Origin of the sequence: Kitasatospora cystarginea (assembly GCF_039533515.1) — a bacterium.
Taxonomy (GTDB): Bacteria; Actinomycetota; Actinomycetes; order Streptomycetales; family Streptomycetaceae; genus Kitasatospora; species Kitasatospora cystarginea.
Map to the genome: position 1 here is coordinate 1 of NZ_BAAATR010000019.1, position 56,299 is coordinate 56,299.

The 56,299-nt window shown below is 71.8% G+C and carries 48 protein-coding genes and 1 pseudogene (1 of these 49 cut by a window edge); 17 read left to right on the forward strand and 32 right to left on the reverse strand.

What is annotated here, in order from left to right; all coding sequences use genetic code 11:
* Positions 1-425: 425 nt before the first annotated feature.
* On the reverse strand, positions 426-1,430 hold the full coding sequence (locus ABD369_RS20905; protein ID WP_344637999.1) for a stage II sporulation protein M: 1,005 nt from the start codon (positions 1,428-1,430) through the stop codon (positions 426-428).
* A 331-nt stretch (positions 1,431-1,761) separates the two neighbouring features.
* Between ABD369_RS20905 and ABD369_RS20910 the strand changes: the two genes are divergently transcribed.
* Positions 1,762-2,715 carry an RDD family protein gene (locus ABD369_RS20910; RefSeq protein WP_344638000.1) on the forward strand — a complete coding sequence of 318 codons (954 nt, stop codon included), beginning with the start codon at positions 1,762-1,764 and terminating at the stop codon, positions 2,713-2,715.
* A gap of 45 nt (positions 2,716-2,760) precedes the next feature.
* Here ABD369_RS20910 and ABD369_RS20915 read toward each other — a convergent pair whose 3' ends face one another.
* From ABD369_RS20915 to ABD369_RS20945, 7 genes are all read right to left on the reverse strand, one after another.
* The gene (locus tag ABD369_RS20915) at positions 2,761-3,399 is read right to left on the reverse strand and encodes a hypothetical protein (protein WP_344638001.1); all 639 of its coding nucleotides are present in this window, start codon (positions 3,397-3,399) and stop codon (positions 2,761-2,763) included.
* Between the two features lie 96 nt (positions 3,400-3,495).
* Entirely contained in the window at positions 3,496-4,944 is a 1,449-nt protein-coding gene (gene ahcY / locus ABD369_RS20920) for an adenosylhomocysteinase (protein ID WP_344638002.1), read from the reverse strand.
* 258 nt (positions 4,945-5,202) lie between these two features.
* Complete coding sequence (locus ABD369_RS20925; protein ID WP_344638003.1) at positions 5,203-6,186, reverse strand: cation diffusion facilitator family transporter; 984 nt, start codon at positions 6,184-6,186, stop codon at positions 5,203-5,205.
* Between the two features lie 102 nt (positions 6,187-6,288).
* A complete protein-coding gene (locus ABD369_RS20930) occupies positions 6,289-7,509 on the reverse strand; it encodes an SIS domain-containing protein (RefSeq protein WP_344638004.1) in 1,221 nt (406 codons plus the stop codon).
* 90 nt (positions 7,510-7,599) lie between these two features.
* Positions 7,600-7,782, reverse strand: coding sequence for a Trm112 family protein (locus ABD369_RS20935; protein ID WP_344638005.1), 183 nt, complete (start codon positions 7,780-7,782; stop codon positions 7,600-7,602).
* Positions 7,783-7,900: 118 nt separating this feature from the next.
* The gene (locus tag ABD369_RS20940) at positions 7,901-9,286 is read right to left on the reverse strand and encodes a phosphomannomutase/phosphoglucomutase (RefSeq protein ID WP_344638006.1); all 1,386 of its coding nucleotides are present in this window, start codon (positions 9,284-9,286) and stop codon (positions 7,901-7,903) included.
* 100 nt (positions 9,287-9,386) lie between these two features.
* The gene (locus tag ABD369_RS20945) at positions 9,387-9,854 is read right to left on the reverse strand and encodes a DUF3499 domain-containing protein (RefSeq protein WP_344638007.1); all 468 of its coding nucleotides are present in this window, start codon (positions 9,852-9,854) and stop codon (positions 9,387-9,389) included.
* 145 nt (positions 9,855-9,999) lie between these two features.
* Here ABD369_RS20945 and ABD369_RS20950 point away from each other — a divergent pair, with 145 nt between their 5' ends.
* Positions 10,000-10,347, forward strand: coding sequence for a metallopeptidase family protein (locus tag ABD369_RS20950; protein ID WP_425557699.1), 348 nt, complete (start codon positions 10,000-10,002; stop codon positions 10,345-10,347).
* A 47-nt stretch (positions 10,348-10,394) separates the two neighbouring features.
* On the opposite strand, the gene ABD369_RS20955 is transcribed toward ABD369_RS20950, so the two are convergent.
* The 3 genes from ABD369_RS20955 to ABD369_RS20965 all read right to left on the reverse strand — a co-directional run bounded on the left by ABD369_RS20955 (position 10,395) and on the right by ABD369_RS20965 (position 16,574).
* Complete coding sequence (locus ABD369_RS20955) at positions 10,395-12,107, reverse strand: DUF5719 family protein (protein ID WP_344638009.1); 1,713 nt, start codon at positions 12,105-12,107, stop codon at positions 10,395-10,397.
* Between the two features lie 9 nt (positions 12,108-12,116).
* Positions 12,117-15,965, reverse strand: a complete 3,849-nt coding sequence (locus tag ABD369_RS20960) for a glycosyltransferase (protein WP_425557710.1) — start codon at positions 15,963-15,965, stop codon at positions 12,117-12,119.
* Positions 15,966-16,301: 336 nt separating this feature from the next.
* Positions 16,302-16,574: a WhiB family transcriptional regulator gene (locus ABD369_RS20965; protein WP_280696109.1), complete on the reverse strand. Its 273-nt coding sequence runs from the start codon at positions 16,572-16,574 to the stop codon at positions 16,302-16,304.
* A 681-nt stretch (positions 16,575-17,255) separates the two neighbouring features.
* Here ABD369_RS20965 and ABD369_RS20970 point away from each other — a divergent pair.
* The 3 genes from ABD369_RS20970 to ABD369_RS20980 all read left to right on the forward strand — a co-directional run bounded on the left by ABD369_RS20970 (position 17,256) and on the right by ABD369_RS20980 (position 20,275).
* Complete coding sequence (locus ABD369_RS20970; protein WP_344638011.1) at positions 17,256-17,888, forward strand: cysteine dioxygenase; 633 nt, start codon at positions 17,256-17,258, stop codon at positions 17,886-17,888.
* 108 nt (positions 17,889-17,996) lie between these two features.
* A complete protein-coding gene (cofD, locus tag ABD369_RS20975; protein ID WP_344638012.1) occupies positions 17,997-18,989 on the forward strand; it encodes a 2-phospho-L-lactate transferase in 993 nt (330 codons plus the stop codon).
* Positions 18,986-20,275, forward strand: coding sequence for a coenzyme F420-0:L-glutamate ligase (locus ABD369_RS20980; RefSeq protein WP_344638013.1), 1,290 nt, complete (start codon positions 18,986-18,988; stop codon positions 20,273-20,275). The genes cofD and ABD369_RS20980 overlap by 4 nt, the downstream gene beginning before the upstream one ends.
* Positions 20,276-20,307: 32 nt before the next feature.
* Here ABD369_RS20980 and ABD369_RS20985 read toward each other — a convergent pair whose 3' ends face one another.
* Complete coding sequence (locus tag ABD369_RS20985) at positions 20,308-21,216, reverse strand: DNA-3-methyladenine glycosylase family protein (RefSeq protein ID WP_344638014.1); 909 nt, start codon at positions 21,214-21,216, stop codon at positions 20,308-20,310.
* Positions 21,217-21,314: 98 nt separating this feature from the next.
* Complete coding sequence (locus ABD369_RS20990; RefSeq protein WP_344638015.1) at positions 21,315-22,484, reverse strand: peptidoglycan recognition protein family protein; 1,170 nt, start codon at positions 22,482-22,484, stop codon at positions 21,315-21,317.
* A gap of 102 nt (positions 22,485-22,586) precedes the next feature.
* On the opposite strand from ABD369_RS20990, the gene ABD369_RS20995 reads away from it, so the two are divergent.
* From ABD369_RS20995 to ABD369_RS21005, 3 genes are all read left to right on the forward strand, one after another.
* The gene (locus ABD369_RS20995; protein WP_344638016.1) at positions 22,587-23,378 is read left to right on the forward strand and encodes a TIGR03089 family protein; all 792 of its coding nucleotides are present in this window, start codon (positions 22,587-22,589) and stop codon (positions 23,376-23,378) included.
* 37 nt (positions 23,379-23,415) lie between these two features.
* The gene (locus tag ABD369_RS21000; RefSeq protein ID WP_344638017.1) at positions 23,416-24,855 is read left to right on the forward strand and encodes an LCP family protein; all 1,440 of its coding nucleotides are present in this window, start codon (positions 23,416-23,418) and stop codon (positions 24,853-24,855) included.
* A gap of 198 nt (positions 24,856-25,053) precedes the next feature.
* Entirely contained in the window at positions 25,054-26,706 is a 1,653-nt protein-coding gene (locus tag ABD369_RS21005) for an LCP family protein (protein WP_344638018.1), read from the forward strand.
* A 21-nt stretch (positions 26,707-26,727) separates the two neighbouring features.
* Here the strand turns inward: ABD369_RS21005 and ABD369_RS21010 are convergent, their stop codons facing one another.
* Positions 26,728-27,339, reverse strand: a complete 612-nt coding sequence (locus tag ABD369_RS21010; RefSeq protein WP_344638019.1) for an acyltransferase — start codon at positions 27,337-27,339, stop codon at positions 26,728-26,730.
* A gap of 132 nt (positions 27,340-27,471) precedes the next feature.
* A complete protein-coding gene (locus tag ABD369_RS21015) occupies positions 27,472-28,515 on the reverse strand; it encodes a glycosyltransferase family 2 protein (RefSeq protein WP_344638020.1) in 1,044 nt (347 codons plus the stop codon).
* Positions 28,516-28,690: 175 nt separating this feature from the next.
* On the opposite strand from ABD369_RS21015, the gene ABD369_RS21020 reads away from it, so the two are divergent.
* The gene (locus tag ABD369_RS21020) at positions 28,691-30,316 is read left to right on the forward strand and encodes an LCP family protein (RefSeq protein WP_344638021.1); all 1,626 of its coding nucleotides are present in this window, start codon (positions 28,691-28,693) and stop codon (positions 30,314-30,316) included.
* Between the two features lie 204 nt (positions 30,317-30,520).
* Here ABD369_RS21020 and ABD369_RS21025 read toward each other — a convergent pair whose 3' ends face one another.
* The 4 genes and pseudogenes from ABD369_RS21025 to ABD369_RS41195 all read right to left on the reverse strand — a co-directional run bounded on the left by ABD369_RS21025 (position 30,521) and on the right by ABD369_RS41195 (position 34,687).
* Positions 30,521-33,085, reverse strand: a complete 2,565-nt coding sequence (locus ABD369_RS21025; RefSeq protein WP_344638022.1) for an ABC transporter permease — start codon at positions 33,083-33,085, stop codon at positions 30,521-30,523.
* Positions 33,086-33,098: 13 nt separating this feature from the next.
* Complete coding sequence (locus ABD369_RS21030) at positions 33,099-33,887, reverse strand: ABC transporter ATP-binding protein (protein WP_344638023.1); 789 nt, start codon at positions 33,885-33,887, stop codon at positions 33,099-33,101.
* Positions 33,888-34,183: 296 nt separating this feature from the next.
* A pseudogene (locus ABD369_RS21035) lies at positions 34,184-34,522 on the reverse strand (NAD(P)H-dependent oxidoreductase); the annotation flags it as partial.
* Positions 34,523-34,600: 78 nt separating this feature from the next.
* On the reverse strand, positions 34,601-34,687 hold the full coding sequence (locus tag ABD369_RS41195) for a putative leader peptide (protein WP_425557711.1): 87 nt from the start codon (positions 34,685-34,687) through the stop codon (positions 34,601-34,603).
* 163 nt (positions 34,688-34,850) lie between these two features.
* Between ABD369_RS41195 and ABD369_RS21040 the strand changes: the two genes are divergently transcribed.
* Positions 34,851-36,182 (forward strand): LCP family protein, encoded by a 1,332-nt coding sequence (locus tag ABD369_RS21040; protein ID WP_344638024.1) that lies wholly within the window; start codon positions 34,851-34,853, stop codon positions 36,180-36,182.
* Between the two features lie 690 nt (positions 36,183-36,872).
* Positions 36,873-38,249 (forward strand): MFS transporter, encoded by a 1,377-nt coding sequence (locus ABD369_RS21045; RefSeq protein ID WP_344638025.1) that lies wholly within the window; start codon positions 36,873-36,875, stop codon positions 38,247-38,249.
* 487 nt (positions 38,250-38,736) lie between these two features.
* On the opposite strand, the gene ABD369_RS21050 is transcribed toward ABD369_RS21045, so the two are convergent.
* From ABD369_RS21050 to ABD369_RS21060, 3 genes are all read right to left on the reverse strand, one after another.
* Positions 38,737-38,964 (reverse strand): hypothetical protein, encoded by a 228-nt coding sequence (locus ABD369_RS21050; protein ID WP_344638026.1) that lies wholly within the window; start codon positions 38,962-38,964, stop codon positions 38,737-38,739.
* A 34-nt stretch (positions 38,965-38,998) separates the two neighbouring features.
* Positions 38,999-39,499: a glycine-rich domain-containing protein gene (locus ABD369_RS21055; protein ID WP_344638027.1), complete on the reverse strand. Its 501-nt coding sequence runs from the start codon at positions 39,497-39,499 to the stop codon at positions 38,999-39,001.
* A 699-nt stretch (positions 39,500-40,198) separates the two neighbouring features.
* Entirely contained in the window at positions 40,199-40,441 is a 243-nt protein-coding gene (locus ABD369_RS21060; RefSeq protein ID WP_344638028.1) for a hypothetical protein, read from the reverse strand.
* Between the two features lie 156 nt (positions 40,442-40,597).
* Here ABD369_RS21060 and ABD369_RS21065 point away from each other — a divergent pair, with 156 nt between their 5' ends.
* Complete coding sequence (locus ABD369_RS21065) at positions 40,598-41,353, forward strand: helix-turn-helix domain-containing protein (protein WP_344638029.1); 756 nt, start codon at positions 40,598-40,600, stop codon at positions 41,351-41,353.
* A gap of 207 nt (positions 41,354-41,560) precedes the next feature.
* Here ABD369_RS21065 and ABD369_RS21070 read toward each other — a convergent pair whose 3' ends face one another.
* Positions 41,561-42,904: a DUF3987 domain-containing protein gene (locus ABD369_RS21070; protein WP_344638030.1), complete on the reverse strand. Its 1,344-nt coding sequence runs from the start codon at positions 42,902-42,904 to the stop codon at positions 41,561-41,563.
* A gap of 126 nt (positions 42,905-43,030) precedes the next feature.
* Entirely contained in the window at positions 43,031-43,228 is a 198-nt protein-coding gene (locus ABD369_RS41200; RefSeq protein ID WP_425557701.1) for a hypothetical protein, read from the reverse strand.
* 133 nt (positions 43,229-43,361) lie between these two features.
* Between ABD369_RS41200 and ABD369_RS41205 the strand changes: the two genes are divergently transcribed.
* On the forward strand, positions 43,362-43,583 hold the full coding sequence (locus ABD369_RS41205) for a site-specific integrase (protein ID WP_425557702.1): 222 nt from the start codon (positions 43,362-43,364) through the stop codon (positions 43,581-43,583).
* A gap of 201 nt (positions 43,584-43,784) precedes the next feature.
* Here the strand turns inward: ABD369_RS41205 and ABD369_RS21080 are convergent, their stop codons facing one another.
* Both ABD369_RS21080 and ABD369_RS21085 read right to left on the reverse strand, forming a co-directional pair.
* Positions 43,785-44,948, reverse strand: coding sequence for an acyl-CoA dehydrogenase family protein (locus ABD369_RS21080; protein ID WP_344638031.1), 1,164 nt, complete (start codon positions 44,946-44,948; stop codon positions 43,785-43,787).
* 113 nt (positions 44,949-45,061) lie between these two features.
* On the reverse strand, positions 45,062-46,213 hold the full coding sequence (locus tag ABD369_RS21085; RefSeq protein WP_344638032.1) for an LCP family protein: 1,152 nt from the start codon (positions 46,211-46,213) through the stop codon (positions 45,062-45,064).
* 224 nt (positions 46,214-46,437) lie between these two features.
* On the opposite strand from ABD369_RS21085, the gene ABD369_RS21090 reads away from it, so the two are divergent.
* Together ABD369_RS21090 and ABD369_RS21095 are read left to right on the forward strand one after the other, a co-directional pair.
* The gene (locus ABD369_RS21090; RefSeq protein ID WP_344638033.1) at positions 46,438-47,781 is read left to right on the forward strand and encodes a UDP-glucose dehydrogenase family protein; all 1,344 of its coding nucleotides are present in this window, start codon (positions 46,438-46,440) and stop codon (positions 47,779-47,781) included.
* Positions 47,782-47,837: 56 nt separating this feature from the next.
* Entirely contained in the window at positions 47,838-48,245 is a 408-nt protein-coding gene (locus ABD369_RS21095; protein ID WP_344638126.1) for a CoA-binding protein, read from the forward strand.
* Between the two features lie 39 nt (positions 48,246-48,284).
* On the opposite strand, the gene ABD369_RS21100 is transcribed toward ABD369_RS21095, so the two are convergent.
* A complete protein-coding gene (locus ABD369_RS21100; RefSeq protein ID WP_344638034.1) occupies positions 48,285-49,106 on the reverse strand; it encodes a MerR family transcriptional regulator in 822 nt (273 codons plus the stop codon).
* Between the two features lie 78 nt (positions 49,107-49,184).
* Positions 49,185-50,375, reverse strand: coding sequence for a dipeptidase (locus ABD369_RS21105; RefSeq protein WP_344638035.1), 1,191 nt, complete (start codon positions 50,373-50,375; stop codon positions 49,185-49,187).
* Positions 50,376-50,674: 299 nt separating this feature from the next.
* Between ABD369_RS21105 and ABD369_RS21110 the strand changes: the two genes are divergently transcribed.
* Entirely contained in the window at positions 50,675-52,192 is a 1,518-nt protein-coding gene (locus tag ABD369_RS21110; RefSeq protein ID WP_344638036.1) for a gluzincin family metallopeptidase, read from the forward strand.
* 92 nt (positions 52,193-52,284) lie between these two features.
* Here the strand turns inward: ABD369_RS21110 and purE are convergent, their stop codons facing one another.
* Both purE and ABD369_RS21120 read right to left on the reverse strand, forming a co-directional pair.
* Positions 52,285-52,818, reverse strand: a complete 534-nt coding sequence (gene purE, locus ABD369_RS21115; RefSeq protein WP_344638037.1) for a 5-(carboxyamino)imidazole ribonucleotide mutase — start codon at positions 52,816-52,818, stop codon at positions 52,285-52,287.
* A complete protein-coding gene (locus ABD369_RS21120) occupies positions 52,815-53,954 on the reverse strand; it encodes a 5-(carboxyamino)imidazole ribonucleotide synthase (RefSeq protein ID WP_344638127.1) in 1,140 nt (379 codons plus the stop codon). The genes purE and ABD369_RS21120 overlap by 4 nt, the downstream gene beginning before the upstream one ends.
* Positions 53,955-54,205: 251 nt before the next feature.
* Here ABD369_RS21120 and ABD369_RS21125 point away from each other — a divergent pair, with 251 nt between their 5' ends.
* A complete protein-coding gene (locus ABD369_RS21125; protein WP_344638038.1) occupies positions 54,206-54,727 on the forward strand; it encodes a GtrA family protein in 522 nt (173 codons plus the stop codon).
* Between the two features lie 69 nt (positions 54,728-54,796).
* Here the strand turns inward: ABD369_RS21125 and ABD369_RS21130 are convergent, their stop codons facing one another.
* A complete protein-coding gene (locus ABD369_RS21130) occupies positions 54,797-56,038 on the reverse strand; it encodes an ATP-binding protein (protein ID WP_344638039.1) in 1,242 nt (413 codons plus the stop codon).
* An 87-nt stretch (positions 56,039-56,125) separates the two neighbouring features.
* Positions 56,126-56,299, reverse strand: the 3' end of a protein-coding gene (locus tag ABD369_RS21135; protein WP_344638040.1) for a response regulator transcription factor. 501 nt of this gene lie beyond the right edge of the window; the window shows 174 of its 675 coding nt (coding positions 502-675); its start codon lies off the right edge, out of view; its stop codon occupies positions 56,126-56,128.

Genomic DNA, 56,299 nt, shown 5'->3' on the forward strand with positions numbered 1-56,299 from the left:
CTGGCGTTGACTTTTGGCACGCTGTTGAGTTCTCAAGGAACGGACGCTTCCTTCGGACCGCCTTCCAGCGGGCCCTCCGGGCGCTTCGTTCTTTCGTGTTTCCAGTTTATCAGATGTTTTCCGCTCCGTTTACCGGAGTTTCGCTTCTCTGAATTCCCACTGGGGGGAGTTCCTTTGACTTCGCAGTGAAGCCTATCAAAAGCTTCGGACTGCTCAGTCTCGAGTGTTTTCGCCTGGCCGGGCACTCCGTACGTGGACGGTGCACTGCCTCGACTTGGCTGTGTCGTAGACACTAGCGCTTGAGACTCGTCTTGTCCAGCCCGTGTCTCAACCGTTCAAACCTACTAGCCCGTCAACACCACGTCAATGGCTTGCCGGGGTGATCATGAGACTACCAGGTCAGAGGGGTGACCGGCACATCGCGCTCAGGCGGCCACCGGGTGAAGGTCCGCCCGGTCCGCCTCCTCGACGTCGCCGAGCTCGCCGCGGACCGCGCTGCGCTTGCCCAGGACGAGCGCGTAGATCAGGAATAGCACCTCGGCCAGTACCCCGATGCCGATCCGGGCCCAGGTCGGCAGGCCGGACGGCGTGACGAAGGCTTCCAGGATGCCGCTGGTGAACAACACCGCCGCCAGGCCGAGGGCCATGCCGACGGTGGCACGGCCCTCTTCGGCGAGAGCGGTGGACCTGGGACGGGTACCGGGGTCGATCACGGTCCAGCCGAGGCGCATGCCCATTCCGGCCGCGATGAAGACGGCGGTCAGTTCGAGCAGGCCGTGCGGGAGCAGCAGGCCGAGGAAGAAGTCGAGCCGGCCGGCGGAGGCCATCAGTCCGAGGGCCACGCCGAGGTTGAGGACGTTCTGGAAGAGCACCCACAGCACGGGGATGCCCAGGACGACTCCGAACACCAGGCAGGTGGCGGCGATCCACGCGTTGTTGGTCCACACCTGCAGGGCGAACGAGCTGGCGGGGCGGTCGGAGTAGTAGGTCTCGTACTGGCCACCGGGCCTGGTCATGTCGTGGATCTGCTCGGGGGCGGCGAGACTGTCCCGGACCTCCGGGTGGGCGGCGATCCACCAGCCGATGAGGGCTGAGGCCAGCAGGGAGATCACTGCGATCGGGAGCCACCAGCGGCGTGACCGGTAGAGGGCAGCCGGGAAGCTCACGGCGAAGTAGCGGCCGGCGTCCCGCCAGGACGAGTACCGGCTGCCGGTCACCGCGTTGCGGCCCCGGGCGACCAAGGTGGTGAGCCGGCCCTCCAGGGTCGGGTCGGGTGCGGCGGCCTGAACCTGGGCGAGGTGGCTGGTGGCCCGCTGGTAGAGGGTGACGAGTTCGTCGGCCTCCTCACCGCTGAGTCTGCGCTGCTTGCTGAGGACCTCGAGACGGTGCCACTCCGCCTGGTGGGAAGCGACGAAGACGTCCAGGTCCATGCGGCTCACTCCGGGGCAGAGGCGGTGTCGGGAAACAGCGGGCGGCGGGAGACAGCGGGACGGGCGCGTGCCCGCCGGGGCCGGGCCCTGTCCGGCTTAGCTTGCCAGAGGGCGTACGCCCGTACGTATCGGATACCGGCCGGGTACGGGTCCGGTCTACCGGGGCGCAGCGGGTCACCGTATGTTTGCCGCTGGAGATCGCGGGGGCACCGGACGGCGGGGTGCGCGCGGTGTACGGGTACCCGGCGCTCGGGTGCCCGGTGCGCGGGGCACCCGGAGGTACCCGCGGGCCGGAGCGGGTAGGCGTCGAGGAAGAAACGGGCGGGGTGTAGTGAGCAACCTTGTGACGGGCGAGGCGGTCGTCCTCGGGCTGCGGGCGGCGAAGCTGCCGAGCCGGGCGCTGGCGATCGCGCTGGATCTGCTCGTGGAGGTGGTCGCGCTCGTCGTCGCCGTGATCGCGGTGGCCGCCCTGACGCCTGATCTCGACGTGGCGGCGGGGGCCGCGATCTCGCTCGGGTTGACGGTGTTCTTCCTGGTCGGGCTACCCGTCCTGGTCGAGACGCTGTCGCGCGGGCGGTCGCTGGGCAAGCTCGTCATGGGTCTTCGGGTGGTGCGCAGCGACGGGGGGCCGGTGCGGTTCCGGCACTCGCTGGTGCGCGGGCTGGTGGGGTTCGCCGAGATCGTGATCTTCACCGGTGTCCCGGCGGTGATCACCTCGCTCGTCGACTCCCAGGGCCGGCGGCTCGGCGACATCTTCTCGGGCAGCCTGGTGGTCCGCGAGCGGGTTCCCGGCGCGGGCCGGGGGCGCGGGATGCTGCCCGCGCTGCCGCCGGAGCTGATGCAATCGCTGGGTGGCGAGCTCGTCGCGCTGGACCTCTCGGCGGTGCCGGACGCGCTGTGGCTGGCCATCCGGCAGTACCTCGCACGGCTGGGCGAACTCGATCCTGCGGTGGCACTGGGCATGGCCCAGCGGCTGGCCGGGGACCTGGTCTCCTACACCGGGCACCCGGCGCCGTCCGGGGTTCACCCGGCGGGGTACCTGGGGGCTGTACTGACGGAGCGGCAGCGGCGCGAGTGGGCCCGGGTGACCGGCGCGTACGGGGCAGGCGCACCGCCGCAGGCGCCGTACCAGGCCCCGCGGCCGCCGGCCCAGCCGGAGTTCGCGCAGCCCGCCGGGCCCGTACAACCGCAGCAGGCCCCGCGGCCCGCGGCGCCCGAGCCCGCCCGGCCACCGCAGCAGTCCCAGCCCCCGCACTCGGCCGGCGGCTTCGCACCACCCTCCTGAGCGGGCTGCCTTCCCGAGTGGGGAGCCCGCCTCGGGCCGGACGGCTCAGCTCGAGTGGCCGGCGGCGGGCCAGGGGTTCGGCGGGGACTCCAGTTCCTCCAGCTCGATGCCGGCCGCCGAGAGCACCACGTCCCCGGCGAGGTGCACGATCTGCTGTTCGCCGGTCTCCAGGTCGGCGACCTGGTACTGCTCCACCTGCAGTGGCCCGCTGTCGGTCGGGTGGGTCTCGACGGACTCCAACAGCCAGCCCTGGTCCAGGGTGCGCGGGGCGAGCACGGGTTCGGTGAAGGCCACCAGCCGTACCCGCGCGCTCGCGCCCGGGTCGAGTCGGAGCAGCCGGGCCGTGGCGACCAGGAACGCCGGGGAGCTGCCGGTGAAGGCGTGCGCCCGGTCGTGGCCCTCCACCGCCTGCTCGCCCGCGGGGTCGGCGGCGTCCGCCCTCACCCAGGTGACGCCGTTCACCGCTCCCCCGCGCACCTGCCAGCCGCCGGCCCTCAGTTCGAGGCGGAGCGGACGGCTGCGGGAGTCCAGGGTGATGTCGGTGGTGCCGATGACCGCCCCGTCGGGGCCGTACGTCTTGGACACGTAGCGCCATCCGGCCGGGCCGGGGGCGCAGCTGAAGCGCTCCTCGCCCAGCAGGAGGTGGTCGTGTGTGTCGTGCAGCGAGTACCGGCCGTTGGGCATGGTCCGAAGCCTACGTCGGCGGGGCGCCGCTCCGGCAAGCGGTACGGCCGGTGCACCACGAGGGTGCACCGGCCGTACGGTCGGGATCGGGTCGGCTCAGTAGCGGTACTGCTCGGCCTTGTACGGGCCCTCGACCGCGACGCCGATGTAGTCGGCCTGCTCCTGGGTCAGCATGGTGAGCTTGACCCCCAGCGCGTCCAGGTGCAGCCGGGCGACCTTCTCGTCCAGGTGCTTGGGCAGCACGTACACGCCGATCGGGTACTGCGAGGTCTTGGTGAACAGCTCGATCTGCGCGATGGTCTGGTTCGCGAACGAGTTGGACATCACGAACGACGGGTGGCCGGTCGCGTTGCCCAGGTTCAGCAGGCGGCCCTCGGAGAGCACGATGATCGTCTTGCCGTCGGCCTTGCGCCACTCGTGGACCTGCGGCTTGACCTCGGTCTTCACCACACCCGGCAGCTTCGCCAGCCCGGCCATGTCGATCTCGTTGTCGAAGTGGCCGATGTTGCCGACGATGGCCTGGTGCTTCATCCGCTCCATGTGGGAGGCCAGGATGATGTCCTTGTTGCCGGTGGTGGTGATGAAGATGTCGGCGGTCTCGACCACCTCGTCCAGGGTGGTGACCTGGTAACCGTCCATCGCCGCCTGCAGCGCGCAGATCGGGTCGATCTCGGTGACGATGACGCGGGCGCCCTGGCCGCGCAGCGACTCCGCGCAGCCCTTGCCCACGTCGCCGTAGCCGCAGACGACCGCGACCTTGCCGCCGATCAGCACGTCGGTGGCCCGGTTGATGCCGTCGATCAGCGAGTGGCGGCAGCCGTACTTGTTGTCGAACTTCGACTTGGTGACCGAGTCGTTGACGTTGATCGCCGGGAACAGCAGCTTGCCGTCCCGGTGCATCTCGTACAGGCGGTGGACACCGGTGGTGGTCTCCTCGGTCACACCCTTGATCGTCGCGGCGATCTCGGTCCACTTGGACGGCGAGTCGGCCAGGGTGCGGTTCAGCAGCTCCAGGATGATCCGGAACTCGTCGTTGTCGGCGGTGGACGGGTCCGGAGCCTCGCCCGCCTTCTCGAACTCGACGCCCTTGTGGATCAGCAGGGTGGCGTCACCGCCGTCGTCCAGGATCATGTTCGGGGTCTGGCCGTCCGGCCAGGTCAGCGCCTGCTCAGTGCACCACCAGTACTCCTCCAGCGTCTCGCCCTTCCAGGCGAAGACCGGCACACCCTGCGGGTTCTCGGGGGTGCCCTCCGGGCCCACCGCGACGGCGGCGGCCGCGTGGTCCTGGGTGGAGAAGATGTTGCAGGAGCACCAGCGGACCTCGGCACCCAGCGCCGTCAGGGTCTCGATCAGCACCGCCGTCTGCACCGTCATGTGCAGCGAACCGGTGATCCGCGCGCCGGCCAGCGGCTGCGAGGCGGCGTACTCCTCGCGGATGGCCATCAGACCGGGCATCTCGTGCTCGGCCAGCTGGATCTCCTTGCGGCCGAACGGCGCCAGGGAGAGGTCGGCGACCTTGAAGTCACCGGTGATGTTCGACGACATGCGTCAGCTCCTCGCTGCGTGGGATTGCGCGTGGTCTGGTTTCGGGTGTGCTCGGCTGCAGAGTGCCCGACGGCTCGGCGCTCTGCTGCGGCACAATCCGTCGGAGGACCTCTCTCCCTCGACCGGTACGCACGGTACGACGACCGCGCCACCGAATCGACCGCCATCAGCAGCGACGTTTGGCTCTGGTGACGAATCTACACCGAGGGGCAGCGCGCACGGCCCGGTACGGCCGGTTTCGGCCGGTGGGCGCCCGGCTCACTCCTCGGGCCGGTGCTGCGGGCCCGGGCCACCGGGAGTGGCCTCCGGATCGGGGCCGGCCGCGGCCTTCTCGGCGCTGAAGACGTCCGGTTCCAGGTAGATCGCACGGGCGATCGGCACGGCCCGGCGGACCCTGGCCTCGGCGGCGTCGATGGCCTCGGCGACGCGGGCGGCGCTGTCCCCGGCGTTGACCCCGATCTTCGCGGCGACCAGCAGTTCCTCCGGCCCCAGGTGCAGGGTGCGCATGTGGATCACGCTGGTCACCGAGTCGTGGTCGACCAGTGCGTCGCGGATCCGCCCGACCACCGCGCTGTCGGCGGACTCGCCGATCAGCAGCGACTTGGTCTCCAGTGCCAGCACCGCGGCGATCCCCACCAGCAGCACACCGATGGCCAGGGTGCCGACGCCGTCCCAGATCCCGTTCCCGGTGAGGACGGTGAGGCCGACGCCGAACAGGGCGAGCACCAGGCCGACCAGCGCGCCGGTGTCCTCCAGCAGCACGACGGGCAGCTCGGGGGCCTTGGCCCGGCGGATGTACTCGGGCCAGCTCTGCGCCCCCTTGGCCGTGCCGGCCTCCCGGTAGGCGGTGCGGAAGGACCAGCCCTCCATCAGAATGGCGAACACCAGTACCCCGACGGCCCAGGGCCAGCTCTCCAGCTCGTGCGGCTCCCTGATCTTCCGGTAGCCCTCGTAGCAGGCGAACAGACCGCCGGCGCTGAACAGCACGATCGCGACCAGGAAGCCGTAGACGTACCGCTCGCGCCCGTAGCCGAAGGGGTGCTCCTGGTCCGCCGCCCGGGCAGCCCGTCTGCCGCCGACCAGCAGCAGTACCTGGTTGCCCGAGTCGGCCACCGAGTGGACGCCCTCGGCGAGCATGGACGAGGACCCGGTGAAGGCGAAGGCGGTGAACTTGCCCGCCGCGATCGCCAGGTTGGCGGACAGCGCCGCGACCAGTGCCTTGGTACCGCCTTCGGTGCTCATGCCCGGTTCCGGTCTCCCCACGGCCGGGCGTCCCGGCCCTCGCTCGGTCTGGTGAGCGCACACAGTATCCCGAAGCCCGTCAGGAACCGGCCGGAAAACGCCTCAGCCCGAGGTGGCCAGTCCCAGGTAGACGGCGGCGAAGTCGGTCAGCGCGACCAGCTCGGCCAGTGCCTGCAGCGGATCGGGGCGGTCGCTGGTGTACTCGGTGAGCCGCACCTCGTGCGCCTCGGCGAGCCGGTGCGCACGCTGCACGCTGTGCACGGCCGGCCGTGCCTCCTCGGCCCGCTCGCCGTTCTCCTCCGGGGTCCGGCGCAGCAGCAGCACCTGGAGTTGGAGCGGGTCGGGTTCCTCCACCCGGTCGCGGAAGAAGTCGTCCGGGTCGGCGGAGGCGGAGGCCAACTGGCCGACGAACATGCCCCGGTGGGCCGTGATCGCCCCGGGCAGCAGTCCGGTGAGCGCCGGCCGGCCGGCCCGTTCGGCCAGCATCGCGGCGAAGCGCTCGGCGACCGCGCCGGCCACCGGGCCCTCGGCCCAGACCAGCGGGACGGTGTCACTGAGCTGGGCGGCCAGCTCCTTGGCCGGGTTGAGGTAGAGGGCGGCGTCCGGGCGGCAGCGCACCGCGGTCTCGTCCAGCCGGTCGGCCGTGGCCTCCAGCGAACCGGGGGGCAGCTGGGTGACCCCGATCTTCTCGGTCAGGGCGAGCAGCGGCGCGAGCAGTGCCCAGAGCGCGCCCGGCTCCTCGGCGGGGAGGTCCGGCTCGTTCCCGCCCGGGCGCACCTCGTCCTGCGCCACCCCGATCAGGTTGAGCGGGACGTAGGGCAGCGGCAGGCCGCGCACCTGGAGGGCGGCCCCGGCCAGCGGGCTGCCCTCGGGGGCGATCACCACGATGGCGCAGCCGCGCGCGTACGCCTGCTCGGCGAGGCCGATCAGGCCCTGCTCGTTCCCCTGCGCGGAGGCCAGCACCACCAGGTCGAAGTGGCCCGTCCAGCCCGGCAGTTGCCAGACCAGGCCGGCGGTGAAGGCGGCGGGGCCGAACTCGCCGCGCTCGGCCGGCGCGGCGTCCGAGGGGGCCAGCGGGAGGATCTGGCAGCCGGTGACGGCCAGCGCGTCCAGTGCTCTGCCCGCCGCCAGGGCGCTGCCGTGGCCGGCCACCACGACGGTGCGCGGGCGGCCGTCCGGCCGCAAGCCGGTGAGACCGGCCGCGTCGGCCTGTCGCAGCGCGGTACGGACCCGAGCGCCGGCCTGGGCCAGAGCGAGGAGGGCGTGGTCGCGGTCGGCGCGCTGGAGGGCGGCCGGGTCGTCGAGCAGGCTGTCGTCGAACATGCGGCTGGCCTCCCAGTGGGCCTCAGGACCGGCCGGCAGTACGCGGCGCCGCGGACCCCGTCGCCGGTCGGTCGTGCATCGGACGGAGTGTCAGGAGGGGCGCCGGGCCTCGTCCACCAGCAGCACCGGGATGCCCTCGCGGACCGGGTAGACCAGACCGCAGGTCTCGCCGGTGCAGCGCAGCTCGTGCTCCTCGCCCTGGCCGGACTCGGTGAGCGCCGAGTGGCACTCGGGGCAGACCAGGATCTCCAGCAGGAAGGACGGCAGGCTCATGGGCGTTCGGCTCCTCGGGAAACTCGGTCGTGCGGGGGGCGGACGGCAGAGCGCCCCGGCCGGTAGCAACCCTACCGGCCGGGGCGCCCGCGGGGTCACAGCCCCGCTCGATCGGCTGTCAGCCGCGGACGACGGCGAGCACCGCGTCCCGGACCTCGGCCATCTTCGCCGGGTCCTTGGCCTCCACGTTGAGGCGCAGCAGCGGCTCGGTGTTGGACGGGCGGAGGTTGAACCACCAGTCGGCCCCGGCGACGGTCAGCCCGTCGAGCTCGTCCAGGGTGACGCCCTCCTGGTCCGCGTAGGCCGCCCGGACGGCCGCGGTCGCGGCGGCTTGGTCCTCGACGGTGGAGTTGATCTCGCCGGAGGCCGCGTACCGGTCGTACTCGGCGGTCAGCTCGGAGAGGGTGCCCGGCTGCCCGCCGAGGGCGGCCAGCACGTGCAGCGCGGCGAGCATGCCGGTGTCCGCCCGCCAGAAGTCGCGGAAGTAGTAATGCGCCGAGTGCTCACCGCCGAAGACCGCGTCGGTGGCCGCCATCTCCTGCTTGATGAAGGAGTGGCCGACCCGGGTGCGGACCGGCTCGGCGCCGAGCTCGCGGACCACCTCGGGCACGGTCCACGAGGTGATCAGGTTGTGGATGATCACCGGCTGCTGCTCGCCCGCCGCCCGGGCGCGGGCGATCTCGCGGGCGGCGACCAGCGCGGTGATCGCGGACGGGGAGACCGGCTCGCCACGCTCGTCGATCACGAAGCAGCGGTCGGCGTCGCCGTCGAAGGCCAGGCCCAGGTCGGCGCCGACCTCGACCACCTTGGCCTGCAGGTCGACCAGGTTCTTCGGGTCGAGCGGGTTGGCCTCGTGGTTGGGGAAGGTGCCGTCCAGCTCGAAGTAGAGCGGGACCAGGTCGAGCGGCAGCCCGTCGAACACGGTCGGCACGGTGTGTCCGCCCATGCCGTTGCCGGCGTCCACGACCACCTTGAGCGGCCGGATCCCGGCCAGGTCGACCAGCGACAGCAGGTGGTCGGCGTAGCCGCGCAGGGTGTCCCGGGTGGTCAGGGTGCCCTCGGCCGCCTCGGCCGGCGGGATCTCCACGGTGCCGTCGGCGGCGGTCCAGGACTCCACCAGCTCGCGGATCTCGGCCAGTCCGGTGTCCTGACCCACCGGGGCGGCACCCGCCCGGCACATCTTGATCCCGTTGTACTGGGCCGGGTTGTGCGAGGCCGTGAACATCGCGCCGGGCAGGTCCATCGCGCCGGACGCGTAGTACAGCTGGTCCGTCGAGCACAGGCCGATCTCGACCACGTCCGCCCCGTAGGAGGCCGCGCCCTCGGCGAAGGCCCGGGACAGCGCCGGCGAGGAGGGCCGCATGTCGTGGCCGACCACCACGGCCGAGGCGCCCGTCACCCGTACGAAGGCCGCGCCGAACGCGCGCGACAGCGACTCGTCCCACTGATCCGGCACCACACCCCGGACGTCGTACGCCTTCACCAACTGCGTCAGGTCACGCACAACCGCTCCACCAGAATGTCGGGGGTACTAGAACGTACCGCAGCGTACCGGGCCCAGATGGGGGCCAGGTGAACACGGCGGGGACTGGGGCTGGATCCCGTCAGTTGTCCGGGGAACGAAGCACCCTCAGGTGTCCGCGGCGGCCGACCTCGGTCGAGTCGGCCTCGGGGCCGCGGCCCTGCCGGGGGGTGCGCTCCTGCGGCCTGGCGGCCTCGCGGACGGCGTTGGCCAGCGCCTCCAGGTCGTCGCTGGTACGGCGCAGCGGCCCGGCGTCGGCGGCGAGGCGGACCACCTCCCAGCCGCGCGGGGCGGTGAGGCGCTCGGCGTGCTCGGCGCACAGGTCGTAGCAGTGCGGCTCGGCGTAGGTGGCGAGCGGGCCGAGGACGGCGGTGGAGTCCGCGTAGACGTACGTCAGCGTCGCGACGGCCGGTCGGCCGCACGCGGTCCGCGAACAACGACGTACAGAGCTCACGAGGGTGGACGGTACAGCACTCCCGACCGGGCCGCGAAGACCCTCCCCCTGCCGAGTCTCGTGTGTCGCCGACGCGAGCCTGCCGGTGTGGTCCATTTCCGGGCGTGAGAGGACTACGCTCGGTACTGATATGGACAGCTCCGCACCCCGTTCACCGGTAGAGCCGACCGGCCCGTCACGGCGCTCAGGGCACCGCGACCGGCACGGCCGTGGCCTGCGCGGGCCGCTGGCACCGCCTCAGGTGCCCATCTCGCTGACCCGATCCGAGCTGTTCGACGACTACGTGCGCGAGTCGGTGGAACGGCTGGAACGGCGCTGGCCGCAGCTGGTGGACGTGGAGTTCGCCGTCCAGGAGGTGCCGCTGCCCGAGCCGGGCGCACCGGAGCCGGACGGTGTGCCGCTCGGCCGGCTGATCCCGGCCAAGCAGGGGCGCAAGAGCCGGATCGTGGTGTACCGGCGGCCGGTGGAGATCCGGGCCAAGGGGCGGGACGAACGGGCGGCCCTGGTGCACGAGATCCTCATCGAGCAGGTCGCCGACCTGCTCGGGCTCTCCCCGGACGCCATCGACCCGCGCTACGACGAGGACTGAGCCCGAAAGGCCCTCCCGGGGTGGGGAGGGCCTTTCGGTGGAGCCGCTCAGGGGCGGTTGAGGACTCCCGGGTCCTGGGCCGCGTGCGGGACCTGGACGATGCTGTGGTCGTCGGTGAGCGACTGGACGGTGAACATCGGGACGTCCTTGGTGTTCACCGCGAGCATGCGGGCGGCCACCACCGGGCCTCCGGAGACGGTCTCCACGGTGAGGCCGAAGACGCCGTTCAGGCCACCGGGCTCGGGCGCCGGCAGGGAGACCGTCGCGCCGGCCGCGATCTGGACCTCCTTGCTCGCCGGGGTGCCCCCGCCGCTGCCCGCCGAGGCGGTCACCCGCACGGTGGCCGCGTCACCGGTCGAGGTGAGGTAGAGCGTGGACGCACCGGCCCGGTTGTCCGCGATGCTCGCCCGCTTGCCGACCGGGGCGCTGTTGGCGATCCAGGCGGCGTCGGACTTGCCGTTCTGGGTGCGGTCGATCCGCAGTCCGGCCACCACCGGCGTCGGGTGGGCGGGGTCGCTCGGGCTCAGCCGCAGTGCCCCGACCTCGTTCCGGGTGACGTTGCCCAGGTCGACGGCGGCGATCATGCCCGCCTTGACGTGGATGGTCTCGTGCCCGGCCGGCGTGAACCAGCCGTTCTTGCCGGAGACCTGGATCTTCAGGTCGGCGTCGTCCGCCCCGGGCGCGGCGACCACCAGCCGGGTCGAGGCGGCGTCGGCGGGCAGGCCGGGCAGCACCTGGGTGGGCGCGGGAGCGCCGGCCGTGGGTACGTAGTCGGCGCCCTTGCCCTCGTCGATGGCGTGCAGCGCGGCGCCCACCCGGCCGCTGCGGGCGACCACCTCGACCGCGAGGTCGGTCACCTGGTCCTTGACCAGCGAGGAGAGCCGCAGCGACTGGGTGCTGCCGGGGGCGACGGTGAGCCCGGTCGCGGCGTCCACGTCGATCTGGCCCTTGTCGCCGAAGAACTTGACGTCCACCACGGCGGGGGCGGTGTCGGCGTTGACCAGGTTGACGTAGTCGGTCCGGGAGCTCGCGGTGCTCGCACCGGCGAACCAGAAGTCGGTGCCCGACGGGCCGCAGCGCAGGCCGGAGAGGCCCGCCGTACGGGCGTCGGTGACAGTGGTGGTCTGGCTGACGGTGAAACCCGGTGCGTAGGCGCCGGTCGCCACGGCGGCGGTGCCGGGCGGGGTGTCCCCGGAGGCCGCGGCACCGGTCGCCGGGACACCCGCCTTGCTCAGCGAGAGCCGGGCCCCGCCGGGCGCGGCGGAGGCGGCGGAGGCGGCGGCAGCCGAGGAGGACGGGCTCGCCGAGGGGGAGCCGGACGGCGCGGCCGGGGCGGAGGCCGAGTCCGACGGCGCGCCGGACTGGCCGGCGACGTCGGTCAGCGTGGCGCTGCCACCGCTCGCCGCGGCGCCCGCCGGGGTGAACATGGTCAGATCGGTGTTGCCGGTGACGCCCTGGAGCGGGGCCGGGCAGACCACCGCGGTCCGCTCCACCTGCGCCGAGGTCGTGCGGCCGGCGTTCCCGAGGCTGCCCGGGGCGGCCGGCGAGCGCAGCTCGGCGATCCCGAACACCGCGGCGAGCACGGCGGCCGCCGCGAGCAGCGAGACGCCGGTGCGCGGGCCGCCGGCGGCGGACGGCCGGGGCCCGGCGGGCTTGGCCGCCACCGGCTCGGCAGCGTCCCCGAGGTCGTCGAAGGACTTGCCGCGCTTGTCGAAGGACGGCTTCTTCAGGCTGGGGGCCTTGAGGCTGGGCTTCTTCATGAGCTCGGGTCAGCTCCCCGTTCCGTTGTGGTGCGGGTGACCGCCGGTGCCGTAGGGGCTGTTGGGGTCGTAGTAGGTCTCGGCCTGCTGCTGCCCGGGCGCCCATGCCTGCTGCTGCGGCTCGGCCTCCGGGTAGCCCTGGTAGGGCTGCTCGTAGCCGTACTGGCCGCCGTACGGGTCCTGGTAGGGCTGTTGCCCGTACTGCGGCTGCGCGGCGGGCTGGTCGGGGTACGGCTGCCCGTACTGGGTGTCCGCCGGCTGGGCGTACTGGTCCCAGGGGTAGGGATCGGCCTGGCTGTACGGGTCGGCCTGCTGGTACTGGTCCTGGAACTGGTCCGGCTGGAACTGCTCCTGGGCGTACTGGTCCGGGTCGGCCAAGGCGGCGGGCGCCGGCTCGCCGGTCGGCTGGGCCGGAACGGCCGTGGTGTACACGCCCGCCTCCGGCTCCCCGCCCTCGCCCTCGCCGCGCTCGGCGAGGCGGCGGGCCCGGCGGCTGCCGGGGGCCGGGGGCGCCGCCTGCGCGGCGGCCAGCGCCTGGGCGGCGACCACCTCGTCGGGCAGGTCGTCGTCGTTGTGGTTGCGGCGGCCGGGCAGGGCCAGCACCAGGACGGTGACGCCGAGCAGCAGCTGAACGGCGATCCAGCCGCTGTGCATCGGGCTGCCGCCGCGGGTGACCTCCAGCCGGCCCCCGTTGGCGGGGAGCTGGAAGCCCTGGGCCCAGCCGTCCACGGTGACGCTCTTGAGCGCGGTGCCGTCGAGGGTGGCCTGCCAGTCGGGGTCGGCGTTCTCGGCGAGACGCAGCACCCGGCCGGCCGGGCCGGCCGGGATCGTGGTGGAGATGTCGTGCTCACCGGACGGGACGGAGACCGTCGCGCCCTTGGCGCTGGTGATGACCGCCCGGGTGGCCACCGCACCGCTGACCTGCCAAAGGGCGGTGCCGTTCTCCTCGCTGAGCTTGGTCAGGCCCGGGGTGGTGCCGAGGACGTCCCTGGCCTTGCCGGTCAGCGGGGCCTTGGTCTCGACGTACCCGATGCCGTACCCGGCCAGGGCCTTGGCCTGCTCGCCGCCGGAGCCCGCGAGCAGGCTGCCGACCAGCTTGGTCAGGCTGTCCTGCACGGCGTCGTCGCTGTTCACGGTGGACTCGACCTGGCCGAGGGTCAGCCCGGCGCCCCGGATCAGGTTGTAGCGGATGTCGGTGCCGTTCTGGTCGCCGTTCAGCAGCAGGGTGCGGGGGCGGTCGCTGGTGGCGGCCTCCTCCGCGACGAAGGCGGGGACCTGGGTGGCGTCGCCGCGACGCAGCGGCCAGTCGGCGCCGACCACGGTCCACCAGACGGCGGTGCCGAGCGGGGCGAGCGCGGCGGCGGCCAGCACCAGTGCGGCGACCGGCTGGCGCCAGCCGAAGGCGATGCCGGAGACGCGGGCGTTGGCACCGTCCGCGCCGATCGCGGCGGCGGCCAGCAGGGCGACGCCGGCGAGCAGGGTGGCCGGTCCGGCCCAGGCGGCGGTGGGGGCCCCGCCGGAGGCGGGGGTGACGGTGGTGCCGGCCACGACGACGGCGAACAACAGCCCGGCGGCGGCCGCGGCCCAGGCGGCGAGCACCGCGCGGCGCCGGTCGGCGCGCAGCAGGGCGGCCAGGGCGGCGAGCACGATACCGGCGGAGAGCCAGGCCGGCGGGACGCCGTTGCCGCCGGGGTTGACCATGATCAGCCCGAACGGAGTGGCGGCGTGCCCGCTGAAACCGGGCAGGCCGGCCTCCAGCAGCAGCCGGGAGGGGTGGCCGAGCACCTGGAGCGACCAGGGGGCGAGCACCAGGACGGGCACACCGAGGATCACCAGGACGCGCAGGCCGAGCAGCCGCAGCGCGGTGAGGCCGGAGCCGAAGGCGCCGCCGCGCACCACCGCGTACAGCAGCGCGGCGAGGCTCAGCGGCACCGCTATCGCCCAGATGAGCGGGACGAAGGCGGTGCCGATGGTGAGCATCAGCACGGTGGTCCAGGCGCTGCGCCAACCGGGGCGGCCGCCGCGCGCCGCAGTCTCGGCGCGGATGCCGAGCCCGGCGGTGACGGCGGCGGCGCGGGCGAGCGGCGGGAGCACCACGGCGAGGACGGCGGTGCCGATCCGGCCCTGGGCGAGCGCGCCGGTGGCGGCGGGCAGCAGCGCGTAGCTGGCGCTGGCCCAGGCGCGGACCAGCCTGGAGCCGATCAGCGGCCGGGAGACCAGGTAGGCGCTGACGGCGGCGAGCGGGACGGCGAGCACCACCAGCAGGGTGATCGCCAGGTTCGCGTGGTCGAACAGCAGCCAGGAGAGCACCGAGAGCACGGCCAGGTACGGCGGTGCGGTGGCGGTGGAGCCGGTCCCGATCGGGTGCCAGGAGTCGGCGTACATGTTCCACAGGCCCGAGGCGCCGTCGGCCACGGGCAGCAGGGCGCCGCCGAGCAGGCTGCCGCTGCCGAGCAGGGACCGGCAGGCGGTCAGGGAGAACACCAGCAGGGCGGTGAACAGCAGCGGCGCCGGACGCCGGGCCAGCTTCTTGAGCAGCGCGAACTGCTCGACCACCAGGTCGTCACTCTCGTCGTCGCCGGGCCCGGACTCGACCGAGCCGTGACGGCCCGCGCCGGCGCCGTCGGTGCTGCCGATGCCGAGCGAGCTGATGGCCTGTTCGACGGCGAGGCGGGCGGTGGCGCCGGGAGCCGGGAAGAGGCTGCGGTCGTCCAGGGCGTCGGCGCTCCTGGTCCGTTTGCGGCGCTTGCGGGCGACCATCACCCGGGGCAGCCGGACCAGTTCGTGGCCGAGGCCGGCGAGTTCGTCGAAGGCCTGACGCGGGTCCTTGCCGACCAGGTTGGCGAGCACCCGCAGCAGGGTGCCGATCACCAGCCGGAGCAGGACGTACGGCAGCAGCGCACCCTTGCAGTTGGCGAGCAGGGTGTAGATGGCGCCGGCCTTGTCGACCCGGTGCGGGTGGGCCGGTCCGCAGTCGATCGCGCGGCGCTCCCGGCTGGCCGCCTCGGCGTGCCGCAGCACCGCGTCGGGGGCGACGACCACCCGGTGCCCCGCGGCGTTGACCCGCCAGCAGAAGTCGGTGTCGTCACGCATCAGCGGCAGGGCCTTGTCGAAGCCGCCGAGCTCCTCGAAGACGTCCCGGCGCACCAGCATGCCCGCGGTGGAGACGGCGAGCACCGGGCGGACCTGGTCGTGCTGGCCCTGGTCCTGCTCACGGCGGTCCAGGCCGGTCCAGCGCCGCCCGGAGCGGGCGATCGAGACGCCGACCTCGAGCAGCTGCCTGCGGTCGTACCAGCTGCGCAGCTTGGGACCGACGACGCCGGCGCTGGGGGTGGCTTCGGCGACCTGGAGCAGCCGGCGCAGTGCGTCGGTCTCCGGTTCGCAGTCGTCGTGCAGCAGCCAGAGCCACTCGATCGGGCGGGTCTCCCGCGGACCGCCCCGGTCGAGGTCGTCCTGGTTGCCGAGCGGGTGGCCGAACTCGTCCCAGCCGCCGGTGACCGGGTCGTAGCCGGACGGGTCGAGGCTGTAGGACAGGTCCTCGGGGCGCAGCGGAGGGGCACTCGCCACCGCCTGGCCGACGGCCGTGCCGAAGCCGGCGCGGCGGCCGAGGATCAGCGGGCCGCCCGGCGGCAGCCAGTCACCGAGGGTGTCCTGGAGCAGCTGCGGCGAGGTGTCGGTCGAGCCGGTGTCGACGGCGAGGATGCGCTGCACCTGCCGGTCCTGGCCGAGCAGTCCCGCCATCGCCTGCGGGAGCCAGCGGGCTCCGTCGTGCGAGACGATCACGGCGGTGACCAGATGGCGCGGATACGCGGGCGGCCTGGCGGTGGAGAAGCCGCTCTGTTGGCTGTAGACGGTCATCGAGTGCGCGGGCCCCAAGTTCTCAGTGGACGCAGCCAGTGGACGCAGCCGGTGGACAGCGGACGGTGTGCGATGCCGTCCTGATGGGCCGTGGAGCACGGTCCTGGCGGCGGCGCGCGGCCCGGATGCGGGCATCCGGATGGCCCACCACACTAACGGCTCTCGATGGCGGAGTTGCCCCCGGAGTGGGTGGAGACGGTGGCCGGGGAATGCGAAAGCGCCCCACCGTCCGGGTGAGGCGCTGGCAGAGCTGCGGTGCGGACCCGGCCCGATGGGGCGGGTCGCCTGGTGGGGCCGCGGGTGTGACGGGCGGCCGGATTGCTTCGGTGGCTGCGGTCAGACCGCGCTCTTCTTCAGTCGACGGCGTTCGCGCTCGGAGAGTCCGCCCCAGATTCCAAAACGCTCGTCATTTGCGAGCGCGTATTCGAGGCATTCCGAACGAACTTCACAGGCAAGGCAGACCTTCTTCGCCTCGCGGGTGGAGCCGCCCTTCTCCGGAAAGAAGGATTCCGGATCGGTCTGGGCACACAACGCCCGCTCCTGCCAACCGAGTTCCTCTTCGTCCTCTTCGATACCCGCACCGATCAACAGCTCAAAGAGCTCGCTCATTTGGCGCGCCTCCTCTGCCCCTTTTGGCGTCCCCGTGGTGTTGCCGTTGCCTGGAGCGGCGGAACGACACGAGTGAAATTACATGTGCGTCACTCTGGCCCAGTCAAGCCGAGCTCTGGTATTGGGCCGAGGATTCACTCCCCGGAACCAAGGCGCTACGACAAGTGTACATATCCGGACATTCGGGACTTGTGGCATCAATCGCCGTCAATCGCCCGGAATCACCCATCCGCTGACTTGCAGTCAACACGGCGCACCATGAACCTGACCACCCCCCGAACGGGGGGACGCCGGGGAGTAGTCGCCCGGTTGCCAGATCATCCGGCTGCCTTCCCGGCGATCTACGCATTGAAACCTAGAGGGTGATTTATCACTCCTTCCGGTGATTCATAGCGGATCTGTCCGATATGCCGGACGGCTCGGGTTGACACTGTCACCCCTCCTGCGGTGTCCTTGCACCTATGTCACAGTCCGCCACCCTCCGGAGCGCCCGCCGGGCACAGCTCCGCCGTGCCGCGGACTCGCTCTGTTGTCGCCTCTGTTCCTGCTGTATCTAGGCGCTCGCGTCCCACCGCGCGCCGCCCAGCAGAAGCATCGAGGCCGCCCGCGACGACAGTCCCCCTGCCCTCTCAGCGGATCCGGCTGATCCCCAGACCACGACCAGCCGCCCGAGGACTCCCCATGCGAATGCCGCGCATCCGCAAGCGCAACCGCGACCGCAGCAAGACCGCCCGCCGCCACGCCCTCACCATCGCCCCGCCGCGCCGCCCGGACACCGCGCACCGGGCCGTAGCCGGCTGGGCGGACGGCCTGAGCGACGTCTCCATCGCCGGCGACCCGCTCGCCTTCCCCCACCTCGCCCGCACCGACCTGCCCCGGCACCCCACCACCGTGGCCGGGTACGCGCAGCTCGTCCGCGAGATCGCCGCCGACCGGGACCGCTGGGCGCCACTGGTCCGGTACGACGCGCTCACCCGCTGGTACGCCCGACTGGAGACCGGGCCCGGGTACGAGGTCTGGCTGCTCAGCTGGCTGCCGGGCCAGGGCAGCGGCTTCCACGACCACGGCCGGTCCTCCGGTGTGATGGCGGTCGTCGAGGGCGAGCTGGTCGAGCGCTCGCTGACGCACGCGGGCGAGGGGGCGCGCGCCCTCCGCCCCGGCGGGCAGCGCGTCTTCTCCTCCGGCTACCTGCACGAGGTCGTCAACGCCTCGCTCGAACCGGCCGTCAGCATCCACCTCTACTCGCCCGGCCTGGTCGAGATGAACCGGTACGAGGACTCCCCCGCCGTGGAGAAGCAGCCCGAGTCCCGCTGACCCGCGGCCGGAACGCCACGCCCCGGGAGCCGCGGCCCGGGGAACCGCGGCCCGGGGAACCGCGCGCGGAATGCGGTGGTGCGTCAGGGCGCCTGGCAGGATGAGTCCATGCGCATCGTGGCACTGGCAGGCGGGATCGGCGGGGCGCGCTTTCTGCGCGGGCTGAAGGCGGCCGTCGCCCCCGGGGACGAGATCACCGTCATCGGCAACACCGGCGACGACATCCACCTCTACGGTCTGAAGGTCTGCCCCGACCTCGACACCGTGATGTACACCCTCGGCGGTGGCATCCACGAGGAACAGGGGTGGGGCCGGGCCGATGAGACCTGGTCGATCAAGGCGGAGATGAAGGAGTACGGCATCGGGCCTGAGTGGTTCGGCCTCGGCGACCGGGACTTCGCGACCCACCTGGTGCGCAGTCAGATGCTCACCGCCGACTACTCCCTGAGCCAGGTCACCGAGGCGCTGTGCGTGCGCTGGAAGCCGGGCGTCCGGCTGCTGCCGATGAGCGACGACCGGGTCGAGACCCATGTGAAGATCACCGACGAGGCCGGCACCCGAGCGGTCCACTTCCAGGAGTACTGGGTCAAGCTGCACGCCGCCCTGGACGCCGAGGCGATCATCCCGGTCGGTGCCGACACCGCCAAGCCCGCCCCCGGGGTGCTGGACGCGATCGCCTCGGCGGACGTGATCCTCTTCCCGCCGTCCAACCCGGTGGTCAGCATCGGCACCATCCTGGCCGTCCCCGGTATCCGGGAGGCCGTCGCCGCGGCGGACGCACCCGTCATCGGCCTCTCCCCGATCATCGGCGGCGCGCCGGTGCGCGGGATGGCCGACAAGGTGCTGGCGGCCGTCGGCGTGGAGACCACGGCTGCGGCGGTGGCCCGCCACTACGGCAGGAAGGGCGCCCCGGGCGATGGCGGGCGAGGGGTGGGCCTGCTCGACGGGTGGCTGGTGGACACCGCCGACGCGGACGCGGTCGCGGACGTGGAGGCGGACGGGATCACCTGCCGGGCGATCCCGCTGCTGATGACCGACGTCGAGGCGACGGCCGCGATGGCCCGCGCCGCCCTGGAGCTGGCCGAGCAGGTGCGCCGGTGATCCGGCTGCTGCCCGTCACCGGTCTGCCCGAGATCGGACCCGGTTCCGATCTGGCCGAGCTGATCGCCAAGGCCGGCGAGTTCGAGGACGGCGACATCCTGGTGGTCACCTCCAAGGTGGTCAGCAAGGCCGAGGACCGGATCCTGCACGCCGCCGACCGGGAGGCGGCGATCGACGCCGAGACCGTCCGGGTGGTCGCCCGGCGCGGTCCGGTCCGGATCGTGGAGAACCGCAACGGCCTGGTGATGGCCGCCGCCGGGGTGGACGCCTCCAACACCGCGCCCGGCACCGTGCTGCTGCTGCCCGAGGACCCGGACGCCTCGGCCCGTCGGCTGCGCGCCGGGCTCCAGCGGCTGACCGGCCGCAAGCTCGCCGTGCTGATCACCGACACCTTCGGCCGCCCCTGGCGCAACGGGCTCACCGATGTCGCCATCGGAGCCGCCGGGCTGCCCGTCCTGGAGGACCACCGGGGCCGCACCGACAGCCACGGCAACGAGCTGGCGATGACGGTCGTCGCGACCGCCGACGAACTCGCCGCCGCCGCCGACCTGGTGAAGGGCAAGGCCACCGGCACCCCGGTGGCGGTCATCCGGGGCCTCGGCCACCTGGTCACCACCGAGGACGGCGACGGCACCCGGCCGCTGATCCGGTCGGCCGCCGACGACATGTTCCGGCTCGGCACCTCCGAGGCCGTCCGGGAGGCCGTGACGCTGCGCCGGACCATCCGCTCGTTCACCCCCGAACCGGTCGATCCGGGAGCCGTACGCCGCGCGGTGGCCGCCGCAGTCACGGCGCCCGCGCCGCACCACACCACGCCCTGGCGCTTCGTCCTGCTGGAGACGCCCGAGGCGCGGACCCGGTTGCTGGACGCCATGCTCGCCGCCTGGCGGCGCGACCTGCGCGAGCTCGACGGCTGGGACGAGGAGCGGATCGCCCGCCGCACCGCACGGGGCGACGTGCTGCGCGACGCGCCGTACCTGGTGGTGCCCTGCCTGGTGATGGACGGCTCGCACGCCTACCCGGACGAGCGCAGGTCCGCCGCCGAACGGGAGATGTTCACCGTCGCGGTCGGGGCCGCCGTGCAGAACCTGCTGGTCACCCTGGCCGGCGAGGGCTACGGCTCGGCCTGGGTCTCCTCCACCATGTTCTGCCGGGACACCGTCCGCACCGCCCTCGGCCTGCCCGGCGAGTGGGATCCGATGGGTGCCGTCGCGGTCGGCCGGCCCGCCCAGGCGCCCCGGCCCCGGCCGGCGCGCACGGCGGAGGCCTTCATCACCGTCCGCTGAGCGCCCGCCGCCGGGCGACCACCCGCGCGCGCTCAGCGGCGGCGGTGGTCGTTCGGGGCGAGGCGGGGGCCGTAGCGGGGAGCGTGCGGGCAGGTCAGGGCGATCAGGCGGCAGACGCGGTGGCGGTGGCCCGCGTAGGGGGCGAGCAGGTCGAGCATCTGCTCGTCGGTGCTGCGCGGCCGTCCCGCCAGCGCCCAGCCGACCAGGTTGGGGAGGTGGTAGTCGCCGACCGAGACCGCGTCGGGGTCGCCGTTGCTGCGCTGTAGGGTCTCCGCCGCCGTCCACAGGCCGATGCCGGGGACGGCGGTGAGCCGTGCCAGGGCGTCCGCATGGCCGAGGGCGGACGCCTCCTCCAGCCGGGGCGCCAGCCGCACCGCCCGCATGACGGTCGCCGAACGCTTGGGGTCCACCCCGGCCCGGTGCCACTCCCAGCTAGGGATCCGCGCCCACTCGCGGGCCGACGGCGCCACCCGCATGCCCTCGGCGGGCCCGGGCGCAGGCGTGCCGAAGTCACGCAGCAGCGTGCGCCAGGCCCGGTACGCCTCGTCGGTGGTGACCTTCTGCTCCAGGATCGCGGGCACCAGGGACTCCAGCACCAGACCGGTCCGCCCCAGCCGCACCCCGGCGTGGACGCGCTGCGCCTCGCGCAGCGGTCCCTGGGGCAGCACCAGCCCGGAGGGGTCGTCCTCGGCGCCGAGCAGGGCGGGCACCCGGTCGAGCAGCCAGTCGGCGCCCGGCCCCCAGGCCTTCGCCGCCACCTCGCCCGCGCGGGCCGTGAGGCGCAGGGTGCCGGGACCGTCGGGCGTACGGGAGGCCCGCCAGATCGAACCGTCGCCGCCGGTGCGGTACGCCGGATCGGCCGGGCCCCGGCGCAGCGGGATCAGGGTACGGGCCAGGTCGAGCGGGTAGCCGGGGCGCCAGTGCCGTTCCGTTCCCGGCATGCCCGCTCACCACCTCGTCTCGTCCCGGCCCCGGCGCACCGTCCGGGCACCCTGAACCATACGCTCGCGGCCGGGGAGGATTGACGGCTGCGGGCCGGTCACCTGCCCTGGAGGCGGGCGGCGGCGGACCGGATGTCGGGCAGGCGGGTGTAGAGCTCGTCGCCCGGGCAGTCGGTGACGAAGGCGTCGCGGTGGCCGGAGACGGTGTTGAAGCGGACGGTCCGGCCCTTGGGGTAGCGGCTGTTGTCGGAGGCGGAGACCAGGTTGGTGGTGCCCTGGGCGTCGACGCCGCTCAGGCCGAGCTTCCAGGCGGCGATCCTGGCGATGCCGTCCAGCTGCTCCTGCGGGACGGCATCGTCGTTGTACCTGCCGATCGCGGCGACCCCGGAGCTGTCCGAGTTGAAGCCGAGCGTGTGCGCGCCGAGGACCGGCCGGTCGACCCCGCCCGCGCGGCCCTCGTAGACGGTGCCGCACCTGTCGACCAGGAAGTTGTAGCCGATGTCGCGCCAACCGTTGGTCTTCACGTGGTACTGGTACATCGCCCGGATCAGCTTCGGCGAGTCCGCGCAGGTGTACTTGTTGGCGGTGTCGGTGTGGTGGACGAAGACCGCCCGGACGTTGCCCGTGTAGACGAAGCCTTCCTCGCGCAGCGACTCGTCCGCGCCCCAGCCGGCGCGGGTGACGATCCCGGGGCGGGGCGCCCCGTGGGCCTCCCGGTGGGCCCGGCCGGGCGGCAGGGCGGCCGGCGCGCCCACGGGGTCGGCTCCGGGGTCGACGAGCTCGACCCGCAGTCCGGCCGGCAGCGGGCCCGCAGCGGCGACGGCCCGGACTGCGATGCCGTCGCTGGCCCCGACCCAGAGCGGCGCGGTGGCACCCCGGCCGGAGCGCTCGTCGGGGTCGGGGCCGTCCTCGAACTCGGCGGTGAGCCGGTGCCAGTCGCTCCACCTACCGGTCTCCGTGCTCCGGCTGCGCACCTCGACGCTACCCGCAAGGGTGACCTTCGGGTCGTCCCAGCTGACGCCGACCAGAGCGAAGGAGCCGGTGGTGCGGTCCTGGATCTCGCGGATCTCGCCTGCTCCGGACGGGTGCACCGGCCGGGCTCCGCCTGCCGGCCCGCGCCGGAGCTCCGCCCCGGGCCCGGGCGGTACCAGTGGCAAGGTGGTGACGCTCCCCGGGCCCGGCCTGACCGCGACCGGGCCCGCGACGGCGTGCGGGGCGAACAGGGCGGCGGCGGTCGCACCGAGGGCAGCGAGCAGAGGAATACGCATAAAGGGGATATTGGGGGCAAATCACTTCTGCCGCCATGCCACCGGGCGAGCCGCAGCCTCCCTCCCGGAGGCTTCTCGGGAGGCCGTAGGCTGGGCGGCACCATGACTGCGCCTTTCGCTGCCGACGCCCGCACCCCCGCCGAGCTGCTGCACGCTTACCTGCGCGCGGGGGCCCCCGATGCGGATCCCTCCCGTCCCCTGGTCACCTTCTACGACGACGCCACCGGCGAGAGAGTCGAACTCTCCGCCAAGACCTTCGACAACTGGGTCGCCAAGACCGCCAACCTGCTCCAGGACGAACTCAACGCCCAGCCCGGCGACCGGGCCGCCCTGCTGCTGCCCGCGCACTGGCAGAGCGCCGTCTGGCTGCTGGCCTGCTGGTCGGTCGGCGTCACGGCGGTACCCGGCGGCGACCCGGCCACCGCCGACCTGGTCATCAGCGGTCCGGACGGCCTGGAGGCCGCCCAGACCTGCGAGGGCGAACGGGTCGCCCTCGCCCTGCGCCCGCTGGGCGGCCGCTTCCCTCAGCGCCCGGACGGTTTCCTCGACTACGCCGCCGAGGTGCCCGGCCAGGGCGACCGCTTCGCCCCGTACTCCCCCGTCGACCCGGAGAGCCCGGCGCTGGAGACCACCGTGGACGGACTACCGCTCAGGCTGACCGGCGAGCAGACCGTCCAGCTCGCCCGCGAGGGCGCGCTGCGGCTCGGCCTCGGCACCGGCAGTCGGGTACTCAGCACCCTCTCCTACCAGGACTGGGCCGGCCTGGAGGCCGGGCTGCTGGCTCCGCTGGCGGTCGGCGCCTCGGTGGTGCTCTGCCGCAACTCCGACGGTCTGACCGCCGAGCAGTGGGACAAGCGGATCGAATCCGAACGGGTGACTCTGCGACTGGGCTGACCCGGCCCGACCGACCTCGGGGGTAGGCATCCCCGACATGGCAGCGGATCACCCGGGGGACGACTCCGGCACGGACGACCCCGGCAAGCGCCCCCCGACCTCCGTAGGCGGGGGGCGCCGCCGATTTCTGCAGGTGCTGGCCGGTGCGCTGGCCCTTCTGCTGCTCGCCGCGGGCGCCCTGGCCTGGCTGGCCTACCGCAAGCTGGACGGGAACATCGGGACCGACGACGTCACCGGCCGGCGGCTGCGGAACGACGAACGCGACCGGCCCGACCGGGACGCCCGGGCCGGACAGGCCCTGAACATCCTGCTGATCGGAAGCGACTCCCGGAGCGGGGCCAACGCCGCGTACGGGTCCGACGGCACTCCGGGCTCGGACGGCGGGCAGCGCTCGGACACCACGATCCTGCTGCACCTCTCGGGCGACCGGCGGCACGCCACGGCGGTGAGCATCCCGCGCGACCTGATGGTGATCGTGCCACCCTGCCAGCTGCCGGGCGGCACCCGCTCGACCAGCCGGCTCATGCAGTTCAACTGGGCCTTCGAGCTGGGCGGACCGGCTTGCACCATCCGGGCCGTGGAGAAGTTCAGCGGGATCCGGATCGACCACCACCTGATCCTGGACTTCACCGGCTTCAAGAAGATGGTGGACGCGGTGGACGGCGTGGACGTCTGCGTCTCGAAGCCCATCCACGACCGCGACGCCAAGCTGGACCTGCCCGCCGGGCGGCAGACCCTGAACGGCGAACAGGCGTTGGGCTACGTCCGGGTCCGGGAGAGCCTGGGCAACGGCAGCGACACCGAGCGGATGGGGCGTCAGCAGCAGTTCCTGGCCTCGCTGGCACGCAAGGTGCAGTCCCAGGGAGTGCTGCTCAACCCGGCCCGGCTCTGGCCGCTGCTGGACGCCGCGACCTCCGCGATCACCGCGGACGCCGGGCTGAGCAAGCTGAGCTCGCTCTACGACCTGGCGGAGGAGCTGCGCAGCACTCCGCCGGAGAACCTCGCGCTGCTGACCACCCCGCGCCGTCCGTACCCCGGGAACGCGGACCGGGACCAGCTCGTCCAGCCGCAGGCCGACCAGCTGTTCTCGGCGCTGCGGACGGACCGGCTGGTGACGGTCAGCCCGTACGCGCCCGCGCCCACGGCCGCACCGACCGCGCACGGTGGCTCTCCGGCCGGCGGCGGGAACGGTGGCGCGAGCCCGTCCACCGGCCTCGGTGCGGGCCCCGGGCTCGGTCCCGGTTCGAGTTCCGGGCCGAACCCCGACGACCGGATGACCCCCGGCGCGAACCTCGTCACGGGCAGCGGCGACGGCTCGGACGCCCTCGCGAGTGCCAGCCCGACCGCGGGCAACTCGCTGTTCGCGCTTCCCGGTTCCTCCTCCGGTGCGCCGTCGGCCGCGGGCAGCGCCTCCCCCGGGACGGGTCCGACCTTGCAGGGCAACACCGCCGCGCTGGACCTGTGCAGCATGCACTGATGCCCCAGCAGGTTTCGTGGCTCCGGCCGGATCCGGCCGGAGGTGTGCGCCGAGTAACCGGTTGCCCTACCCAGCGTCAAGCTTGAATAAGAGTGAAGTTCTGATTATGTAACAAAATTCAGTCCAGCTCGTGATGTCAGGTAGGTTCCCGTGTGGCCGACGGGGGCCCGATTTTCACGAGAGGCGGCTGACCAGCCGATGACCAACGTCCAGCCGATGTCCGGCGAGCCTTCGGACGACTCCGGCATATCCGAGCTGGGCGGGGCCACCGCCCGACGGGGAACCAAGAGCGGCCGCAAGCGCGGGCGCCGCTGGATACGCATCACCGCGGCCACCCTCGGGCTGACCCTGGTGGCGGGCTGCGGTGCCGCGTATCTCTACTACCAGCACCTCAACGACAACATCCAGTCCGGCAGCAAGAACCTCAGCGACGCCAAGGGCGCCAAGACCGCGCCCAACGCCGCAGGCCAGACCCCGCTGAACATCCTGATGATAGGCACCGACAGCCGCGGCTCGGCCGCCGACGTCGCGCTCGGCGGTGCCGCCGACGACGCGGGACGCCCTGGCCTGGCGGACGTCCAGATGCTGCTGCACATCTCCGCCGACCGCACCAACGCCTCGATGATCAGCATCCCCCGCGACACCCTGGTGGACATCCCGACCTGCCACAGCGAGGACGGCAAGACCACCTACCCCGCCGCCAAGCACACGATGATCAACGAGGCACTGCCGCGCGGCGGCCCGGGCTGCGTGGTCGGCACCTGGATCAAGCTGACCGGCCTGGAGATCGACCACTACATGATGGTCGACTTCGCCGGAGTGGTGAACATGGCCGACGCAGTCGGCGGGGTCCCGGTCTGCGTCAACATGAACCTCTACGACCGCTACCAGCCGGGCATCGGCGGCACCGGCCTCAAGCTGCCCAAGGGCACCACGTACATCAAGGGCGAGCAGGCCCTCCAGTGGCTGCGGCTGCGCGACGCCTGGGGCGACGACATCGGCCGCACCAAGGCGCAGCACATGTACCTCAGCGCGCTGATGCGGCAGTTGAAGAAGAACGGCACGCTCGCCGACCCGGGCAGGCTGATGACGCTGGCCGAGGCCGCCACCAAGTCGATCCAGGTCGACAAGCCGATCGCCGACATCAAGAAGCTCTACGACCTGGGCAACGACATCAAGGCCGTGCCCGCCGAGCGGACCACCACCCTGACCGTGCCGGTGGACACCGCACCGACCGATCCGGACCGGCTGGTGCTCAACCCGGACACCGCTCAGATCTGGAAGATGCTGCTGGCCGACACGCCGATCGACGGCAAGTCGCTGAAGGCGGCCGAGGGTTCGTCGGGCGGTGCGTCCAGTGGCGCTTCGGCGGGTGCTTCCGCCAGCCCCTCGCCCAGCGGCACCACGGCCGCCGCTCCGGCCCGGGAGATCAGCAAGGGCGCGGTCCAGGTCACCGTCCAGAACGCCTCCGGCGCCACCGGACGGGCGTCCGAGGTCAAGAGCGCCCTGGTCGAGGCGGGCTTCAGCAAGGCCAGCACGACCGCCAACGGCGACGTGCAGGAGAGCACGGTGCTCACGTACGGCAGCGGCCAGAGCGCCCAGGCCCAGGCGATCGCCGCGGCGCTGGACCTGCCCAGCAGCGCGCTGCAGGAGTCCGGCAGCGGCAGGACGCTCAGCCTGGTGATCGGCTCCGACTGGACCAGCGGCAGCAGCTACCCGGCCTCGGCCGGCGGCTCCGGCGGCAAGAAGTCGGCGCCGACCAAGCTGCCCAAGTCGGTGGAGACCGTCACTGCGGACGACGAGAAGAGCTGCATGACCGTCAACCCGCAGGGCCACATCTACACCTACTGAGCGGGCCGCCGGACCGGGGCGCTACGGCGCCTCGGCCAGCACCCCGCCGGTCTCGACGTACTCCTCGCCGGTGCGCGGGCAGCGCCAGCGCCCGCCACCGGCATCGGTGAGCGGTTCGCCGGCGCGGCCGACCCACTTGATCCGACGCGCCGGGACGCCGGCCACCAGGGCGAAGTCCGGGACGTCCCGGTGCACCACGGCACCCGCGGCCACCAGCGCCCAACGGCCCACCGTGACCCCCGCGACCAGCACCGCCCGGCCGCCGACCGAGCAGCCCTGGCGGAGGGTCACCCCCTGGGCGTGCCACTCCTCGCCGCGCTTCAACTTGCCGTCCGGGTCGACCGATCGCGGGTACATGTCGTTGGTCAGCACCGCGGCGGGCCCGATGAAGACCCCGTCCTCGACCACGGCCGGCTCGTAGACCAGGGCGTGGTTCTGCAGCTTGACCCGGTCGCCGATCCGTACGCCGGGGCCGACGTAGGCACCGCGCCCGATGATGCAGTCGGCGCCGATCTCGGCTCCCTCGCGGACCTGTGCCAGATGCCACACCGTACTGCCGGGGCCGACCACGGCCCGCTCGTCCACATCGGCGCTGGGCTCGATGCGGGCTGATGGTCCATCGGTAATCGCCATGCCGCCGAACATAGCGGCCCGCGGCCGGGCGGCGAGGCGATACCGGGTACTTCGGGAAAGCGAAGGGGCGCGGGGCCCGGCCTTGTTCGGGCCGGGCCCCGCGCCCCTGAGAGCGTCCTCGGTGCGGACGGGCTACCTCGGGTCGGCGACGCTGGAGTTCATCGGAACCGGGCGCTTGCTGCCGATGACCCGGCGGGCCAGCGAACGCGGGGAGGTGAGGAAGCCGAAGCCCCAGCTCATGTGCATGGTGGCGAGTGCCACCGGCAGCTGGAGGCGGGCCCGGGCCGAGAGTCCGCGTCCCTCGACCACCGAGCCGCCGAGTATGCCGAGCAGGTAGCCACCGGGCAGGACCAGGAAGGCCGGGTGCACGGCGGCTCCCAGCACCGTGCCCGCGACCACGCCGAGCAGCGCGGCCGGCGGCGCCAGGTAGCGGAGGTTGACCGAGCCCTTGTGGTAACGGGTGACCACCCGGCGCCAACGGCCGTAGTCCTTGTACTGCTTGGCGAGCGCCTTCACGCTGGGCCGGGGGCGGTAGGTCACCCGCAGCTGCGGGGTGAACCAGATCAGCCCGCCGTCCTGGCGGATGCGGTAGTTGAGCTCCCAGTCCTGGGCGCGGATGAACTCCTCGTTGTAGCCGCCCTGCTTCTCCAGCACCTCGCGGCGGAAGACGCCGAGGTAGACGGTGTCGGCCGGGCCGGCCAGGCCGCCGGTGTGGAAGGCCGCGTTGCCGACCCCGATCTTGGAGGTCATGGCGGCGGCGACCGCGTTCTCCCACTCGGTCTCGCCCTCGGCGTGCATGATGCCGCCGACGTTGGCCGCCTCCATCTCGCCGAGCAGGCGGACGGCGGTGGCGATGTACCCCGGGGTGAGCAGGCCGTGGCCGTCCACGCGCACCACTATCGGGTGGCGGGAGCCGCGGATCGCCGCGTTCAGCCCGGCGGGGGTGCGGCCGGTGGGGTTGGGCACGGTACGGACCCGGGGGTCCTCGGCGACCAGTTCGGCGGCGATCTCGTCGGTACGGTCGGAGGACGGACCGAGCGCGATCACCACCTCCAGATCGCCGGCGTACTCCTGCTCCAGGATGTGCCGGACGGCGGTGCGCAGGTGACGTTCCTCATCGAGCACCGGCATGATCACGGAGACCGCCGGCAGCTCCTCAGCAGCCTTGGTGTTCATCGTGGCCAACCGTACCGGCGGCCGACCTGCGTTGTCAGGTTCGGGTTGGCCTCGGCGATCATCCTGGCGGGCCCGTCCTGGCCAATGCTGCCGGGAGGGAACGTTTCGGCGTTCGGTGCGGGTGTCCCGGCGAGCCACCGGCCGGGGGCTCGATGGCCCGCCTACCATCCGAGAGATGCCCTTCTCAGCCCCCCGACCTCGCGCTTCGTCCGGTGCGGCCGCCGACCGGTCCGGGGCCACCGCCTCGCCCGGGCCCGCCCGGCACCGGACCGGGCTCTGGCTGGCCGGCACGGTCGCACTGGCGGTACTGGCCGCCTCGGGCGCCGGCTGGGCGGTGCTCAACGGGGTCGGCCGCTCGATCGACCGGGTGGACGCCTTCGCCGGGGCCGACGACCGCCCCGAGGACGACGGGGGCACCACCATCCTGGTGGTCGGCACCGACGACCGGGACGGCATCCCGGAGGCCACCCTCAAGAACCTGCTGCACGCGGGCGGCGAAGGCTGCCACTGCACCGACGTCATGATGCTCGTCCAGCTCGCCAGGGACGGCGGCCGGGCCAGTGTGGTCAGCATCCCACGCGACTCCTACGTGACGATCCCGGCCCACCGGGACCCGGCGACCCGCCGGCAGGTGCCGGCCTCGATGGGCAAGATCAACGCGGCGTACGGAATGGGCGGCGCACCGCTCGCCGTCCGTACCGTGGAGCAGGCCACCGGTCTGCGGATCGACCACTACCTGCAGGCGAACTTCCTCGGCTTCGTGGCCACCGTGGACGCGCTGGGCGGGGTCGACGTGTGCACCGCGAAGCCGCTGAAGGACGAGTTCGCGGGCCTGGAGCTGCCGGCCGGGCGGACCAGGCTGGACGGTGCCGGCGCGCTCAGGTACGTCCGCGCCCGGCATGTGGACGGCAGCTCGGACCTCGGCCGGATGCACCGCCAACAGCGGCTGCTGGCCCAGCTGTTGAGGCGGGCCACGGACACCGGCACGCTGCTCAGCCCGGGCCGGCTCAGCCGGATGGTGGACATCCTGCTCAGCTCGGTGAAGGTCGACAAGGGGCTCTCCGCCGAGGAACTGCTGGCCCTGGCCACCCGGTTGAAGGACCTCTCGGCGGCCAACACGGACTTCGCGACCGTCCCGCTCGCCGTGGTGGACCACCAGGTCAGCGGCTGGGGTTCGACCGTCCTGTGGGACCAGCGGGCGGCCAAGGCGCTGTTCGACGCCGTACGGGAGGGGCGGCCGCTGACCGGGCACTCGGAGACCGCCGCGGGGCCCTCGCCCGCACCGCCGTCCTCGCCCGGTGCGGCCGCGTCCGCGTCCGTCCCCTCCGTCTCCGCCGTCCCCACCGCTTCCGCTTCCGCCTCCGCTGCTTCCGCCCCCGCCGCGCTGAGCGTGCCGCCGGGGCACATCCGGATCCAGGTGCTCAACGGTGCCGGGGTGCTCGGACTCGGGGCCCGGGTGGACGGGGATCTGCGCAAGCTCGGCTTCGCCACCACCGGGACGCCGGCCAACACCGAGGGGGGCGGCAGCGTGGCGAGGACGGTGGTCAAGTACGACCCGCGCTGGGACGAGTCGGTACGGACGGTCGCGGCCGCGCTGCCCACCGCACGGTTGGTACGGGTGCCGGGGCTGGGGGCGACGCTGCAGGTGATCGCGGGCAACGACTACCTGGGAGTCACCGCGCTGCCGAGTCCCACGGAGGTCACGACGCCGGAACCGTCGCCCTCCCCGGCCGCCTCGCACGCCGGCGGCCCCGTCCCGGAGGTCTCGGCGACCACGGGGAGCGAGATCGGCTGCCGGTGAGGCGCTCGGACGGGCCGTGGGCGAGGGCCGTATGAGCGTGGGCCGTGGCCGGGGAGCCGGGGCTGCGGGAGCTGGCCGTCGAGGTGCGCGGGTGGTCACTCGCACGGTCTTCGACCGAACGGCGGATGGCCGGGTGCACAGGCACCCGGCCATCCGCCGCCCCCGATCCGTCCGGCCCCGGCGGACCGGACGGTCGCCGTTCGGTCAGTCCGTGGCGATCGCCGCCAGGACGTTCATCCGTCCTGCCCGGAAGGCCGGGAGCAGGGCGGCCAGCAGGCCGATCACGGCCGAGGACAGCAGGACCTCGACGATCGTGCCGGTCGGGATCGCCAGCGTGCTCAGGCCCTTGCCGGAGAGCACCCGCTGGGCAGTGATGCCCCAGGCGAGGCCGAGACCGGTGCCGAGCACGGCGCCGAAGATCGCGATGACCACCGACTCCAGCCGGATCATCCGGCGCAGCTGACTCCGGGACAGGCCGATCGCCCGGAGCAGGCCGATCTCGCGGGTCCGCTCGACCACCGAGAGGGCGAGGGTGTTCACCACCCCGAGGACGGCCACCACGATGGCGAGGAAGAGCAGTCCGATGACCATGTAGAGCAAGGTGTTGACCTGGTCCTGGACGATCTTCTTGTAGCCGGCCTGGTCCTTGACCACCAGCTGCGGGTACGCCTTGAGCGAGTTCTGCAGCGAGTCGAGCACCTTGGCCTTGTCGGCGCCGGCCTCCGCCTTGCCGAACAGCGCGGCGTCCTGCGGGAGTTCGGCGGCCGGGACGACCTTGGCGACGCTGTCGATGCCGGTGAAGAGGTTGCCGTCGAAGAGCGAGTTGCCCTTGGCGGTGATCAGGCCGAGTTCGAGGCTCTGGGTGTGGCCGCGGCCGTAGTCGACGGTGATCCTGTCGCCGACCGAGAGGTGGTGCTTGGCGGCGAAGTCCTCGTCCACCGAGATGCCACCACCGGTGATCGCGGCGGACGAACCGGCCTTGACGGGGAGGCGGAAGTCGTTGACGAAGGTCGGTGAGACGGCCGACAGCTCCGTCTCGCTCTTGCTGCCGTCCGGCAGCGCGAGGGTGGCGGGGATCTCCTTCTGCTCGGTGAGGTGGTCGAGGCCCTTGACCGACTTGGCGGCGCTCAGCATGGCCGGGGTGAGCCCGGTGCGGCCGCCGTCCACGATGTAGTCGGCGCCGACGCTCCGGTCGATCTGCTCGTTGGTCGAGCTGACCATCGAGGTGGTGAAGACCGAGGCTCCGACGACCAGGGCCAGGCCGATCATCAGCGCCGCGCCGGTGGCCCCGGTACGGCGGGGGTTGCGTATCGCGTTCCGCTGGGCCAAGCGGCCGGCCGGGCCGAAGAGGGCGGGCAGGGCGGCACCGAGCACCCGGACCAGGCCGGCGGCGAGCAGCGGGCCGGTCACCACGAAGCCGATCAGTGTCAGCACCACCCCGAGGCCGAGGAGCGAGCCGCCGGTGGCGGCCTGGTGCGCCCGGGCCGCCGCGACCAGCAGCGCGGCGCCGCCGGCCGTCAGCACCAGGCCGATCGCGGCCCGGATCCGGTTGGCCTTGGCCTCGGTGGGAGTGCCGTGGTCGCGCAGCGCGGACATCGGGGAGATCCGCGCGGCCCGGCGGGCCGGTATGAAGGCCGCCAGGACGGTGATCAGGACGCCGACCGTGTAGGAGGCGACCGGGACGGAGGCGCCGATCTCCAGGCTGGCCGAGGTCAGGTTCATCCCGGCCGCGCCCATCAGCCGGATCAGCAGCATGGCCAGGCCGATACCGCCGAACAGGCCGAGGGTGGAGCCGAGCACCGCGAGGATCAGTGCCTCGATCAGCACCGAGGCGTTGACCTGGGTCCGGCTGCCGCCGATGGCACGCATCAGGCCGATCTCGCGGGTGCGCTGGGCGACCAGCATCGAGAAGGTGTTGATGATCAGGAAGCCGCCGACCAGCAGGGAGATCCCGGCGAAGCCGAGCATGGCGTACTTCATGAAACTCAGGAAGGAGCCGACGCCCTTGACGTTCTCGGCCTTCTGCTCGGCCGCGGTCTTCAGGTCGAAGCCGGCGCCGACGGCGGTGGCGGCCTCGGCCTTGAGCTGGTCGTTGCCGCGGCTGCCGTCGCCGAAGAGCTCGACCGAGGTGTAGGCGGTGGAGCCGAGCAGCAGTTTCTGCGCGGTCGGGGTGTCCAGGAAGGCGAGTGCCGCGCCCGGGTTGGTGGTCCTGAAGGTGGCGATGCCGGAGATCTTGAGGTCGTAGCTGCCGGACCCGGTGATCAGGCGGAGCGGGCTGCCGAGGCCCAGGCCGGCCTTCTTGGCGGTGTCCGCGTCCAGCAGGACCTGGTCCGGGCCCTGGGGAGCGTGGCCGGAGGTGACCTCCAGGGAGGGGCGCGGGGTCTCGATCCAGTTGCCGGTGAGGGTCGGGGCGCCGGTGGTGGGGCCGACCGTCTTGTTGCTGGCCGGGTCGACCAGGACGGCGTTCGACACGAAGACGTTGCCGAGGGCGGTCCTGACCCCGGGCAGCCCGGCGACCTTCCGCACCGTGTCGACCGGGACCGTCCTGGTCTTGCCGCCGACCTGCTGGTCGGCGCTCCGGTCGCTGTGCGGGCGGAGTGAGACGTCGGACGCGGTGGAGGCGAAGAGCTTGTCGAAGGTCGAGGTGGCGGTGTTGGAGAAGACCAGGGTGCCGGAGACGAAGGCGACCGAGAGCACCACGGCGATCAGGGAGAGCGCCATCCGCCCCTTGTGGGCGAGGAAGCTCCGCAGTGAGGTCTTGAGCAGCATCGGACCGGGCCCCTCAGCTGGTGCGCTTGGCGTCGAAGCGACGCATGCGGGCCAGGACGGACTCGGCGGTGGGGGCGTGCATCTCGTCGACGATCACGCCGTCGGCGAGGAAGAGCACCCGGTCCGCGTAGGAGGCGGCGACCGGGTCATGGGTGACCATGACGATGGTCTGGCCCAGCTCGTCCACCGAGCGGCGCAGGAAGGTCAGCACCTCGGCGCCGGAGCGGGAGTCGAGGTTTCCGGTCGGCTCGTCACCGAAGATGATCTCGGGACGGGCGGCCAGCGCCCTGGCCACCGCGACGCGCTGCTGCTGGCCGCCGGAGAGCTGGGCCGGACGGTGCTTCAGCCGTCCGGCCAGGCCGACGGTGTCGATCACCTGCTCAAGCCAGGCCTGGTCGGGTCTGCGGCCGGCGATGTCCATCGGAAGGGTGATGTTCTCCAGCGCGTTGAGCGTGGGGAGCAGGTTGAAGGCCTGGAAGATGAAGCCGATCTTGTCCCGGCGCAGCCGGGTGAGCTGCTTGTCCTTCAGACCGGTGATCTCGGTGTCGCCGACCCAGATCCGGCCGCAGGAGACGGTGTCCAGACCGGCCAGGCAGTGCATCAGGGTCGACTTGCCCGAACCGGACGGGCCCATGATGGCGGTGAACCGGCCGCGCTGGATGTCCACGTCCACCGAGTCGAGCGCCGTGACCCTGGTCTCCCCCGCGCCGTAGGCCTTGGTCAGCTGTCGTGCGGAGGCCGCCGGGGCGTTCTCGCCGCCGTGAAGCCGCGGGTCCTGCACGGCTGTCGCTGCCGTCGTCACTGGAGTCTCCCTAGATCTTTCGTCCGCCGGTAGACCCGAGCCTGACGCAGACCACCCGCCCGCCGACATGGTGCGGACTTCCGTCTTCGTCCTCGGGTTGGCCCCACCCTCCGAGGTGCAGCCAGCTTCACCGCTGACCGGTGGAGTGGGGGATGTCCACCACGTTAGGAGACCGCGGCGAGGGGATCGTCCTACGCCGGGAGGAAGCCGGATGACTCCCGGCGTACGGGACGCGGGGCCCTCCCCCTTAGGGGGACCTCGTCGTCCACCTCGGGGTCGCCCGGGCCCAGCCGAGCTCAACTCGCCAGTGCGGCACCGTGGTTCAGCACCTCGGGGATGCCGGTGTGCCGGGTCAGGGCGGCGGCGAAGGCGTCCACCACCGGGGTGAGCAGGACGTCCGTCTCGCGCTCGATCGCGGTGCCGCCGTCCTCCCGGACCGCGATGTGCCGGTCCAGCCGAACCAGCCCCGGGTGATGTGCTCGGCCCCCCATCGAGGCGAGCACCGGGCGCAGCGCGTAGTCCACGGCCAGCACGTGGGCCGTGGACCCGCCGGTGGCCAGCGGCAGCACGGTCTTGCCCGCCAGGGCGTACTGGGGCAGGACGTCCAGCAGGGTCTTCAGCAGCCCCGAGTACGCGGGAACGCGGGAGCGGCCGGGCACCCGTGGCTCCGGGTGCGGCCGCGACGGGCGCGAGGGTCTAACGGTGGCGAGCGGTCAGCCACGACACAGCGAACCGGACACCCTCAGCAGGTCGACGTGCCGCCGACGGGTGAGCCTCCAGCGCTGTTCCATGCCCGCCATGCGAACACGCGCCGTCAGAGCCGGTCAAGGTTGATCTCATCGGGTGAACACGCCGGTGACCATGCGGCGAAAGCATCCGACAACTGCATCAAATCTGCTACAAGCGGGCCGCGGGCCACCCCGGCGGCACTGGCGGCCACTGGTTTCGGGCATCCTTCACCCCATGAACACGTGGCAGGAAGACCGCCCGAGCGGCGGCGGCAGCTCGTACGGTCGGGGCGACGGCGCCGGATCCTACGGTCCGGGCGGCGGCGCGGCCGCCGAGCCGCCGCTGCCGCCATCGCTCAACCCGCGCGGACCGGGCGCGCAGCGCCGTCCGCAGGGCGGCTACGGCGCGCAGCCCGGGTATCCGCCACGGCCCGGCGCCGCGCCGCAGGGCATGGGCATCCCCGCGCAGCCGGCCCCGGGCGCCGTGCCGCCGGGGCCGGTACCCCCCGGTGCGGTACCGCCGGGTGCCGTCCCGCCGCCGGCGAGACCGGCGGCCGGGGGTACGGCGAACCCGCGCTGGCCGCGCCGCCGGAAGATCAAGGTGGCCGCGCTGGCGGTGGCCGGCGCGCTGCTGGTGACCGGTGTCGGCACCTACTTCTGGGCCGACGCCAAGCTCAACCACGAGAACACCCTGGCCTCGTACCCGGGCCGCCCGCCCGCCGGGAAGGGCACCAACTGGCTGATCGTCGGTTCCGACAGCCGCGACGGGCTCACCGACGCGCAGAAGGACGCGATGCACACCGGTACCGACACCGGCAAGCGCAGCGACTCGATGATGATCCTGCACATCGGGGACCACGGGAACACCCTGATGAGCGTTCCGCGCGACTCCTGGGTGCCGATCCCGCAGCACCTGAACACCAACGGGAACGGCAAGACCATCCCCGCCACCACCTCGAAGATCAACTCGGCCTTCAACAACGGTGGCGGCCCGCTGCTGGTGCAGACGATCGAGTCCAACACCGGCATCCACATCGACCACTACGCCGAGATCGGCTTCGCCGGCTTCGTCGGCATCGTGGACTCGGTCGGCGGTGTGAACATGTGCGTCGACAAGGACATCTCCGACCAGGACTCCGGCCTCAACCTCAAGGCCGGCTGCCACACCCTGAACGGCACCCAGTCGCTGGCCTTCGTCCGGCAGCGGCACCAGATGGCCGACCAGGACCTGGGCCGGATGCGCAACCAGCAGAAGTTCCTCTCCGCACTGGCCAAGCAGGCCGCTTCCCCGGCCACCCTGCTCAACCCGTTCACGTTCTACCCGCTGGTCAGCTCGGGCCTGGGCACCCTGATCGTGGACAACGACACCGGTCTGACCGACCTGGGCTCGTTCTTCCTGGCCATGAAGGGCATCTCGGGCGGCAGCGGCAAGACCGTCACCGTGCCGATCGGCAACCCCAACTTCCGCGCGCCGGACGGGGAGTCGGCGCTGAAGTGGGATCCGGTGAAGTCCAAGGAGGTCTTCGACGCCTTCAAGAACGACACCCCGGTCCCGGACGTGAAGTAGCAACTCGGGGGCGCGAAGCAGCGACTCCGGGCGTGAAGCAGCGCGAAGGGCCCCGCCGGTGACCGGCGGGGCCCTTCGACCTCCTTGCCGTTACGGCAGGTTGCGCACCACGATGCGCCGGAGTCAGCGCCCCCACAGAGCCACAGGGCTGAGGGCCGGGACACGGCTTCCCCTTCGGCGCCGGAGCCCGCTCCTTGCACCTGAAGCAGAATCCCCGGTCACTCTCGGGGTGTTCGCACAGCGGGCAGTCCACCGGGCTCCTGGACATCCCGTCCGGCGGGCACGGCAGCGGCTTGCCCGGCGGGCGCGGGGCAGCCCGCGGCGTGGCGCGGGTCACGTGCGCACGGCCTGCCCGACGTGGCCCGGGTCACGTGCGCGGGGCCGCCGACCCCGGCGGGTGAGAAGGGTCACCCCCGCCGGGCTGCCCGGACGGGCAGGGGCGGGCCGGCCCGGTATGACTGGGCAAACGCCGTGTCGACACGGTCCGAGGGCCCGTCCGCTTCGGGACCTTGGTCATGAATTCGGCTGACCTTTGGCCTCGTGGCGACCCGTCCGTACCCAGGCAACCGTGGACGGTCGCCCGGCGTGCCCGGGCGACGGCGCCGCCCGACCAGCGGTGCCGTGCCCTGTCGTCTACCCGGCGCACGACGTGCGAAGGCACCGCCGTACGCTCCGGAGGACCCGAATCACATGTCCAAGACCATCGACAACGCCCCGTATACCGCCTTCCACCGCAGGTTGGCCCTCGCCTGTTCCGGCGGGCCGCTGCTCGACGGCTACATCCTGAGCATCGTCGGCGTCGCCCTGACCGGGATGCGCCCCGACCTCGGCCTGTCAACCGCGGACGTCAGCCTGATCGGCGCCGCCGCACTGGTCGGAATGTTCGTCGGCGGCGCGCTCTTCGGCGTGCTGACCGACCGGATCGGGCGGGAGGTGATGTACACCGCCGACCTGCTCGTCATGGTGGTCTGCTCGGTGCTCTCCTTCTGGGTGGACGCGGTGTGGGCGATTGCCCTGCTGCGCTTCGTGCTGGGCATGGCCGTGGCCGCCGACTACCCCATCGCGACCTCCCTGCTCGCCGAGTGGCTGCCGGTGCGGCACCGCGGCCGGCTGCTCGGCCAGCAGATCGTCGCCTGGTACGCAGGCTCCGTCCTCGCCTACGTGACGGGCTACGCGTTCCTGCGGCTGGCCGGGCCCGGCAGCTGGCGGTGGATGCTGGCCAGTTCCGCGGTGCTCTGCCTCGTCTTCCTGGTGATCCGCCGCGGCTCGCCGGAGTCGCCGCGCTGGCTCGCCGCCCACGGGCGGGTCGGTGACGCCGTGCGCGTGGTCGAACAGCACCTCGGGGTCCGGGTGAACGGCCGGGAGCTGATGCCCGATCCCGCCGAGGCCGGCCGACCCGGCGGGCTGCGCCTGCTGATGACCCCGCCCTACCGACGCCGCACCCTCTTCTGCGGGCTGTTCTTCCTCTGCCAGGTCGGCCCGCTCTTCGCGATGCTCACCTTCGGGCCGCAGATCCTCTCCTCGTTCGGCATGCCCGGCGGCACGGTGGCGGAGACCCTCGGCACCGGGCTGATCAGCCTCGTCTTCCTGCTCGGCTGCTACCCGGCGCTGCGCCTGATCGACACCTGGGGCCGGCGCCCCGTGATCATCTGGTCGTTCGCCCTGATGACCGTCCCGCTCGCCCTGCTGGGGATCTGGCCCGCCGCTCCCGCCGCCGTCGCCCTCCTCGCCCTGTGCGCGTACGCCTTCCTGTGCGGCGGCCCGAACGTGCTCGACTGGACCTACCCCAACGAGCTCTTCCCCACCGAGATCCGGGCGACCGCCGTCGGCGTGGCCACCTCGGTCAGCCGGATCGGCGCGGCCGTCGGCACCTTCCTGCTGCCGCTCTCGCTGACCGGGCTCGGCACCGGCCCGACCATGCTCATCGCCGCCGGGACCACCGCCCTCGGCCTGCTGGTCTGTGTGCTGTGGGCCGAGGAGACCCGCGGCACCGCACTGGGCGCCTCGCCGGCCGTCACCGCGGGCCCGACCGCTGTGACGCAGCGCGTCCCGCAGCCGACGCGCTGACGCCCGGCGCGGACGACCCCGCCGAGAGGGTCGAGGTCGCCTGAGTGACGCCATGCGAACGGCCCCCGGCAGCATGCCGGGGGCCGTGCTGTTTGTGCAGGTCAGTGGCCGTTTTCAGACCGGTTCCAGCCCAGGATTTCCCCGGCATGACGCCCGGGAACGGCCCCGGAACGGGCCCGGGCGGACCGAACCCGAAGGCGGCCTCCACCGCCCCTCAGATGGCTTCTGACCCGTGAAGACCGCCTTACGGCAGGTTGCGCGCCATGACGATGCGCTGCACCTGGTTGGTGCCCTCGTAGATCTGGGTGCTCTACGACAAACAGGGCTCTGACCTGGGAAGATGCCCCCTCTGAAGGGGCGCCCCCAGGATTTCCCCATGATCATCTTCTCTGTCGATGTGAGGCCAAGCCTTCCCCCTGGCAACAGAGGCGCCCCGCCCATGCGCCACGGGGGACGACGCACGGACGGGGCGGTTTCGGGGCGTTGTTCAGCGGGGGATGGGGACGACGAATCCTCGCGCCGGACCGGTTTTACGGGACATACCCGCGACGATCGCCAGCACCTCGTCGGTGATGTCCCGCCGGGCGGCGGGGTCAGTGCTGTCGTACACCCGCCATTGCCCGCTCGGGTTGTCCAGGTCTTCGGGGGAGACGATTCCTCGGATGCCTAGGCGCCGGAGTGTGCTGGCTACCCGCTGGGCTTCGTCCTCGTCCATGTATCCCGCCCTTCCGTGTTCGGTGGGGCTCAGGCTAGCTGGCTTCGCCGCCCCCGCCCCCGCCGTTGCAGTGGGAGGCGCAGTTTCCGGGGTTGATGGGTCCGCATCCGCCGGGGACGGGGGTGTGGGAGCACTGGGCGGCCACGGCCACCAGGGCGCGGGTAGGGCCGGTCCACAATTCGCGGTCGGGGGTGTACCCGGCCTCTTCGATGAGGGCGGCGGTTCGGGCGAGCGCGTCGGAGTCGTGGCGCGCCGGGTCCGGGCGTTCGGGGTAGTGGTGGACGAACCCTCCAAGCTGGCTGCACAGTTCAGCGTACGGGCGGGTGTGGAGGATGAGCGCGTGCCACCCCTCGTCGACGACGTTGGACGGCGTGACGCGCACGGTGGGGAACGTGCTGGCGGTGACGACGAACTTCAACGCCTCGATCACGATGCGCTCGGCGATGTCGTCGGGCATGCCGGGGTTGTTGTCCGTCACCGTGGCGGTGACGCCCTCGAACGCTTCGGGGGTGAGTAGGGCGCGTACGTCGTGCATTCGTGCTCCCTAGTTCTGTTGGCTGGTCCCGCCAGCCCGTGTGGGACGGCGGATCTCGATGGTGGTGCTGACCCGTTCCGGTCGGACTTGCATGTCACGCAACGCACGCCCGGGGCCGGGGTTTTGTGCCCGGCCCAACTCAGCGAGCTGAGTGCCAAATTGGGCCGGGGTGCGCTCTATGGGGTGAGAACAGCGTCACTCCGGAGCACGGCCCGCCGTCGGGGGAACCGGCGGGAGCCTGTGGGGGTCACTCGGCCTGAGGATCGTCCTCACCTGTGCGCCAGCGGACCAACTTCGCGCGGGGTTGCTGGTTAGTGCTTCAGTTCCGTCGCAGAGCCAAGAGAACGACCGCCAGGAGCACGATCACGCCCGCGACGGACACCGCGTAGACCGATTGGCGACTGAAGGGCTCGCGGCCCCCTTGCTGGCGCTGGGCCTTCTCGCGGTACTCCTCTTGGCCGGTCTCGAATTTCAGTTTGGTTCCTCGACCGTTTCGGGTCTCACGGGCACGGCGTTCACCCCTCACCACCCCCACGGGGGTTCTCGCATTCGGGGGCGTGCCGCCCTCGCAGGACGCGCACGTCAGCCAGGGCCGACTCGTCCACGCCTTCCGGGTCGCTGTACGCCCGAACCGCCACGGCATCCAGCCACTGACACGTTGGACACTCCGGCCGGGTTTCCGTCGGTCTCTCGGGGGCCTCAGGCTGCGCCACGGCTACCCCTGGGGAAGGAGCGGCCCAGGATGGGAGCCAACGCACTGCCGTCGGCCTTGCCCTTGTCCGGACACTTCTCGCTGCCGCACTCGCAGAACGACCAATCTTTGGGCGTGCCGCGCTTAGTTAGCAGCCGAGCAGCCTCCACCGGGTCGTAGTCGTCCAGCGGGTTGCCGACTGGCACTCGCTTGCGGCGCTCCGCCTTGTACTCGTCGAACGTCTTGGCCACAGCCCGGTACCTCCCTGGTTCAGCCCTCGCTTCCGGACGACTCGATGGTGTCCTGGCCGGTCGGACCGCCGCGACGTCGACAGGGCGTCAGTTGGGGGTCCTGGCAAGGCGTCATTTAGGTGTCGTTTGGGCTCGCGCGGCTCTATGTTGGGTCGCATGACGACGCCTAACGAGACCCTTCGGGCCGTGCGGATCGGCCTGCGTCTCAGCCAAGATGAGTTCGCGAAGCGCCTGCGGGCGGCCGGGACCGAGCAGGGCGAGCCGAACGACGCCAGCAAGCGCCTTGTGCAACGCTGGGAGTCCGGAGAGGTGGGATTCCCTCGCCCGGTGTACGTTCGCGCTCTCGAAGCCGTCACGAAGCTCTCTGTTGACCGCCTCGGATTTACGTCACCACAGCTCCCCCGCCGGGTGAGCATGGACGCTACGGGAGGGCACGACATGACCAGCGATGAACCCGGCGTGCCGGTAGAGGTAGCACCGGCACCGACAGGTGAGGACTTCTCCGGGGTGTGGCTCAGCCGATACGAGTTCTACAGCAGCAGCAGGGAGAACACGTACACCGGCCTGCACCACGTCGTACTGTCTCACCGTGGAAACCGGATCACCGGCCAATCGCTCACCGGCGCCTCGTCCAACCCCGACTCTCCGCTGTCCTTCGATCTCACCGTTGATCGAAACATCGTCACTGGCTCCTGGGTGGAACAGACCGCGCAAGACGGCTACTACCAAGGGGCCCGATACCACGGAGCGATTCAGCTGCTGGTCGATCCCACGGGGCGTCGCATGGCGGGTAAGTGGGTTGGGTTCGGGAAAGAGTTCGACGTGAACACCGGGCCGTGGGAACTGCGGCTGTTGGACAAGTCCACTGCTGACGACGTGCTGAGCCGATACAGCGTGCCCCCTGAGGAGTGATCCGGCCACCCGGCCAGCAATGGGCCGGGCTCGCCGCGTCCGGCCTGCGCTGGCTCCGGTACCGCCTGGACTAGCCGCGTCCCGCAGGACGCGCCTTGTTAGCCTCAGGAAGAGGAGCGGGCATCATCATCTCAAACGATCATTGCCTAACCCGCCCCAACGGAGAAAGCCCCCGGCAGTAGCCGGGGGCTTTCTTTGATTCGTCGGTCAGAGCAGCGCGAGGAACGGGTTCCCAGTTGCGGCCGACTCGCGGCGGGGACGGGTGGGAGCGGGAACCAGGGGTGCCGGGGGAACGGGCTTGGCCGGGCGGTAGGTGTCCATGCGGACGACCGTGGCCGGAGTCTTCCGGGCAGGCTTGGGCTCAGGCCGGCCGCTGGGGGAAGCCTCGGTGTTCTCCGACTCGGTCAGGGTGTAGATGGTGGCGGGACGCCCAAGGCCGGAACGGTCGAGAGTGGCCTTCACCCCGGGCAGAGCCTTGACCTGATCCGCCGTCGCGCCCACGAATGGCAACAGCTCGGACGACCTGGCCTTTCCGCCCATCATGGCGATCCGGGCCTGGACCTTCTCCGCGAGACTGAGTGACTGGCGCTTACCGGACACCGCCCCCATTCGAGACGTGATGCTCTCCACGGTCTCCATGGCGTAGGTGACCAGCCGGGCCGCTGCTTCCAGATCCTCGCGGGTGATCTCGTGCCGCAGGTCGAACAGGGCGAACAGGGCCGCGATCCTACGTACTTGCTCGTTGCAGCGGGAGGCGAACGGCTTCAACTCGTCCGACTCGCGGGCCTTGATCAACAGGTCGTGCCGGAGGCTGTCGGCAACGTCGTAGGCGTCTTCCGAGAGGGTGACCGTTCCGGACCTCTGACCGTGACGCACGGCCCGGGCGAACGCCTCTCCGGCCTCGGAGATCAGGTACTCGGGCATCCGGTCACGCTCACTCAGCCACCGCACTTGAGTAACCGGAAGGATCAGCAGTCGGTTGTACGAGCCGCCATCACGCTCAGTAGCGGACATGCTGGCCCGGAACTCCTCCGGGGTGATGTGCCCCATGATCGACACTCGCGGGTCGTCCACCTGAACGGGTTCCTTGGCGCGAGACGTGGCAACCGTGGCACCGTCCCACAGATCCCGGAGCACCTGGGACAGGTTCGCCTGTCGCCTGCCCGCCCGCAGCACACGGGCGTACTCGGTGTCCACGATGAGCGCGTGCCCGTCGCGGTCGGCCACGGCCTGGATGAGCCCGGCCCCACCGGTCACACCGTTGATGACGTGACCGGCCATGAATGAACTGTTGGCGTCCTTCGCTACGTCGGACGCGAGTCCCCATGACTGCCCCTTGCCCTCTCCGGTACCACCACAGAGCAGGACGTGAAGCATGAGCGGCATGGAACCGGAGCCTCGCTGCACGCGGGTCTCAGGGAGCATGGCGGAGAACGCGCACAACAGGCCGCCCAGCAGCCCGACCGGGGACCATTCGACGTGGGGTTCCATGCCCGCTACGAGGGACCGGAGCCGGCCCGTGACCATGCTGCGGAAGTCGGGGGTGTCCATGCTGCCTGTCTCCTGAGGATGGCCCGTGAGGTCCTGGCGGTGCTCGACAAGGCTCCGCCCCGGTACCGGGCCCTGCTGTGGCTGATGGCCGGTTGCGGCCTCCGGATCGGCGAGGCCATGGCCGTCTCACGGGACCAGATCGACTTCAAGGCGGAGATGCTCCGGGTCGACTTCCAGATCGCCGAGGACGGCGAGACCGAGTCCGGCAAGAACAGCGCCATCCAGCGGCGGCACATCAAGGCGCGCGATGCCGAGGAACCCGGGCGGCTGGTCCCTCTGCCGCCGAACGTGGCCTTCGAGCTCCGGCGGCACATCAAGAACCACGGCATGTGGGGCCCTGAGCGGCTGCTGTTCCCGAACGTCTCCCGGACCGGATACCTGTACGCCTCGTACTTCTACCGGCAGATCTGGATGGCGGCTGCCCGCAGGCGGGGTGGAGTACTGCAAGCCCCATGCCATGCGGCACTACTACGGGTCGAGGCTGCTGTACGCCGGAGTCCCGGAGAACGATGTGGCGGACTGGATGGGCCACAGCAGCACAGATGTGCTGCGCGAGCACTACCACTACATCTTCGAGGGGGCCGAGCAGCGCGGGCGCGCGGCCATCGCGACGATGCTGACACCCGGCGCGGATGACCCCACCGGCGACTCCCCCACCGACAAGACCGAAGTCGCCTGACAGAAGCCCATGCGAACGGCCCCCGGCACGCTGCCGGGGGCCGTTCTGTTTGTGCAGGTCAGTAGCCGTTTTCAGCTCAGTGTCAGCCCAGGATTTCCCCAGCATGACGCCCAGGAACAGGCCGAAACGGGCCTGAGCGGACCGAAACCCAAAGGTGGCTCTCAGTACCCCTCAGATGGCCTATGACCTGCGAAAACCGCCTTACGGCAGGTTCCTCGCCATGACGATCCGCTGGACCTGGTTCGTTCCTTCATAAATCTGGGTGATCTTGGCGTCGCGCATCATCCGCTCGACCGGGTAGTCGCGGGTGTAGCCGTAGCCGCCGAGCAGCTGGACTGCGTCGGTGGTGATCTCCATGGCGACGTCCGAGGCGAAGCACTTGGCGGCGGCGCCGAAGAAGGTCAGGTCGGCGTCGAGCCGCTGGGACTTGGCGGCGGCGGCGTAGGTGAGCTGGCGGGCGGCCTCCAGCTTCATGGCCATGTCGGCCAGCATGAACTGGATGCCCTGGAACTCGGCGATGGCCTTGCCGAACTGCTTGCGCTCCTTGACGTAGCCCTTGGCGTAGTCGAGGGCGCCCTGGGCGATGCCGAGGGCCTGGGCCGCGATGGTGATGCGGGTGTGGTCCAGCGTCTTCATCGCGGTGGCGAAGCCGGTGCCCTCGGCGCCGATGATGCGGTCGGCGGGGATCCGGACGTTGTCCAGGTAGACCTCGCGGGTCGGCGAGCCCTTGATGCCGAGCTTCTTCTCCGGCGCGCCGAAGGAGACACCCTCGTCGCCCTTCTCGACCACGAAGGCGGAGATGCCCTTGGAGCGCTTCTCGGGGTCGGTCACCGCCATGACGGTGTAGAACTCGGAGACGCCCGCGTTGGTGATCCAGCGCTTCACGCCGTTGAGCACCCAGAAGTCGCCGTCGCGCTCGGCGCGGGTCTTCATGCCGGCGGCGTCCGAACCGGCGTCCGGCTCGGAGAGGCAGTAGGAGAACATGCCCTCGCCGCGGGCCAGGGCACCCAGGTACTTCTGCTTGAGCTCCTCGGAGCCGGAGAGCTGGACCGGCAGCGAGCCCAGCTTGTTGACGGCCGGGATCAGCGAGGAGGAGGCGCAGACCCGGGCGACCTCCTCGATCACCAGCACGGTCGCCAGCGCGTCCGCGCCCTCGCCGCCGTACTCCGCGGGAACGTGGACCGCGTGCAGGTCGTTGGCCTGCAGCGCGTCCAGCGCCTCCTGCGGGAAACGGCCCTGCTCGTCCACCTCGGCCGCGTACGGGGCGATCTTCGCCTCGGCGAGCGAACGCACCGCTTCGCGGAGCATCTCATGCTCGTCGCTGAGCCGGAAGAGATCGAAGTCCGCCCCAGAGTTGCCCGCCATCTGCCTCGCCCCTTGACCGTGTTAGTTACCGTTAAGTAGCAGTATTGATCCTAATTCTAGGTTCGCTCCGTGCCTACCCCGTACGTGACGTCCGCGACACCCCCCGAGCGAGGTCAGCGGACGCTGTCCCCCAGCACGTCACTGGTGGTGCGGTGCTCGGCCAGGTACTGCACCATCCGGTCGTTGCGCATGGCCTCCCAGAGCGGGGCCGCCGCGTTCCGGTCCAGCTTCACGGCGGCCTGGCCGTCGATGGTCTCGAAGCCGCCGAACGGCGCGTTCATGAAGGTCACGTCGCCCACCCGGAGGTTGCGCATGCTCCAGGCGAGGTCGTAGAGGTCGCTGTTGCTCAGCTTGTCGTCCACGCTGACCACGTCGCCGACCGACTTCAGCAGGCCGCCGAGCCTGGTCGGGCTGGAGAGCGTGCCCGAGCTGAGGGTCTGCTTCATCAGAGCGCGCAGGAAGTTCTGCTGGCGCTTGGTGCGGTCCAGGTCGCCGCCCGGCAGTCCGTGGCGCTCGCGGACGTACTGGAGGGCGGTGTCGCCGTCCATGTGCTGGGTGCCGGCGTCCCAGTGGCGGGCGCCGCCGACCGCCTCGATGGTCTTGGGGATGGTGATGTCCACCCCGCCGACCGCGTCGGTCAGCGAGCGGAAGCCGTCCCAGTCGATCACCGCCAGGTGGTCGATCCGGATCCCGGTGAGGTCCTGCACGGTCTGGATCATCAGCGCCGGGCCGCCCCAGGAGTAGGCGGCGTTGATCTTCGCCTGGCCATGGCCCGGGATGTCCACCCAGGTGTCCCGGGCGATCGAGACCACCGAGACGCTCCGCCGGTCAGCCGCTATGTGCATCAGCATCATGGTGTCGCTGCGGGCCGCGCCCACCTTCCAGGCCGGGCCCTCGGCCTCGGCGCCGGTGGTCGGCACGTCGGAGCGGGCGTCCAGGCCGACCAGCAGGAAGGTCATCCCACTGTTGGGGACGGGCTTCGGCTGTGCGGACTCCGGGACGGTCGGGAAGGCGTCCGGGATTCGCTGCACCGAGGACGCGTAGTGGTTCGCCGTCCAGTAGAGCGCGCCGACCCCGCCGCCGAGCACCACCAGCAGCGCCACCAACGCCCAGATGAGCACCCGCCGGGTACGGCGCCCGCGCCCACCGTCGGCCCTCCCGGGCTCCGGCCCGTCGGACTCCGCGGCCGGCCGCTCGTCGAACAGGCTGAGGTGGGCGGGCTGGTCCGCAGCCGGGTCGTGCCGCGCGTCGTCCTTCGAATCCATGCCGGGCATTCTGCCTCCAGTCAGATGAGTTCCCGTCATCGGAACGGCAGTTCCAGCGGTCCGCAACCGCCCGGGAACAACATCGTTACCGAGCGGCAGCCACCGCCCCCGACCGCCGGGCACGGACCGCCGCCGAGTCCCTCCGGCCGCCGGATACCATCAACCCCTGCGGCCGGACGCAGACCCGCACGGTTCCGGCACAACCGACCCAAAAGGGGAAGCACGTGACCCTCCGCATCACGGTGATCGGCACCGGCTACCTCGGCGCGACGCACGCCGCCTGCATGGCGGAGCTCGGCTTCGAGGTGCTCGGCCTGGACATCGACCCGGAGAAGGTCGCCGCCCTGTCCGCCGGCCAGGTGCCGATGTACGAACCGGGGCTCGGCGAGCTGCTGCTCAAGCATGTTGCGGGGCAGGCGGGTTCGACCGGCAGGCTGCGCTTCACCACCTCGCCCGAGGAGGTCGCCGACTTCGGTGACGTGCACTTCATCTGCGTCAACACCCCTCAGAAGAAGGGCGAGTTCGCGGCCGACATGTCCTATGTGGACGCCGCCGTAGACTCCATCGCGCCGCACCTGACCCGGCCCACCCTGGTGGTCGGAAAGTCCACCGTCCCGGTCGGCAGCGCCGCCCGGCTGGCCGACCGGCTGGCCGAACTCGCCCCGGCCGGAGCCGATGCCGAACTCGCCTGGAACCCCGAGTTCCTGCGCGAGGGCTACGCCGTCGGCGACACCCTGCACCCCAACCGGCTGGTGGCGGGCGTGCGCAGCGAGCGGGCCGAGCGGCTGCTGCGCGAGGTGTACGCGACGCCGATCGCCGAGGGCGTGCCGTTCGTGGTCACCGACTTCCCGACCGCCGAGCTGGTCAAGGTCGCCGCCAACTCCTTCCTGGCCACCAAGATCTCCTTCATCAACGCGATGGCCGAGGTCTGCGAGAGCGCGGGCGCGGACGTGGTCCAGCTCAGCCAGGCGCTCGCCTACGACGACCGGATCGGCGCCAAGTTCCTCGGTGCCGGGCTCGGCTTCGGCGGCGGCTGCCTGCCCAAGGACATCCGCGCCTTCATGGCCCGCGCCGGGGAGCTGGGCGCCGACCAGGCGCTGACCTTCCTGCGGGAGGTGGACTCGATCAACATGCGCCGCCGCTCCCGGATGGTCGAGCTGGCCCGCGAGCAGTGCGGCGGCGGGTTCCTCGGCCGCCGGGTCGCCGTCCTCGGCGCCGCCTTCAAGCCCAACTCCGACGACATCCGGGACTCCCCCGCGCTCAACGTGGCCGGCCAGATCCAGCTCCAGGGCGCCCAGGTCACCGTCTACGACCCCAAGGCCATGGACAACGCCCGGAAGATGTTCCCCGGCCTGTCCTACGCGGCCTCCGCACTGGAGGCCGTCGAGGGCGCGCACGTCGTGCTGCACCTCACCGAGTGGCAGGAGTTCCGCGAGCTGGACCCGGCAGGGGTGGGCGCCCTGGTCGCCGAACGGCGGCTGATCGACGGGCGGAACGTGCTGGACGCCGCGAAGTGGCGGGAGGCCGGGTGGACGTACCGGGCGATGGGGCGGCCGGGCGTCGAGTAGGAGACCGGGTGGACGGCGGCGGAATGCGTCGGGCCGTGCCGCCGTTGCTGCAGGGCATGACGTACGGAGACGAGGCGGTGGTCCGCCGGATCCTGCGGGAGGCCGGCGACACCTGGGCGGTGGTCGGGCTGTCCACCAACACCGCGCGGGCGGCCTACGGCGTGGCCCGGGTGCTGCAGAAGGCGGGCAAGCGGGTGGTGCCGGTGCACCCCGGGGCGGAGACGGTGCTCGGCGAGCAGGGCTACGCCTCGCTCGCCGAGGTCCCGTTCGGCATCGACGTGGTCGACGTGTTCGTGAACTCCGGCCTGGCCGGGGAGATCGCCGACCAGGCCGTCGCGGTGGGCGCCCGGGCCGTCTGGTTCCAGCTGGGCGTGGTCGACGAGGCGGCCTACGCGCGCACCACCTCAGCCGGGCTGGACATGGTGATGAACCGCTGCCCGGCGATCGAACTGCCGCTGCTGTAACGCCGGCTCGGGCGGTGCCGCCGGCGGCTCACGGCACCATCAGCCGGTCGGGAAGGCGATGTCGCAGACCGGGTCGGCCTCCTTGGCGCTGCCCCAGTCGGCGAAGTAGACCTCCCGGCCCGGCCCGGTGAGCGACACCTGTTCCCGCTCCGCCCAGGCGCAGATCGCGTCGTAGGCGGAGAGGATCTGCGGGTACTCGACCTGGGCCTTGGTGATCCGGGTGTAGACCTCGCGGTGGGCCGGTTCGATCCGGCCGGGCACGGTGAGGGCGCCCGTGTGGGAGGGATCGATCGGTACGCAGACCTCGACCGGACCGTCGTTGTCCTCGTTGACCTCGCCGTGGTACACCACGAACGGTGCCGCGACCACGCCGCCGTAGGCCTCGGCCGCCTCGGTCAGGCGGTCGGTGGCGGCCGGGATCCACTCCGGTAGGTCCTGGGGAGCGGCGTTGCGCCGCTCGGTGAGCACCAGCTGTTCGGGCACCTCGCGGTGCTGGATCTCGTACATGTCCAGAATCCCTTCGCGTCCTGAGAGTTGGATGCGGAGGTGCACGGCGAGCTCCCGTTGGGCCGCGAGGCGGCGCTCGATGCCGTCCCAGTAGCGTGCCACCAGCGCGGCCCGCTCCCGGCCGGGGACGGCCAGCAGCTCGGCGACCTGTGCCAGGGGCATGTCCAGGCCGCGCAGCAGCACGATCAGCCTGGCGTCCGCCAGCCGGCTCTCACGGTAGTAGCGGTAGCCGGTGACCGGGTCGACCCGGTCGGGCGGCAGCACGCCCTGGCGGTCGTACAGCCGCAGGGCCTTCTGGGACAGGCGGGCCCGGCGTGCGAACACGCCGATGCTCAGCAGTGCGTCTTCCTCCACGCCGGACACGCTCCCGTCTGTCCCAGGGGCAGGGTCAAGCCGCCGGGCGAGGGCCCGGTCCCCCGCCCGCCGTCCCGCTCAGCCGTCGAGCTGGGCGATCGTGGCGATCGACGGCCCCCGGGTGGCCTGGAGGGTGGAGGCGACCGACTCCGCGTCGCGCAGGACGCGGACGGCGTTGTGCCAGGTCAGCTTGGAGATGTCGACCTGGGACCAGCCGCGGTGCAGGAGTTCGGCGATCAGGTTGGGGTAGCCGGAGACGTCGTCCAGGCCGGCAGGGAGGAAGGCGGTGCCGTCGAAGTCTCCGCCGATGCCGATGTGGTCGATGCCCGCGACCTCCCGCATGTGGTCGAGGTGGTCGGCGACGGTGGCCGGGGTGGCGACGGGGCGCGGGCGGGTGGCCTCGTACGCGTGCTGGACCTCCATGGCGGCGGGCGTGGTCTCCAGCGGGTGGAAGCCGTGGGCGCGCATGTTCTCGTCGGCGGCCCGGGTCCACGCGATGGCTTCGGGCAGGATGAACTTCGGTACGAAGGTGGCCATCGCCACGCCGCCGTTGGCGGGCAGCTGGGCGAGCACGTCGTCCGGGATGTTGCGCGGGTGGTCGCAGACCGCGCGGGCGGAGGAGTGCGAGAAGATCACCGGCGCCTCGCTGACCCGCAGGGCGTCCCGCATGGTGTCCGCGGAGACGTGCGAGAGGTCGACCAGCATGCCGAGCCGGTTCATCTCCCGGACCACCTCCTCACCGAACGCGGTCAGCCCGCCGGCCGCCGGCTCGTCGGTGGCGGAGTCCGCCCAGGGCACGTTGTCGTTGTGGGTGAGCGTCAGGTAGCGGACGCCCAGCCGGTGCAGGGCTCGCAGGGTGGCCAGTGAGCAGTTGATCGAGTGGCCGCCCTCGGCGCCCATCAGCGAGGCGATCCGGCCCTCGGTCCGGGCGGTCTCCAGGTCCTGCGCGGTGAGGGCGAGCCGCAGCCGGTCCGGGTAGCGCTCGGTCAGCGCGCGGACGAAGTCGATCTGCTCCAGGGTGGCGCTCACCGCCTGGTCGCCCGTGTAGCTGCTGGGCACGTACACCGACCAGAACTGCCCGCCGACCCCGCCCTCGGCCAGCCGGCCCAGGTCCGTGTGCAGCCGGGGGCTCTGGTCGCCGGCGAGGTCCAGCGCATCGAGGTCGTACCCGACCTGGGCGCGCATCGCCCAGGGCAGATCGTTGTGGCCGTCCACCACCGGGGTGTCGCGGAGGACGGCGCGGGCTCGGTCGAGCAGCTCAGGAGTCATGACATCTGTTCTATACCGGCCGGCGGCCCGAGAGGCAGTGGCACGGGCGCCGGGCGCCGTGGCGGGCCGTCAGCCGTCGCGATGACCGGACGTCGGGTGTCGGCCGGACCGGTGGATGATCGTTCGTGGCCCCGGGGAAGGGGCGGCAGGCACCCCTCTCACCTGCCGGGACGGTGGGTGCCCGGGGCTAGAGTTCTCTGGTGATCGCCCCGCCTGCCGGGCCGGAGTGGCGGTCAGTCACGCCTTTTCGAGGCCATGTGAGTCATCGCGCAACCCGATGACGAGTACCGGGGGAATCCATGTCGTATCCGCCACAGCCGCCCATACCCAACGCTCCGTACGGCCAGCAGCCTCCGCCGCAGTACGGCGCGCCGCAGCAGCCGCAGCAGTTCGGCGCACCCCCGCCGCCCCCACCCTACTTCCAGGGCGCTCCGGGCCAGGTGCCCATGGCGCCCCAGCCGCACTTCCAGGCCGCTGTGACCCCGCCGCGCAGAGGGGGCCGGAAGGTGCTCCTCACCGTTCTCGGCACCTTCTTCGGCCTGCTGGGGCTGTGTGTCGCCTTCGCGGTCTACCACGTCGCCACCCGCCCCGGCGTGACGCCGCTCACCCCGGGGCCCAACCCCTGGCAGAAGCTCGCCGACGGCATGACCACGGCGCTGGCCGCCAAGGACGAGGATGCCTTCCTCAAGCCCTTCAAGGGTGACGACGTGAAGGAGAAGGAGCGAAAGGTCTTCCGCAACCTCGTCAAGATCCCTTGGGAGAAGGCGAGTTGGGAGACCGAATTCGCCGCTCCGCTGAACGGCGACATGATGGTCACCTTCGTGCACCAGGTGAAGGGCGTCGACGCCAAGCCGGTGCCCGAGGTCTACAACTGGCGGGTCGAGCCGGGCCAGGGCGCGCCGGTGATCACCGCTGTCGGCGGTGAGAAGGACATCCACGGCAACACCTCCAACACCAGCTACTACCCGGCCCCTTGGGACTTCTACGACGAACTGGACGTCCAGAACCGCGACAACCTCGTCGCGGTCGCGGACAAGGGCCAGGCCGGCGAGTTGGACCGGGACGTCGACGTCCTGGCCCAGGCCGCCAAGGACGACCTGGACGCCTGGCGCAAGTCCGCGCCCACCCTCCCGACCGGCCGTCAGACCGCCCCCGGTTTCTTCGTCGTGCTGGAGAAGAACCGCGACGTCTACAACAAGCTCTACGCGGGCGACGGCCGGAAGAACGACAGCCTGGAGGCCGGCGTCAACATGTCCATCCCCGCCTACGACTCCAAGGACTCCAAGGAGAGGGACTCGGGCGGCTCCCGGATCGTCATGGACACCTCGGAGAGCCGGTTCACCTCCTCCGCGTGGAAGGAGGGCGTCAGCGAGATCGGCCGGCACGAGATGGGCCACGCCATCGTCGCACCGCTCAGCACCGAGCAGGTCCTCGTCCAGGGGCTCCAGGACACCCAGATGTGGGTCATCGAGGGCTTCGCCGAGTACATGGCCTTCCGCGGCAAGGACGACCGCGCCCGCGCCGACCTCAGGGCCTCACTCCAGGGCTACAACTTCGACGGCAAGCTCCCGGAGAGCCTCGACTTCTACTCCAGCCAGGCCCGGGCGCGTTCCGCGCACTACGCTCTCGGCGCCTCGGCCCTCCAGTACATGGGCCAGAAGTACGGCGAGGCCAAGGTGTTCGCCTTCGTCGCGGCCCACTACGCCAACCCGAAGCAGTACCAGCAGCAGATCACCGATGCCACCGGGCTCCCGCTGCAGCAGTTCGAGAGCGACTGGGCGGCCCACGTGCGCGACGCCGTACCGGGCGCCAGGTAGGACCGGGGGACGCGGGGAACCGGGCACCGCACGGTTCCCCGCCCCGCCCCCGGGGACTTGACCGGGGGCGGGGCGGCAGCGGGCCGGAGGTGTCAGCCGGTGAAGCCGAAGGAGGTGGAGCCGGCCACCTTGGCGCGCAGCTTCTTGCCCTTCTCGGTGGCCTGGTTGTTCAGCTCGGCCTGGAACTCGACCATCTTCTCGGCCAGTTCACGGTCGAAGGCGGCGAGCATCCGGACCGCCAGCAGCCCGGCGTTGCGGGCTCCCGCGACCGAGACGGTGGCCACCGGCACCCCGGCCGGCATCTGGACGATCGACAGCAGGCTGTCCATGCCGTCCAGGTAGCGCAGCGGCACCGGGACGCCGATCACCGGCAGCGGCGTCACCGAGGCCAGCATGCCCGGCAGATGGGCCGCGCCGCCGGCACCGGCGATGATCGCCTTGAGCCCGCGCCGGTGGGCGTTCTCACCGTACGCGACCATCTCGCGCGGCATCCGGTGGGCCGAGACGACGTCCACCTCGTAGGGGATCTCGAACTCGTCGAGGGCCTGGGCGGCGGCCTCCATCACGGGCCAGTCGGAGTCCGAGCCCATGACGATGCCGACAACCGGGTTGCTGCTGTTGCTCATTCGGTGATGGTCCCTCGCAGGTAGGCGGCCGCGTGGCGGGCGCGCTCGCGAACGTCGTCGAGGTCGTCCCCGAAGACGTTGACGTGTCCGACCTTGCGGCCGGGCTTGACGTCCTTGCCGTACATGTGGATCCGCAGGCCCGGGTCGCGGGCCATGCAGTGCAGGAAGGCGTGGTACATGTCCGGGTAGTCGCCACCGAGGACGTTCACCATGACGGTCCACCTGGCGCGCGGGCGCGGGTCGCCCAGCGGCAGGTCGAGGACGGCGCGCAGGTGGTTCTCGAACTGCGAGGTGACGGCACCGTCCATGGACCAGTGGCCGGAGTTGTGCGGGCGCATGGCCAGCTCGTTGACCAGGATGCGGCCGTCGCCGGTCTGGAACAGCTCGACCGCGAGGTGGCCGGTGATGTCCAGCTCGCCCGCGATCCGCAGGGCCAACGCCTGGGCCTCGGCGGCGAGTTCGGGGTCGAGACCGGGTGCCGGTGCGATCACCTCGGCGCAGACGCCGTTCTCCTGGATGCTCTCCACCACCGGATAGGCGACCGCCTGGCCGCTGGGCGAGCGGACGACGTTCGCGGCCAGCTCGCGGACGAAGTCGACCTTCTCCTCGGCCAGTACGGGCACCCCGGCCAGGAACGGCGCGGCCGCCTCCTGCTCGTCGTCGACCACCCAGACGCCCTTGCCGTCGTAGCCGCCGCGCACGGTCTTCAGCACGACCGGGTAGCCGGAGCCCTCGTTTGCGAAGGCGGTGACGTCGGCCGGGTCGGCGACCAGCCGGTGCCGGGGACAGGGAACGCCGATCGAGTCCAGCCTGGCCCGCATCACGCCCTTGTCCTGGGCGTTGACCAGCGCGTCCGGGCCAGGCCGTACCGCGATGCCGTCGGCTTCCAGGGCCCGCAGGTGCTCGGTGGGCACGTGCTCGTGGTCGAAGGTGATCACGTCGCAGCCGGCCGCGAAGCGGCGCAGCGTGTCCAGGTCGCGGTAGTCGCCGAGCACGACGTCCGAGACGACCTGGGCGGCGGAGTCCTGCGGGGTGTCGGCGAGGAGCCGGAATCGGATCCCCAGTGGGATGCCCGCCTCATGTGCCATGCGGGCCAGCTGCCCGCCACCGATCATGCCGACCACTGGAAAATTCACCTTGCCCGCGAAAGTCACGCTGCCCAGGATATCCGGGCCGGTCAAGGACGGTGCATCCGCTTGAACGACGCGTGAACGCGGTGGCCGGAACCGGCCGGGGAGTGGCTCTCGGCGCCGGTGGGCCTGGTGGGAACGAGTAGCCTGGGGGGCCGGGCCCCGAGAACTATCCGATCTTGTACACGGGGGTCCGGTCGCGCTGCGCCCTGGCGAGCGCTCACCACCCCGTACGCGCGCACAGGAGACTGCCGGGTATGACCGCGACCACCAGCACCGGGCCTTCGCTGATCCAGCGGCTGCGCGGACTCTCGGGCGAAGTGATCAAGTTCGGGATCGTCGGCGCGGCTGGCGTGGTGGTCAACGCCGTGGTCTTCTGGGTCTGCCTCCAGGGCGAGGGCCTGATCCACTCGTTCGCGGGTTTCATCGCCACCGCCGTCGCGATCGGGACCAACTACCTCGGCTACCGGTACTGGCTGTACCGCGACCGCGACGCGGCCTCCCGCAAGCGGGAGATCACGCTCTTCCTGATCTTCAGCGGGATCGGGATGCTGATCGAGAACGGCATCCTGGCCTTCTCGGTGCACGTGCTGCACTACACCTCGTCCGGCAGCCAGCTGATCGCCAAGAACGTGGTCGGCCTGGCGGCGGGCACGGTGTTCCGCTTCTTCTCCTACCGCACCTGGGTGTTCAAGGCGATGCCCGAGCTGGCGGAGCCGCAGGTGGTGGACGAAGCCGAGCGGTTGCTGGCGGCCGAGCAGCCGCAGTACGCGAAGTAGCGGCAGCGGGACGGTCGCTGGGCTCCGCCCGGGGCCGCCGCCCCCGGGGGACGCTTCGCCGGACAGGCCCTAGCGGACGCCGGCGCGGCTCAGGAAGAGGGCGAACACCGGAGGTTTGAGCGAGAGCAGCTCCAGCCGGCCGCCGTCGGCCTCGGCCAGGTCACGGGCCACGGCAAGACCGATACCGGTGGAGTTGCGGCCGCTGACGGCACGTTCGAAGACCCGGTTGCCGAGCTCCGGCGGCACTCCCGGGCCCTCGTCCTGGACCTCGGCCACGATCGAGTTCCCGGACGGACGCACCCTGAGCGTGATGGCCCCGGCGCCGTGCATCAGGGAGTTCTCGATCAATGTGGCCAGGATCTGGGCGACCGTGCCCGGGGTTCCGATCACCGAGACGCTCCTGAGGCCCTCGATCCGCAGGCTGCGCCCGGTCTCGCGGAGCGAGGGGCCCCACTCCTCGATCTGCTGCTTGATGACGTCGTCCAGGTCGAAGACCACGGCGGTCGGGCTGTGCGGGTCGCGCTGGTTGGTGAGCAGCCGCTGCACCACGTCGGTGAGCCGCTCGACCTGCTGGAGCGCGATCGTCGCCTCCTCCCGGACGGTGTTCGGCTCCTCGGCCAGGGCGGTGATCTCCTCGAGGCGCATGGAGAGCGCGGTGAGCGGGGTGCGCAGCTGGTGCGAGGCGTCGGCGGCCAGACGCCGTTCCGCCGTGAGCATCCGGGCGATCCGCTCCGCGCTGGTGTCCAGCACCTCGGCGACCCGGTCGAGTTCGGGCACCCCGTAGCGACGGTCGCGCGGGCGGGGGTCGCCGGAGCCGAGGCGTTCGGCGGTCTCCGCGAGGTCGGTGAGCGGCCTGGCGAGCCGCTTGGCCTGCCACACCGCGAGCGCGACCGCCGCCTGGACCGCCAGCAGGGCCACCAGGCCGAGCAGCAGCAGCATGTTGCCGATCTCGCGGTCCACGTCGGTCCTGGACTGGACGACGGTGACCACCTCCCCGCTCAGCCCCTGCTCGGTGGCGGTGAGGGCGGGGCCGGTGACCGGGCGGCCGACAGCGATCAGCGGCTGGCCCGGGATGTCGACCGTGACGAAACTGCCGTCGGTGACCTGGGCGGCGAACTTCTCCCCGGTGACCGGCTCGCCCGCGGCCAGCCGGCTCTCCACCAGGCCGAGCACGCGGACGGCCGCCGCGTCGACCCGGTCGTTCGCGGCGTTGACGATGCTCTGCTTCTCGATCAGCGCGAGCGGGACACAGAACACCGCCACCACCACCAGGACCACGCCCAGCAGCGAGTTGATCATTCTGCGCTTCACGCCGGGATGCCCTCTGGTCGGTTCACTTGTGCGGTCTGGGGTCGGGGGCGGTCCTTCCCGAAGGCTCGGTCCTCCCCGAAGGCGGGGTCAGTTCTTCTCGAAGCGGAAGCCGACGCCGCGCACCGTGGCGATGTAGCGGGGGTTGGCCGCGTCGTCGCCGAGCTTCTTGCGCAGCCAGGAGATGTGCATGTCCAGGGTCTTGGTGGAGGTCCACCAAGTGGTGTCCCAGACCTGGCGCATGATCTCCTCGCGGGTCACCAC

What these genes read in the sequence shown, in the direction of transcription:
- ABD369_RS20905 (WP_344637999.1), bottom strand. Translation starts at nt 1,430, where the DNA reads ATGGACCTGGACGTCTTCGTCGCTTCCCACCAGGCGGAGTGGCACCGT.
- ABD369_RS20915 (WP_344638001.1), bottom strand. Translation starts at nt 3,399, where the DNA reads ATGCCCAACGGCCGGTACTCGCTGCACGACACACACGACCACCTCCTG.
- ahcY (WP_344638002.1), bottom strand. Translation starts at nt 4,944, where the DNA reads ATGTCGTCGAACATCACCGGTGACTTCAAGGTCGCCGACCTCTCCCTG.
- ABD369_RS20925 (WP_344638003.1), bottom strand. Translation starts at nt 6,186, where the DNA reads ATGAGCACCGAAGGCGGTACCAAGGCACTGGTCGCGGCGCTGTCCGCC.
- ABD369_RS20930 (WP_344638004.1), bottom strand. Translation starts at nt 7,509, where the DNA reads ATGTTCGACGACAGCCTGCTCGACGACCCGGCCGCCCTCCAGCGCGCC.
- ABD369_RS20935 (WP_344638005.1), bottom strand. Translation starts at nt 7,782, where the DNA reads ATGAGCCTGCCGTCCTTCCTGCTGGAGATCCTGGTCTGCCCCGAGTGC.
- ABD369_RS20945 (WP_344638007.1), bottom strand. Translation starts at nt 9,854, where the DNA reads ATGGACCACACCGGCAGGCTCGCGTCGGCGACACACGAGACTCGGCAG.
- ABD369_RS20955 (WP_344638009.1), bottom strand. Translation starts at nt 12,107, where the DNA reads ATGAAGAAGCCCAGCCTCAAGGCCCCCAGCCTGAAGAAGCCGTCCTTC.
- ABD369_RS20960 (WP_425557710.1), bottom strand. Translation starts at nt 15,965, where the DNA reads ATGACCGTCTACAGCCAACAGAGCGGCTTCTCCACCGCCAGGCCGCCC.
- ABD369_RS20965 (WP_280696109.1), bottom strand. Translation starts at nt 16,574, where the DNA reads ATGAGCGAGCTCTTTGAGCTGTTGATCGGTGCGGGTATCGAAGAGGAC.
- ABD369_RS20970 (WP_344638011.1), top strand. Translation starts at nt 17,256, where the DNA reads ATGCGAATGCCGCGCATCCGCAAGCGCAACCGCGACCGCAGCAAGACC.
- cofD (WP_344638012.1), top strand. Translation starts at nt 17,997, where the DNA reads ATGCGCATCGTGGCACTGGCAGGCGGGATCGGCGGGGCGCGCTTTCTG.
- ABD369_RS20985 (WP_344638014.1), bottom strand. Translation starts at nt 21,216, where the DNA reads ATGCCGGGAACGGAACGGCACTGGCGCCCCGGCTACCCGCTCGACCTG.
- ABD369_RS20990 (WP_344638015.1), bottom strand. Translation starts at nt 22,484, where the DNA reads ATGCGTATTCCTCTGCTCGCTGCCCTCGGTGCGACCGCCGCCGCCCTG.
- ABD369_RS20995 (WP_344638016.1), top strand. Translation starts at nt 22,587, where the DNA reads ATGACTGCGCCTTTCGCTGCCGACGCCCGCACCCCCGCCGAGCTGCTG.
- ABD369_RS21000 (WP_344638017.1), top strand. Translation starts at nt 23,416, where the DNA reads ATGGCAGCGGATCACCCGGGGGACGACTCCGGCACGGACGACCCCGGC.
- ABD369_RS21005 (WP_344638018.1), top strand. Translation starts at nt 25,054, where the DNA reads ATGACCAACGTCCAGCCGATGTCCGGCGAGCCTTCGGACGACTCCGGC.
- ABD369_RS21010 (WP_344638019.1), bottom strand. Translation starts at nt 27,339, where the DNA reads ATGGCGATTACCGATGGACCATCAGCCCGCATCGAGCCCAGCGCCGAT.
- ABD369_RS21015 (WP_344638020.1), bottom strand. Translation starts at nt 28,515, where the DNA reads ATGAACACCAAGGCTGCTGAGGAGCTGCCGGCGGTCTCCGTGATCATG.
- ABD369_RS21020 (WP_344638021.1), top strand. Translation starts at nt 28,691, where the DNA reads ATGCCCTTCTCAGCCCCCCGACCTCGCGCTTCGTCCGGTGCGGCCGCC.
- ABD369_RS21025 (WP_344638022.1), bottom strand. Translation starts at nt 33,085, where the DNA reads ATGCTGCTCAAGACCTCACTGCGGAGCTTCCTCGCCCACAAGGGGCGG.
- ABD369_RS41195 (WP_425557711.1), bottom strand. Translation starts at nt 34,687, where the DNA reads ATGGCGGGCATGGAACAGCGCTGGAGGCTCACCCGTCGGCGGCACGTC.
- ABD369_RS21040 (WP_344638024.1), top strand. Translation starts at nt 34,851, where the DNA reads ATGAACACGTGGCAGGAAGACCGCCCGAGCGGCGGCGGCAGCTCGTAC.
- ABD369_RS21045 (WP_344638025.1), top strand. Translation starts at nt 36,873, where the DNA reads ATGTCCAAGACCATCGACAACGCCCCGTATACCGCCTTCCACCGCAGG.
- ABD369_RS21050 (WP_344638026.1), bottom strand. Translation starts at nt 38,964, where the DNA reads ATGGACGAGGACGAAGCCCAGCGGGTAGCCAGCACACTCCGGCGCCTA.
- ABD369_RS21055 (WP_344638027.1), bottom strand. Translation starts at nt 39,499, where the DNA reads ATGCACGACGTACGCGCCCTACTCACCCCCGAAGCGTTCGAGGGCGTC.
- ABD369_RS21065 (WP_344638029.1), top strand. Translation starts at nt 40,598, where the DNA reads ATGACGACGCCTAACGAGACCCTTCGGGCCGTGCGGATCGGCCTGCGT.
- ABD369_RS21070 (WP_344638030.1), bottom strand. Translation starts at nt 42,904, where the DNA reads ATGGACACCCCCGACTTCCGCAGCATGGTCACGGGCCGGCTCCGGTCC.
- ABD369_RS41205 (WP_425557702.1), top strand. Translation starts at nt 43,362, where the DNA reads ATGCGGCACTACTACGGGTCGAGGCTGCTGTACGCCGGAGTCCCGGAG.
- ABD369_RS21080 (WP_344638031.1), bottom strand. Translation starts at nt 44,948, where the DNA reads ATGGCGGGCAACTCTGGGGCGGACTTCGATCTCTTCCGGCTCAGCGAC.
- ABD369_RS21085 (WP_344638032.1), bottom strand. Translation starts at nt 46,213, where the DNA reads ATGGATTCGAAGGACGACGCGCGGCACGACCCGGCTGCGGACCAGCCC.
- ABD369_RS21095 (WP_344638126.1), top strand. Translation starts at nt 47,838, where the DNA reads ATGACGTACGGAGACGAGGCGGTGGTCCGCCGGATCCTGCGGGAGGCC.
- ABD369_RS21105 (WP_344638035.1), bottom strand. Translation starts at nt 50,375, where the DNA reads ATGACTCCTGAGCTGCTCGACCGAGCCCGCGCCGTCCTCCGCGACACC.
- ABD369_RS21110 (WP_344638036.1), top strand. Translation starts at nt 50,675, where the DNA reads ATGTCGTATCCGCCACAGCCGCCCATACCCAACGCTCCGTACGGCCAG.
- purE (WP_344638037.1), bottom strand. Translation starts at nt 52,818, where the DNA reads ATGAGCAACAGCAGCAACCCGGTTGTCGGCATCGTCATGGGCTCGGAC.
- ABD369_RS21125 (WP_344638038.1), top strand. Translation starts at nt 54,206, where the DNA reads ATGACCGCGACCACCAGCACCGGGCCTTCGCTGATCCAGCGGCTGCGC.